A 57,671-nucleotide genomic window follows, 5' to 3' on the forward strand; every position below is an offset into this window, starting at 1 on the left:
ATCTGTCTGGAATATTACATCATTCGTGCCGACCGTACCGGCGGTCGACTGGCAGCATTACTGGCGGACGCAGTGCAGCGCGGTGTACAGGTGTTCCTGATCTATGACGCCGTGGGCTGTCTCGAAACCCCTGAAGCTTACTTCTCATCGCTGCGTCGTCAGGGCGTGCAGTGCCTGGCCTTCAATCCGCTTTCGCTGCGCAAAGGGTTACACTGGTTTGACCGGCGGGATCATCGCAAGCTGACCTTGATTGATGGTCAGTTGGCCTTTCTGGGCGGCCTGAATATCGGTGACGAATACGCCGGTCTGCTTGAGCAACAGCGGAGTTTCCACGATGTCGGCTTCAGTTTGCGGGGCGCGGCTGTGACGCCGCTGGTAGGCCTGTTTGCCGAGACCTGGCTGCAGGAGAAGGGCAGTCGGCCCCTGCTGCCGGCCCTTGATCCGCCACCGCCACCCGCCGCAGGGGCGGTGGACGTCTCTCTGGTCAGCGGCAGTCCCCAGCATCTGCGCTCCAGCATCCGGGCCACCTTCCGGGTGGCGATGGCCTCGGCAACCGAAGAACTGCTGATCGTCAACCCCTACTTCATACCTGGCCCCCGCATCATGCGTTCGCTGTTGCGGGCAGCCCGCCGGCAGGTGCGGGTGCGCCTGCTGCTGCCGGCCCGCAGCGATGTACCGCTGGTCAGGCTGGTCAGTCGGAGCACCTACGAATCCCTGCTCAAGGCCGGCATCGAGATCTTTGAACTGGAACGACAGCTGTTGCATGCCAAGCTGATGCTGATCGACGGAGAGCGGACCGTGCTTGGTTCCGCCAATCTTGACCAGCGCAGCTTCCACCGCAACTATGAGATCAATGCCGTGATCCGCAGCCGTGAGTTCGGCAGTCAGGTGCGGGCGTTGATTGAGCAGGATCTGGCCGGGTCACGGGCCGTAAGCCTCGACGACCACGTCAGGCGCGGTCTGCTGCAGCGGCTGCTTGAATGGCTGTTCCGCCCATTGTGCTGGTTTTTGTGAATGCCATGCTGATTGACACCCACTGCCACCTGGATTGTGAGCCGCTGTTCAGCCAGCTGCCGCAGTTGCTGGACGAAGCTCAGGCCCTCGGAATCGCCCAGTGGGTGGTGCCCGCCATCCGTCCCGCTGGCTGGCTGGGGATCATGGAGCTTTGCCGCCGTTATCCCTCAGCATTGCCCACAATCGGGATTCATCCAATGGCATGGGCGGAGGCCAGCGAGGATGCCCTTGACCGTCTGGACCGGCTGGCACCGCAGGTGGTGGCCATTGGCGAGATTGGCCTGGATCGACAGGTGGCCGACCTGCCGCGTCAGGAAGCCTGCTTCCGCGAACAACTACGTATCGCCCGCCGTCACGGCCTGCCGGTGCTGATCCACTGCCGTGACGTCATTGGCCGCACCTTGGCCATCCTGCAGGAGGAGCGGGCTGAGCAGATCGGCGGCATCATGCATGCCTTCTCTGGCTCTCTGGAGTCGGCACGGGAGTTTGTGCGGCTCGGTTTTGTTATCTCGATCTCCGCCACCATCACCTATCAGGGGGCGGTCAGGCCGCTCCGTTTGGCCCGCGAACTGCCGCTCTCCCAGCTGGTGCTGGAGAGCGATGCGCCTGACCTGGCGCCCCAGGCTCACCGTGGCAGTTTCAATCGGCCAGCCTGGCTGCTGGAGACGGCCCGTACGCTGGCAGCGTTGAAGCAGCTGTCGCTGGATGAACTGGCTGCCGCGACTACGGCTACGGCCCGCGCAGCGCTGCGTCTCAACGCTTGATGATGGCTTTTTGCTGCCACTGTGATAGGCTTGGAGCAACGCTAAAGGAGAACGGCCATGAAATCACTGATCCCTGTTGCCTTGTTTACCCTGCTACTCACGTTCACCGGTTGCGCCATGCTGACTGCCTGGAAAAGCATTCCACCCCCTGGCGGCTGCGACCAGTGTCACACCGTCGAGATCGCCACCAACTGGAAGGTAAACTATCAGGCCGCCACCGTCAGTGACGAACGTGGCCAGCTGTCGTTCCAGACCTCGCAGTACAACACGCCGATCAGGCACGATCAGCCCGCTTCTCCGCTGGATGCCAAGAAGGTCGAAGAGCTGCAATGCTTTGTCTGCCACAATGCGCCAACCCCGGCCCACAAAGGCCGCACAGGCCGTTTTCACCATTAGTGAAATACTGCAAAAAAAATTATTGACTTCACTATTAAGCCGAGTATATTCCTGTCTGTTGCTTTGAACCACTGTGTTTGACACAGGGTTAATTACTCAGAAGAGGTGAATCACAATGAAGAAGCTGCTCTCGCTGTCCCTGGTACTGGCTCTGGCCCTTGGCGTTGCCGCTGGCTGCAAGAAGAAGGAAGAAGCTCCTGCTCCGGCTCCGGCTGTCGAGGCTCCTAAGGCCCCCGAAGCTCAGCAACCGGTATCTTCCGTTCAGGCTGCTCCTGCTGAAGCTGCTCCTGCTGAGAAGAAGTAATCTGCCTTACGGCAACCGAAAGGCCTGTCAGGGTAACCTGACAGGCCTTTTTTTATGCCTCGTGTCGGTGTAGTATCGTAACCATGCACGAGATGGCGCTTAGTCAGGATATTGTTGCGATCTGCCAGCGGAATGCAGGCGGCCGGCCGGTGTCGCTGGTGGTGGTGGAGATCGGCCAGCTTTCCGGTGTCGTTCCGGAGGCGGTGGCCTTCTGCTTCGAAGCCTGCAGCGCCGGAACGCTGGTGGCCGGAGCCAGACTCCAGATCCAGCCGGTGGCCGGAAAGGGCCGCTGCCTGGACTGTCGCCACGAATCGCCGCTGGAGCGCTTGTTTGATCCCTGCTGTAACTGCGGCAGTTTTCGGATTGAAGTGCTGAGCGGGCAAGAGGTGCGGGTGCGGGAGATCGACGTAGTGGACTGACATAAGTGGCAGAATGCAAGCGACTACAAAAAAGGGCTGGCCCGTTAACGGACCAGCCCTTTTGGTTTTCAGCACTTGGCAGTGAACGGATTACTCGTTCCAGCCCTCGGGGTGTACCTCACCGATCTGCTCCCAGTGCTCGGGTGAACGCCAGAGCGATGAAAGGATCAGCTCACGGATATGCAGGAACTCCTTGGGTAGCTTGTCGTACATCTTGATGAACAGTTCTTCGTGGGACAGCACCTCGTTCTGCCAGACGCCGCGATCCACCGACATCAGATCGTGGAACTTCTCGCGGTCCATCTCCAGGCCTTCCCATTCCATATCCTGATAGCGCGGCATCCAGCCCAGCGGCGATTCGACCGCGCCGGCATGACCCTGCACCCGGTCGATGATCCACTTCAGAACCCGCATGTTTTCACCGTAGCCGGGCCAGGCAAACTTGCCGTCGGCATCCTTCAGGAACCAGTTGACGCTGAAGATCCGCGGCGGACGGGGGATGGAACGGCCGAACTGCAGCCAGTGGGAGAAGTAGTCGGCCATGTGGTAGCCGCAAAACGGCAGCATGGCAAACGGGTCGCGGCGGACGTTGCCGGTAGCGCCCACAGCGGCGGCAGTGGTTTCGGAACCGAGAGTGGCTGCCAGATAGACGCCAAAGCTCCAGTTGAAGGCCTGGTAGACCAGCGGCACTGTATCCTTGCGGCGACCGCCAAAGATAAAGGCGCTCATCGGCACCCCTTTGGGGTTCTCCCACTCCGGGTCGATGCTGGGGCACTGGGAGGCAGGCGCGGTGAAGCGTGCGTTGGGATGGGCTGCCGGACGGCCGCAACCGGGGGTCCAGGCGTTACCTTGCCAGTCGGTCAGCTTTGCCGGCGGTTCCTTCGTCATCCCTTCCCACCAGACATCCCCATCCTCAGTCAGGGCCACGTTGGTAAAGATCGAGTTTTTCTCGCAGGAGATCATGGCGTTGGGGTTGGTATCGTAGTTGGTACCCGGGGCAACGCCAAAGTAGCCGTACTCGGGGTTGATTGCGTAGACCTGACCGTCAGCGTTCGGCTTGATCCAGGCGATATCGTCGCCGATGGTGGTTACCTTCCAGCCCTTGTCCTGGAACGGCTTGGGCGGAATCAGCATGGCAAAGTTGGTCTTGCCGCAGGCGCTGGGGAAGGCTGCGCCGACGTAGGACTTCTCGCCGGTGGGGGATTCAACCCCCAGGATCAGCATATGCTCGGCCAACCAACCCTCATCACGGGCCTGGACCGAGGCGATCCGCAGCGCCAGACATTTCTTGCCCAGCAGGGCGTTGCCGCCGTAGCCGGAGCCGAAGGACCAGATGGCCCGCTCTTCTGGGAAGTGAACGATGTATTTTTCCTTGTTGCAGGGCCAGGCAACGTCTTGTTGGCCAGGGGCCAGCGGCATACCAACCGAGTGCAGGCAGGGGATGAATTCGCCGTTGCCCAGCACGTCCAGCACCTTTTTACCCATGCGGGTCATGATCCGCATGTTGACCACCACGTACGGGGAGTCGGTGATTTCAACGCCGATCTTGGCGATATTGGAACCGAGGGGACCCATGCTGAAGGGGATCACGTACATGGTCCGGCCCTTCATGCAGCCCTTGAACATGCCTTTGAGGGTGTCCTTCATCTGCTTGGGATCGACCCAGTTGTTGGTGGGGCCGGCATCCTGCTTTGAACGGGAGCAGATAAAGGTGCGGTCTTCAACCCGGGCAACATCGATTGGATCAGAGAAGGCCAGATAACTGTTGGGCCGTTTGGCTTCGTTCAGCTTGATGAAGGTGCCGCTTGTCACCATCTGGGCGCACAGCCGATCATATTCTTCCTGGGAACCATCGCACCAGTGAATGCTGTCAGGCTCACACATTGCAGCTACTTCTGCCACCCAGCTTTTAAGCTGTTCATTCGTCACGTCATACGCCATGTCTACGGCCTCCCCTTCGGTTAAATAGAAATCTTGTACGCAATTCACGGTAGGAAAAATTTTATTTTTACTTACCTAGCATAAGAATCACTAAAATAAAAGGGGCTAACAAATGTTTAGGCCGATACTACAGGCTGAGACCGTAGCCAACCTGGGCGTTATGGAAGGCTGCAGGAAAAGCCTGTTGGAGCCGGCAGGCGGCTGAAAAGCCGGTGCAGTGACTGACAGCCAGTTTTTTGATCTGCCATGTTGTCAGCGCCTGGATGGTCTGTTCCAGTTGGTCGGCAGAGCAAAAGCCCAGATGGGTGCCGCCGACCACGGCGTAGATGTCGTTGCGGCCGCTTTGAGCACTGACATGCTGCAGGGTGTTGATCAGACCGGCATGGCAGCAGCCCAGCAGAACTACCAGTCCTTTGTTGGTGGTGATCACCAGTGACTGGTCGTCGTCAAACCGGTCACGCTGGCTGGCGCTGAGATCAGTGAACAGGCCGCTGTCACCGGTTTCAAAGCCGGTGGTGCGAGGCACTTCGCCGGTCAAGGCGATGCCCGGCTGGATCTCACGATACCCCGCGCTCAGATCGAAACAGGCCCCTTGTCCTTCCAGGTACTCGCGAGGATAGGGCAGCCCCAGCGACAGCGATTCACCGGTGTCCTTATGGCGATAGCGTGGCGTAAAGACGGCCGGATGGGCAAAGACCCGCTTGGGGCCACAGCTGCGCAAGAGCGGCAGCAGCCCGCCGCTGTGATCGTAATGGCCGTGGGACAGGGCTACCTGACCGACCTGATGCAGGTTTTTGTTCATCCGCTGGGCGTTGTGCAGCAGGGTAAAGCCCTGACCGGTATCCCACAGCAGCGTATCGCCGTTATGCTCAACCAGTGCACTGAAACCGTGCTCGCCCAGGGTGCCGGAAATCGGCCCCACCGAATTTTCGCAGAGGATCGTGATCCGGGTGCTCATTTGCAGCAGCCGTCAGTGGGAAAGCGCGGCACCCCCATCTTTTCAAGGATGATGAACAGCGGGCAGAACTGGGTGAAGCCTGACTGGAACAGGTTCAGGCCCACAAAGCCGGTGAACCAGAGCCAGAGCGGTGAGTGAAAATGGGCCAGCAACAGCGAGATGACGATGAATGCACCGGCCACGATCCTGACGATCCGTTCGATGTACATGGAGGCCTCCTTAAGCGGGGGTGTCGGCAGCGTGGGGCTGCCCGATATGGTGCCGTTCTTTCCAACCCTGCACCAGGAAGTACAGGATCGGGATAGTGACCCGCGACAGCAGGGTCGAGGCGATCTCGCCGCACATCAGGGCGATGGCCAGCCCCTGGAAGATCGGGTCAAAGACAATCACGAAGCTGCCTACCACCACGGCGGCGCCGGTTAGGAGCATCGGCCGGAAGCGGACCGCACCGGCCTCAATGATTGCCTCGTCCAGCGGCATCCCCTCAGCCCGCTTCATCTCAGCAAAGTCGATCAGGATGATCGAGTTACGCACGATGATACCGGCCAGGGCGATGAAGCCGATCATGGAGGTGGCGGTGAAAAAGGCTCCGAACAGGGCGTGGCCCGGTAGAATGCCGATCAGGGTCAGCGGGATCGGGGCCATGATCACCAGCGGGGTGGTGAAGTCCTTAAACCAGGCCACCACCAGGATGTAGATCAGTACCATCACGGCGCCAAAGGCGATCCCCAGGTCGCGGAACACCTCGTAGGTGATGTGCCACTCACCGTCCCACTTCATGCCCATCGTGGCTTCAGACCAGGGCTGCCGGGCAGCCAATATCTCGATTGTGGAGCCGTCCGGGGTCGGCAGGGCGGCAATCTGGTTCTGCATCTTGAGGATGGCATAGACTGGCGCCTCGATCTCGCCGGCCACATCGCCGATTACATAGACGACATTTTTCAGGTTTTTGCGGTAGAGCGTCTTGGCCTCGCTGCCGGTCTGCACGGTTACCAGCTGTGACAGCGGCACGCTGCCACGGGGGCCGGGCACGCTGATCGAGGCCAGATCGGCCAGGGAACTGCGCTGGTTGGTTGCCAGCCGCAGGTTGATGGCCACCGGCTCCTTCTCCTTGGGCAGGTGCAGCAGACCTACATCCTGGCCGGACAGCGCCATGCTCAGGGTGCGGGCCACGTCGGCCACCTTGATGCCGGAGAGGGCCGCCTTTTCGCTGTCCACCACAAAGGTGGCCTTGGGCTGGTCGCTCTCGCGGTACCAGTCAACATCTACCACCCCGGCGGTGGCAGTGAAGATCGCTTTGATCTTTTCGGCGATGCTGGCACGTGCTGTGTCATCCGGGCCGTAAATCTCGGCCACCAGGGTTGAGAGTACGGGCGGTCCCGGCGGAATCTCGGCCACCTTGACACTGGCCTGATGCCGGTCGGCCACCGTCTTGAGCAGCGGACGGATCTTCTTGGCCACGTCATGTGACTGTGCGGAACGATCCCCCTTGTGCAGCAGGTTGATCTGGATATCGGCCAGGTGTGGCCCCTTGCGCAGGAAATAGTGCCGCACCAGGCCGTTAAAGTTGAACGGCGCACTGGTGCCGATGTAGAGCTGGAAATCGGTCACCTCCGGCACGCTGCGCAGGGCATCGCCCATCTCGCGGGTTATCCGGGCGGTCTGCTCCAGCGGGGTCCCTTCCGGGGCGTCGATGATTACCTGCAGCTCGTTTTTGTTGTCGAACGGCAGCATCTTGACCGTAACTGCCTTGAAGTAGATCAGCGAGCAGGAGGCCAGCAGCAGCACCACCACGGCGATCAGGAAGCCGTTGCGCAGTTTCACGTCGTGCAGCAGGCGCCCCATCCAGTGGCGGTAGAAGGCGGTCAGTTTTGATTCGCCTTCCGGTTCGGCCCCGCTATGGTGCTGGCCCTTCATCAGGCGGTAGGCGAAGTAGGGAGTCACGATGAAGGCGATGAACATGGAGAGGATCATGGCCATGCTGGCCCCCACCGGGATCGGCCGCATATAGGGGCCCATCAGACCGCCCACAAAGCCCATCGGTAGGATCGAGGCGATCACGGCGAAGGTGGCCAGCACCGTCGGGTTGCCGATCTCATCCACGGCGCGGATGGCCGCCTCCAGCGGCTCAAGGACTGTGGTGGTGAAATAGCGGTGGATGTTCTCCACCACCACGATGGCGTCGTCCACCAGGATGCCGATCGAGAAGATCAGGGCGAACAGCGTGATCCGGTTCAGGGTGTAGCCGATCAGGTAGAAGATCAGCATGGTCAGCGCCAGGGTGACCGGGATGGCGATGGCCGCCACGGCCCCGGCCCGCCAGCCCATGAACAGGGCGATCAGGATCGTGACCGAGATGGCGGCCAGGAACATATGAAACAGCAGCTCGTTGTTCTTTTCACGGGCGGTCTCGCCGTAGTTGCGGGTCACCGTCACCTGGATGTCGGCCGGAATCACCCGGCCCTTCATAAACTCCACTTTTTTCAGCAGGTCGTCCGCCACCCAGGTGGCATTGGCCCCTTTGCGTTTGGCAATGGAGACGGTAACGGCGGGGTAGTCCTGATGGGGATTACCGCCCAGCTGGCGATGACCGACCCCCTGGCCGAGGGCCATGAAGACGTAATCATCCGGCTCCTTGACCGTATCGTTGACCTGGGCCACATCGCCCAGATAGACCGGCCGGCCGCTGTGCAGGCCCACCACCAGCTGGCGCACCGACTGTTCACTGTCCAGAAACAGCCCGGTCTCCACCAGCATCTCGCGGTTGGCACCGCTGAAGGCGCCGGAGGGGAGCGAGGCGTTGCCCTGCTGCAGGGCTGCTGCGATCTGGAGCGGCGAGATGCCGAAGCCTGCCAGCCGGGCACCGTCCAAGGTTACCCGTAGCTGCCGGGTGAGGCCGCCCTTGATCTCGGCCTCGGCCACATTGTCGGTCTTCTTCAGCTCGTCGCAGATTTCGCGAGCCACCTTGCGCAGCATGGCGTGATCATAGCGTTCTGACCAGAGGGTCAGGGCCAGGATCGGCACGTCGTCGATGGATTTTGCCACCACCAGCGGCTCGCCTGCGCCAGCCGGTAGCAAGGTGCGGTTACTCATCACCTTGTTATACAGCTTGACCAGCGACTCTTCCATGTTCTGGCCCACCTTGTAGCGGACCGTGATCACCCCCATTCCGGGGCGGCTCATGGAGTAGAGGTATTCCACGCCGGATATTTCCCACAGCCGCCCTTCAAACGGCTTGACCACCCGCTCCTGCACCTCCTGGGGTGATGAGCCGGGCAGTGGCAGATAGATGTCGATCATAGGCACCGAGATCTGCGGTTCCTCTTCGCGCGGGGTCATCTTGATGGCGAACAGGCCGAGCAGCAGCGCGGCCACTACGATCAGTGGCGTCAGTTTCGAATCGATGAAGGCGCGGGCCACCTTGCCCGCAAAGCCGAGGGACGGTTCAGTCATGGTCTATTTCCCGTAGCCCAGGGTCTGCACTTTTTCCAGTACCCCGTTGCGGAAGGTCAGCGTATGCATCAGGCGATGCGGCCCCTCGTTGTAGGTCCATTCTTCCACGTTGATCAGGATGGTGGTGCCACGGTATCCGGCCTCCGATTCGGTGCGTACATTTTTGAAGCTGGGCGGGTCGCACTCGACATAGACTTCGGCCATGGTATCGCCGGTGGAGACGATGGCGCCGTTGGGGCAGCGGAAGTTATCGGCCCGGGCACTTTCGGCCAGGGCTGCCAGCAGGCCCAGGGTCAGCAGCAATGTCTTCATAACGCTCCCTTTCGAAACGATCGTCGTATCTCGGTTGTTACGGGACCAGCTTGGCCCCATCCACCAACGTTGTCCGGTGGGTTGCCACGATCCGTTCACCGCCGGTCAGGCCGGCCAGGATCTCGACCTGGCCACCGGCTGCCTTGCCCACCTTGACCAGCCGCATTCTGATGGTGTCAGTCTGGTCAACCGTCCAGACCGCCGTTAAGGCACCCCGCTCAAAGATGGCCTGCTTTGGCACCAGCAACGTCGTGCGGGTGGTGTCCAGCGCCAGGATCGCCCGCCCGAAGAGTCCGCTTTTCAGACCACTTACGCGCAGGTTGACCTTGGCGGTGAAGGTGCGGCTGGCGGGATCGGCTGCCGGCACCAGTTCTGCCACAGTGGCGTTGACGGTTTTCTGTAGCGCATCCAGGCTGACCTGGACCGGCGTGCCGGGGCGCACCAGTGCAGCGTAGCTTTCCGGTACGACCAGTTCCAACTGGTAGCTGGTTTCGTCATCGATCGTCATCAGCGGCTGGCCCGGAAAGACGGTTACCCCCAGGTCGACCTGCTTGCTGGTGATGATGCCGCTAATCGGTGCAGTGATCCGCGCATAATCGGCCATGGCCCCGGCGGCCCGTGCGTTTTCACGTGCCTGACGCAGCCGGGCCTCGGCACGGGCAACGCGCTGATGTGCCAGGGCACACTCGGTCTGACGGGTTTCGAATTCCTGGCGGGTCAGGGCCTGTTCGTCATAGAGCACCTGGAAGCGGCTCAAGGTGGCGTCGGCCAGTGTGCGTTGTGCCAGGGCCTCGTCCAGCCCGCGCTGCGCCTCTTCGATACCGGCATTGGCTGCGCCGGCCTGGGCCAGCTGTTCCTGTGCCTCCAGCCGGGCCAGCAGTTGGCCCTTGCGCACTCGATCTCCTTCACGCACCTGCAGCAGGCTGACCGTGCCGGGGATGCGTGCCGCAACCAGGGCGCTGGTGCGGGCCCTGACAATTCCGGACAGTTCGACCGTCTGCGCCAACTCACTGCTGGTGACGGTAACCACCGGCACATCCTTCAGTACCTGCTGGCTTGCCGGCGGTTGATCATGCGTGTTGGAACATGCGCCGAGGGCGATCAACAATGCCCCAAGGGCGGGCAGGCGGAGTAGTAGCGGCAGTCGGGTCATTGCTGAATCTCCTTCAGAAAGCTGCCGGCAGCGTAATAGACGCGACCGGTGGCCAGTGTCAGGGCGGTGTCGTTCTCCACCAGGGCGGCGCGCGCCTGATTAAGTGCAGACTGGGCATCGAGCAGTTCCAGCATGGTGGCCAAAGCGTTATCGAACCGCTTTGAAAGCAGCCGGGTGGCCTCCTCAGCCGCTGACACCGCGTTACGGGCAACCGCCAGCCGTTGTTCCGCTTCCCTGTGCCGCAACCAGGCCTCATGTACCTGATAGCTGACCTCTTTGCGGGTTTGGGCAAGTTGCTCAACTGCTGCTGACCGCACAGCCTGTGTCTGGCTGCTTGCATGCCAGGTGCGGAACCCGTCAAACAGGTTCCAGCGTGCTGCAATGCCGGCCACCCAGGAGTTGTGCTCTTGTCCGAATGGCCGCGTGTGGTCGTTCATCTGCCAGGAGCCAAAGGCTCCGACAGTGGGCAGGAATCCGGCACGGCTCTGCAGCAGGGCGGCATCGGCCTGGTCTTTGCCCAGCTCGCTGGCAAACAGGTCCTGGCGCTGCTGCTGGGCCAGCTGCAGCAACTGATCAGGCTGCTGGCCGGGATGGCGCAGGCTGACCTCGCCGCCGGCATCAACCTGTGAACCACTTTGGCCACCCACGGCCAGCGACAGTTGCATCCGGGCCAGAGTCAGGTTGTTGGCTGCGCTGATCGCCTGTTGCTCTGCTGCTGCCAGATGGGTTGCGGCCCGTAATTCGTCCGATTTTAGCCCCAGCCCGGCCGCTACTCTGACCGTGGCCTGACGCCGGCTCTCGCGAGCCTCTTCAACCGCTTTTTCTGTGGCCTGCAGCAGTGCCCTGGCCTGCTGTACCGCCAGGTAGTGCTGGAAGATGCTGAAGGCAATCTGTTCGCGGGTCTGTTCAGTGATCGCCTCCTGACGTTCGGCAGCGTAACGCGCACCACGCCGGGCAGCCCAGGCTTCGGGCATGAACAGGGGCTGTTCGACAGTGACTGCTGATTTGAAATCATTGACCGGCGACGGGTCGTTGAGGCTGGAGATGGCGAAGTCCTGATTTGTAAAACGTCCCTGATTCAGTTTCATCATGAAGGTGGTGACCGGCATGTTGGAACGGGTCCAGCTTTCTTCCACGGTCACGCTGGGCAGGTAGTGCAGTGACGCGGCTGTGGCGCCGGAGCGGGCCGCTTCGGCCTGGAACCGTGCGGCGCGGCCCTGGTGGTTGCGTTCCAGTCCTTGCGCGATCGCTTCCTGCAGGGTCAGTTGCATCAGATCACTTCCCGCTGCCCTGACTCCGGGCAGAAGGCTTGCGATGATTATGAAGGTTATTCCGAATATTCGCATGCGCCATCCTTGAACGTTAATATATATCTTTTCATATATATAAAAAAATATAAAAGTCAAGCCGGCAACAAAAAAAGCACCGGACCCGGGGGAGGTCCCGGCAACCGGTGCTTTTGTCAGACAGGGAACAGCTGCCTATTGTACGATCAGGAATTCGGCGCGGCGGTTTTTGGACCAGGCGGCCTCATCGTTACCCTGCACAGCAGGCTTCTCTTCGCCGTAGCTGACGGTGGAGAGCCGGTCGGCGCTGACGCCCAGGTTGATCAGATATTTTTCAGCGGATTTGGCACGGCGGTCGCCCAGGGCCATGTTGTATTCGTCGGAACCGCGCTCGTCAGCGTGGCCTTCGATCTTGACCTTCACGTCGCCGATCTGCTTGAGCAGCGCCTCAGCGTTTTGGGACAGTACGTCGCGTGCATCCTGACGCAGGTCGGACTTGTCAAAGTCAAAGTAGACGGTTGCCAGAGCTACGCCCACGGATGCCTTAGCGGCAGCTTGTTCCTGAACAGGCTCAGCAACTGTGGCTACCGGTGCTGCAGCCTGCGCAGCGGGAGCTGCAGCCGGAGCAGCCGGTTCAGCCTGCTGAACGGTCTGCTGCTGGACCATCGGCTCATCCTTGGTGACAACTTCTTCTTTGGCACAGCCAGCAGCCAGCAGGGCGGTCAGGCTCATAACAACCATCAAACCTCTAAATTCCTTACGCATTGACGCCTCCTTGGTGATTCCGTAATCAACAGCTTGTGATGCGTTACGCATGTCACAATGTGCTTCAGTATACTCAACAGAGCGTCTTTTGCAACCGCAACTCGTAAAAAACTTAATGGCGTGGGGCCCAGACGGGGTGAATGTTGTTGCCGCTGCTCCGGCTGACCTTGGTCTGGCCGCTGCCGTCGGCCCGCATGACGTAGATCGCCTCGTTGCCGCCTCGTTTTGAGCTGAAGGCGATCAGCCGGCCGTCCGGCGACCAGCGTGGCCGCTCGTTGCTGCCCTCACTGGTCAGTTGCGTATCACCGCTGCCGTCTGTGTTGATCACAAAGATCTGAAAGCCGCCAGACTGGTGGGTGTAGGCGATCTTGTCGCCCTTGGGCGACCAGGCCGGATTGAAGTTATTGCCGCCGTTGGTGGTCACCCGCTGCACATTACCGCCATTGGCATCCATGATGAAGATATGGGGTCTGCCGAGACGGTCGGAGACAAAGGCGATCTTGGAGCCATCCGGCGACCAGGAGGGCGACAGGTTGGCGGCGTGGGAGACGGTCAGTCGTTCGGGGGAAGAACCGTCACGATTGATCAGGTAGAGCTCGGTGTTGCCGTCCTTGGACAGCCCCAGGGCGATCCTGGTGCCGTCCGGCGACCAGGCGCCGGTAATATTAACCCCTCGCCGCGTGGAGAGCGGCACGTCCACCGTGCTGGACAGGGCCCGCTTGTAGAGATCGGGGTTGCCGCGTTTGTAGGAGGTAAAGATGATCTCGCGGCCATCAGGGGAGACATCGGGGCTGATGGTGATGGCGCCGCTTCTGGTGATCTGCTGCAGATTATGGCCATCCCAGTCCATGGCAAAGATCTCTTTGTTGCCAGACTGGGTGGAGACAAACAGGATGCGTGAGCTAAAGGGACCACGCTCGCCGGCCAGGGTGGCCAGCAGCTCGTCGATGAAATGGTGGCTGAAGCGTCGCAGGTCCTTACGGCTGCCCAGGTAGCGCTTGACCAGCAACGGTTTTTTGTTCAGCACGTCAAACAGACGGAACTCAACCGTCAGCTCGTCGCCCCGCAATTCGTATTCGCCTCGGATCAACAGGTCGTAGCCGGCAGTAAGCCAGGGGATGAAATCTATGACGCTCAGCCCCAAGCCTTGCGGCAGGGGGGCGGCATCACGCCGTTCGGCGGTGAAAAGCCCCGACATGGTCAGATCGAACACCTGGGCCTCGGCCATCTCGTTGGCCAACTCGGGTCTGACGGTGTCACCCAGCGGCTGGGCTGGTACGATAGCCAGCCTGAGCAGCCGGTTGCCCGGTGCCGTTACCTCGATATAGGTTGCGCTGCCGGCGGTGCCGGTCAGGCTGCAGAGCAGCGCCAGACCGCACAGCAGGCGGATGATCCGTTTCATTGCTGCGTGACTCCTTGGGGTTTGAAGACAAAGGTGCCTTCATAGGTGCTGCGCCCTGGCGGTGGTACGATCCGTTGCTCTGCAAGGCTGATGGCCCGCTGCACGGCGCTCTCGAACAGCTTGTCGCCATTGCTGCGCTCGAACCTGGTCCGTAGGATGCGGCCATCACCATCGACGGTCAGGCGCACCACTGCAAAGGGAGCCGAGCTCTGGTAGCTGATGGTCTTGCGGAAGGCGTCTTTCAGCCGTGAGTGCAGGTAGGCGGTGTAATCGCTACCGGCCTGGCTGCCTGCGGCCCCCGGCATGCCGACCTTGCCGCCGCCGATCTTCCTGCGCAGCGATTCCAGCGCAGCTGCCTGGCGCTGTTCTGCAGCCTTGGCGGCCAGTTTGGCCATCCGCTCCTGAAACCCGTGGTCTTCACTGGGGGCGGCCTTGCCGCCGGCGTTTGAGGGGAACGGTGTGGCTGGTGGTGTCTGGGGGCCGGCCTGGGGGGCTGCTGCAACCTCGTCTTCGCTGGCTGGCGAGGCTTCCGGTAACGGGCTGCCGGCCTGGGGGGCTGCCACCGGCAGGTTGACGACATCCACATAATAGGTGGTTTGCAGCTGGCCCAGATCGGGTTGCAACTGTTGCAGCCAGACCATACAAACAAAGGCCGCCACGTGGACCGTGGCGGAGAGGAGCAGCGTGACACCCAGCCAGGTGTCTGATCGTCGTTGCAGGGCGTGCATGGTTATTTCTGGGCCGGCTCCGTCACCATGCCCAGACGTTCAATGCCGGCGCCCTTGATATCGGCCATGGCCCGCACCACCTCGCCATAGGGTACGCCGGCGTCGGCCTTGAGGAAGACCTCTTTCTTAGTGCGGGTGGCGAACAGCTCGCTCAACCGTTGCCGCAGGTCACCGGCCGGCACCTCGTCCTTGTTGATGAAGGTGCGCCCGTTGAGGTCAACCGCTACAATAACCGTATCTTCCTGGGCACTCATCCCCTTGGTGTCGGCCTTGGGCAGGTTGACCTGCACCCCCTGTTGCATCATCGGTGCGGTGACCATGAAGATCACCAGCAGCACCAGCATCACGTCCACCAGGGGAGTGACGTTGATCTCGGCAACCATGCCCCGTTCGTCGTTTCCTCGTCCCATAGCCATCGAGCTGCTCCTACTTGCCGGTGATGTTGCGCTGGACAATGTTCAGGAACTCGGTGGAAAAACTGTCCATCTCTTTGACCAGCACCCGGATCTTGTGCTGGAAGTGGTTGTAGGCCATGACGGCCGGAATGGCGGCGATCAGGCCGATGGCAGTGGCCCGCAACGCCTCGGAAATGCCGGGCGCCACCACGGCCAGCGAGGCCGAGCCGGTGCGGCCGATCCCCTCAAAGGCCACCATGATCCCCCAGACCGTGCCGAACAGGCCGATAAACGGCGAAGCCGAACCGGTGGTGGCCAGGAAGGTGGTGTATTTTTCCAGGCGGTTGATCTCCTGGTTGGTGGCACGACGCAGGGCCCGGGTGACGTTGTCGATGTCGCCCAGATCGGTGCTGACGCCGGTCTGCTCCTGCTTGGCATCGCCATCCATCACCTGCTTCAGCTCGCTGTAGCCTTCATTGAACAGCATCACCAGCGGTGAGCTGGAGAAGCGGTCGGCCTGGGCGGCGATGGTGTCAAAGCGCTTGGTCTTCCAGAAGAAGTCCATGAAGCGGACCGATTCGCTGTTGGCCTTGTGGATCTGGAACAGCTTGTAGAAGATGATCGCCCAGGATACCACCGAGAAAAAGATCAGGATCACAAAGACCGCCAACACGACCGGTCCGGTACCGGCCAGACTCAACATATCTGTCACAACAAACCTCCAGATGCTCTACATTAGACGTGCACTTAAAGAGTAGTCGCCCCAGATCGAGGCGTCAAGAAATTCAGGGATTAGTCTAATAAACTTCAGGTCTTCGGTCGTTGAAGCAGGGGATCTGGGCCCGCCAGGTATCCATCGTCTCCCAGGAGAGCGGGGCCACGATCTCCCCCGGCAATTCACCGCCATCGGCCAGCACCTCGCCCTTGGGGTCTATGATCATGCTCATGCCGAAGAAGTCCAGTTTGCCGATCAGGCCGCAGGCGTTGCAGGAAACCACGTAGAGCTGATTCTCGATGGCCCGTGCCCGCAACAGGGTGCGCCAGTGTTCCTGGCGCGGCTTGGGCCATTGGGCCGGCACGCAGATCACCCGGGCCCCTTCCAGGGCCAGCCGGCGCGACAGCTCGGGGAAGCGCAGGTCGTAGCAGATGATCACGCCGATCTTGCCCAACGAGGTTTCGGCCAGACACCAGCCGTCGCCCCCCTTGAAGGCCTTGTCCTCCCCCAGCAGTGAGAACAGGTGCAGCTTGCGGTAGCTGGTAACCAGGCGACCGTTGTCGATGACATGGGCGGTGTTGTAGACCCGGCCGTCACCGGCCGGTTCCGGCTGACTGCCGACGATCACCAGCTGGTGGCGGGCCGATAGCTGCTGCAGCTCGGCTACCACCGCATCGGTCTGTTGGGCCAGCTCGCTCAGGTTCCGGTAAGCGAAGCCGGTGGACCACATCTCCGGCAGTAGCGCCAGTTGGGCCCCTTGAGCGGCGACTCGAGCCAGCGCCTCGCGGACATAGGCCAGGTTGGCGGCGATATCCCCCTGCTGGACGGTGAACTGAATGGCTGCGGCTGTGATGTCCATCATGAACTCCTACTTGTTGATCGGCGAGTTCAGGTACACGTTGATATTCTCGAGGAAGATCTCGCGGGGCTTGCTGGTGCCGTCGCCGGGGGCCACCATCCCCTCCCGCTCCATCATCTCGATGATCCTGGCGGCCCGGTTGTAGCCGATCCGCAGGCGGCGTTGCACCATCGAGATGCTGGCCTGCCTGGTTTCGGCCACCAGACGCAGTGCATCCTCCCAGCGTTCATCCAGCTCTTCATCGCCGAAGTCGGTCTTGTCGTCGCTGTCCTTCATCTCCAGAATCGACTTTTCGTAGACCGGTTTGCCCTGTTTCTTGAGGAAGTCCACCACCCGTTGCACCTCGGCATCGGAGACAAAGGCGCCGTGAATCCGTTGCAGGCGTCCCGTACCGGGGGGCAGGTAGAGCATGTCGCCCATGCCCAGCAGGCTTTCGGCGCCGTTGCAGTCCAGGATGGTGCGTGAATCGACCTTGGAGGAGACCTGGAACGAGATGCGCGACGGCATATTGGCCTTGATCAGGCCGGTGATCACATCCACCGACGGCCGCTGGGTGGCCAGGATCAGGTGGATGCCGGCAGCGCGGGCCTTCTGGGCCAGACGGGCGATATGCTCCTCCACCTCGCGGCCGGCCACCATCATCAGATCGGCCAGCTCATCCACGATCACCACGATGTACGGCAGGTGGCTGTGTTCCAGCGGTTCCTTGTCATCCAGCACAAACGGCAGCGGTTCGTCGAGCGGCGCAGCGTCCTCGCCTTCCAATACCTCTTCCAGTTCCTCGATGATTTCTGCATCAGAGGCGGCAAGGGCGTCCTGTTCTTCCTCTTCGGTGGCCAGCTTGCGGTTGTAGGATTCGATGTTGCGCACGCCCTTGTCGGCCAGCAGCCGGTAGCGGCGTTCCATCTCCACCACGGCCCATTTCAGTGCCAGCGAGGCCTTCTTCGGCTCGGTCACCACCGGCAGCAGCAGGTGGGGGATCCCCTCGTACATGGAAAATTCCAGCATCTTGGGGTCCACCATGATGAAACGCACGTCCCGCGGAGTGGCAGTGAACAGGAGCGACAGGATCATGGTGTTGACCGAGACCGACTTGCCGGAGCCGGTGGAGCCGGCCACCAGCAGGTGGGGCGCCTTGGCCAGGTCGGCCATCGAGGGCAGTCCGGCGATATCCTTGCCCAGGGCCAGCGGCAGCTTCATCCGGCTCTGTAGAAACTCCTCGCAGGTAAAGATCTCCCGCAGGTAGACCGTCTCCCGGTCACGGTTGGGCACCTCGATCCCCACCACCCCTTTGCCGGGGATCGGCGCCACGATCCGGATCGAGAGCGCCTGCAGGGCCATGGTCAGATCGTCGGCCAGGCCGGCGATCTTGCTGATCTTGATGCCGGGGGCCGGGGCGAATTCGTACATGGTGATCACCGGGCCGGGCGCGATCTCCACCACCTCGCCGTCGATGCCGAAGTCCAGCAGCTTCTTCTCCAGCAGCCGGGCGTTGACTGCCAGTGCCTCTTTGTCAACCCGGCGATCGCTGGCTGGCGGCGGGTCAAGCAGTGACAGGGGCGGGGTGTGGAAGCCTTCCTGCTGGGTGATAAAGTCGAAGGTCTCCTGGATCGGTTTGTCTTTGGCAGCCTCCTTCTTCTTCTCCTTCTTGAAGAAGTTGGGCTTGGGTGGCGGTGGCGGCGGGGCCTGGGGTTTGATGACCGGGCCGCTGGACGGTGCCGGCTTGCCGGCTGCCAGGGCCTTGTCCCGTTGCTGCTCATCCTTGCGGTGGGCCTGCCGTTCCCGCCAGGCGGCCCACTTCTGGCGCATGGTTTCCAGCCACCAGCCGGCAAACAGTACAAACGAGAAACGGCACAGTATCATGATCGAGGCCGCCAGCAGCGGCAGCAGCACCAGCAGGGCGCCGGTGGTGCCGACCACTGCCCGCAGAAAGCGGACCGTCAGGGCGCCGATGGCGCCGCCGGTGGGGACCTGTTGGCCGAACAGCACGGTGGATTCGAGATTGAAGGCGAACAAGGCCGACAGGGAGAAGAGCAGACCGCTGAAGGCGGCCAGCTTGTAGCCACGCAGCCGCAGTTCCTTGAAACGCAGCAGGTTGGAGGCCAGGAACAGCAGCGCCCCCGGCACCAGATAGGCTGCCAGGCCGAACAGCATGAAGAACAGGTCGGCCACCTGGGAACCCAGCCGCCCCCCCAGGTTGCGCACCCCGCCTTCGCTGGACCAGCTGTTCAGCGACTGGTCGGCGGCGCTGAAGGTCAGGAAGGCCAGCAGGATGAAGATACCCAGGGCGGCAAGCCCCATCCCCTGCAGCTCTTTTTTCAGTTTTTCCTTGCGGGCGTCGTCCACGGGCCGGTTCACACGAGTTGGTAGTCGATGGAAAAGGCCGGCGGGGTCATGATGGCCTTCTTTACCGAACAGAGACCGGCGGCTTTGACGATGGCGCCGCGGTATTTTTCCGGAAAATCGGTTGGCAGCTTGATGGTCAGATTGACCGCTGCCAGGCGGCGCTTGCCCTGCTCGTCGGTCTCAAAGACCGCCTCTTGGGTAAGTGCCACCCCCTCGGTGGGGATGTGCCGCGCCCGGCAGAACTCCATAACATACACCCCGGCGCAGGTGCCGATGGCCCCCAGAAAGCAGGCATAGGGAGACGGCGCCGCGCCTTCGCCGCCGTCCTCGACGCTCTGGTCAGTTGCCAGGCTCAGGCCGTCGGGGTAGTGGGCGCTCACCCGCTTGTTGCCGTCAAGGGTGATCTCGATGGTCATGGATTGGGCTCCTTGGCTGGATCCTGCTTGGGTTGCTCGGCCGCTTGGCTGGCTTTCGGCTCGCGGTTAATGCTGAGCAGTTCACTCATCGACTCAAACTGGTCCATGTAGAGTTCAACCTCGCTGGTCTCCTGCAGCAGGAAATCCTGCCGCCGTTTCTCAAGGGCACGCTTGATCCCCTCCAGCGCCTTGAATTTGGTCTGCACCTTGGAGCTCAGGTTAGCCCGGGCTTCATCAAAATTGGGATACTGCAGGTTGATGAGCGGGTCATAGGACAGGCTGCGGGTCCGGAAGTTAGGGTATTCCCAGAGGATGTTCCCCTTGCGGTCCAGAATCTGGGCGGTCATGATCAGGTAGTTGTAGTCGGCTTCAAGGGATTCCATCAGGTTGGCCGAGACCATCCGTTCCGGGCGGGTGATGCCGCTGATCACTACTACCATCAGGGCGTCCAGGCTGCTTTTGTGGATCAGCTCGATTATGCCGTCGGTCTTCCAGAAATATTTATTGTACTGGATCGAGGCATCATCACGCCGTTCACGGCGGAAGAGTTGCTCCTTGAACAGGGCTTGCGGATCGGTATCCAGCATGGTCACGGTGTAGAAGCTGTTGGTATTCTTGATCAGCCGCGTCAGCGAGCGTTCATAGAGCCGGCTCTGCCTGGTCAGCAGCTCGATCAGTTCCTCCCGTTGCGGGTGGCGGATGTCGGACTCGCTGTCCACGATGATCGGCACGATGCCAAGCACCTTGACCTGTTCGGCAAAACTGTCTTGCGGGACATTAAAATAGTTGTGGGCGCAGCCGCTGAAAAGCGGCAGCAGGGCCAGGCCCAGCAGCAGTACCAGCCGTTTCATGTCGCCTCCTCGCGTAGGATTGATGCAGACTCTGCAACTGGTTATCTATACCAGATGCCCACCACTATTTCCAGACCGTTCTGCCGGCCTCAGCACCGGATATTTGATTGACAAGCATGCTCGGCTTACCGTACTGTTCCGCTTAACAATCTGCTTATCGAGAGTGGTGGAGGGATAAGGCCCGACGAAGCCACAGCAACCGGTCCCCGCAGGGACGCCAGGTGCTAAATCCTGCCGCAAGGCGAAGATGAGCGAGGTTTTCGGCGTACACCACCCAAAGCCCCTGCTCATCATGAACAGGGGCTTTTTGCATGTCGGTCGGCATCATTCAGGAACAGAGCATCACCTTTGACGCAGGCATCAGGCTGGAGAGCGGGCGGATACTTGCGCCGGTGACCCTGGTCTATGAGACCTACGGCACCCTGAATGCCGATCGTTCCAACGCCATCCTGGTGGAGCATGCCTGGACCGGCGATGCCCATCTGGCCGGCAAGCGGCGGGAAGAGGACACCAGGCCCGGCTGGTGGGATGCCATTGTCGGTCCCGGTCGGCTGCTGGACACCGAGCGCTACTTCGTGATCTGCTCCAACGTGATCGGCTCCTGCTACGGTTCCACCGGTCCCACCTCGATCAACCCCAAGACCGGCAAACGCTACAACCTGACCTTTCCGGTGATCACCGTGCGCGATATGGTGCGGGCTCAGGAGCTGTTGCTCAACCATCTCGGCATTGAGCGGCTGCTGACCGTGATGGGGGGCAGCATGGGTGGCATGCAGGCCCTGGAATGGGCCACCCAGTACCCGCAGCGGATCGCCTCAGCCATTGTGCTGGCCACCACTCCCCGGCCGTCACCCCAGGCCATATCGCTGAACGCCGTGGCCCGCTGGGCCATCTTCAACGATCCCACCTGGAAGAAGGGGGAGTATAAGCACAACCCCAAGGATGGCCTGGCCCTGGCGCGGGGCATCGGCCACATCACCTTCCTGTCCGACGAGTCGATGTGGCAGAAGTTCGGCCGACGTTACTCGGCCAAGGACGGTCTGTTCGACTTCTTCGGTCAGTTCGAGGTGGAACGCTACCTGAACTACAACGGCTACAACTTTGTGGACCGTTTCGACGCCAACTCCTTCCTGTATCTGGCCAAGGCGCTGGACCTGTACGACGTGGCCTGGGGCTACGAATCGATGGCTGAGGCCTTCGGTCAGGTGAGTGCGCCGATCCAGTTCTTCGCCTTTACCTCCGACTGGCTCTACCCACCCTACCAGACCGAAGAGATGGCCACCTGTCTGCGTGCACAGGGTAAGACGGCCGAGTACCACCTGATCCCCTCGGCCTACGGCCACGATGCCTTCCTGCTGGAACACGAGACCTTTGCCCCGCTGGTACGCACATTCCTGGACCGGGCCGCCAGGGGCTAGCGGATGGCCTGCCCGCAGGGGGTTGATTCCAAACTGTGGCGCAGTCTGCGCCACTCGGTTGGCCGGGCCATCGCCGACTTCGGCCTGATCAGGGAGGGCGACCGGATCTGTGTCGGCCTGTCCGGGGGCAAGGATTCACAGGCCCTGCTGCTGCTGTTGCGCGAGTTGCAGCAGCGGGCGCCGATCCGTTATGAGCTGCTGCCGGTCACGGTGGATGCCGGTTTTGCTGGTTTTGATTGCGAGGCGATCCAGCGTTTTGTGGAGCCGCTGGGCTTGGCGCTGCAGGTTGAACGGACCGACCATGCTGCGGTGATTAACGCCAAACTGCGGCCCGGCTCCTCATACTGTTCCTTTTGTGCCCGTCTTAAGCGGGGCGCACTGTACGGGGCGGCCCGACGGTTGGGCTGCAACCTGCTGGCCTTGGGCCATCACCGTGACGACTTCATTGAGACCCTGCTGATGAACCAGTTTTTCATCGGCACCCTCAAGGCGATGGCGCCCAGGACGGTCTGTGACGACGGCGATATCACCGTGATCCGGCCACTGGTCTATCTGGCCGAAGGTGAGATCATCGAGCTGGTCCGGCAGGCCGGCATCAGCTCAGTCTCCTGCTCCTGCCCGGTGGCCGGCGATCCCGATCAGCAGCGGCAGCGGATGAAGCGGCTGCTTAACGAGCTGGAGCGGGATATCCCCCAGGTCAAAAACAGTCTGCTGGCAGCCTTGGGCAATGTGCAGCCGCGGCACCTGCTGGATACAACCGTCCCAAAGACGGTTAACGCAAAGTATGAAAGCAAGGCGCAATGACGCAGAGAAATGCACGACTGGTAGCGTTGTTTGCTAACAGGAAACCTTCTTTGCGCCTCTGCGCCTTTGCGTTAAAATGGTTTTGATTGGAAAGGACTTTATGTGATGCGTATCGGACATGGCTATGACGTCCACCGGCTGGTGGATGACCGCAAGCTGATCATGGGCGGGGTGGAAATCCCGTGGGACAAGGGGTTGCTGGGGCACTCCGATGCCGACGTGTTGCTGCATGCGGTTGCGGATGCTCTACTGGGGGCGCTGGCCATGGGGGATATCGGCAAGCACTTCCCCGATACCGACCCGGCCTTCAAGGGGGCTGACTCGATGAAGCTCTTACAGCACGTCGTGGGGTTGGTGCGGGGGCGCGGCTACCGGGTCGGCAACCTGGATGCCACCATCATTGCGCAACGGCCCAAGATGGCGCCGCACATCCCGGCCATGCGGGAGAACATCGCCCGGGCCTGCGGGGTGGAGGTTGACCGGATCAACGTCAAGGCCACCACTGAGGAGGGTCTGGGCTTCACCGGTACCGGTGAAGGGATCTCGGCCCATGCCGTGGTGCTGATGGAAAGGATCACATCGTAATGACTGATTTCAAAGGTATGGCCAATAAAATCTGGAGCGTGGCCGACCTGCTGCGCGGTGACTATAAACAGTCTGATTACGGCAAGGTCATTCTGCCGATGACCGTGCTCCGCCGTCTGGATTGCATCCTTGCTCCCACTAAGCAGGCTGTGCTGGATTACCTGCCAAAGGTTGAAAAACTCTCCGACAGCGCCAAAGACCTTACCTTGAACAAGGTGGCCAGGCTTAATTTCCATAACCGCAGCAAGTATGATTTTGCCAGAATCAAGGCGGAACCGGCCAATGTTGCAGCCAACCTGCGTAACTTCATCAACGGCTTTTCTGCCGGTGCCCGCGAGATTGTGGAGTATTTCAGTTTTGATGACCATATCTCCCGTATGGATGATCCACACACCAACCTTCTGTTCAAGGTGGTGGATGAGTTTGCCAAGATAGACCTGACGCACATCACCACCATGCAGATGGGCTATGTCTTTGAAGAGCTGATCCGCAAGTTTGCTGAAATATCCAATGAAACCGCCGGAGAGCATTTTACCCCCCGCGAAGTTATCAAGCTGATGGTTAATGTTCTTTTCAAGAGCGATAACGAGATTCTAACCAAAGAGGGAATCGTCAAAACCCTCTATGACCCGGCCTGCGGCACCGGCGGCATGCTTTCGGTTGCTGAGGATTATCTGAAAAACCTGAACCCCAAGGCCAAGCTTGAGGTGTTTGGTCAGGAGATCAATCCCGAATCTTACGCCATCTGCAAATCAGACATGCTGATCAAGGGGCAGAATCCGGCCAACGTGAAGATGGGCAACACCTTTACCGTTGACGGCCTGGAGGGGGAGCATTTTGATTACCTGCTCTCCAATCCCCCCTTTGGCGTAGACTGGAAAAAGGCAGAAAAGATCATCAAGGCCGAGGCAGAAAAAAAGGGCTTTGCCGGACGGTTCGGCGCAGGTCTGCCCCGCATCAACGACGGCTCGCTGCTCTTTCTGCAACATATGATTTCAAAGATGAAGCCGGACGGCAGCCGCATCGGCATTGTCTTTAACGGTTCGCCCCTCTTTACCGGTCAGGCAGGGGGCGGCGAGAGCGAAATCCGTAAATGGATAATTGAAAATGACTGGCTGGAGGCGATCATCGCCCTGCCGGATCAGCTTTTCTACAACACCGGTATATCAACCTACATCTGGATTCTCACCAACCATAAAGAGCAGGAACGCAAGGGGAAGATTCAGCTTATCAACGCCACCGGCAGTAAAGATGATGAAAACCCGGCCATCACCGAAAACCGCTTCTGGCAGAAGATGCCCCGCAGCCTGGGCAACAAGCGTAAAGAGATACCGGAAAACGGCAACAGCCGGGGCATTGGCTATATCACCAACATCTATGGCAATTTTGAAGAAAATGAGTTTTGCAAGATTTACCCCAATGACTTCTTTGGTTACTGGCGGGTGACGGTTGAGCGACCGGAGCGGGACGCTGCCGGAAAGATTGTGAAAGGCCGTAACGGTGAGCCAAAGGCCGACTCAAACCTGCGTGATTTTGAGAAAATTCCTTTTCTGCGGAAAGATGAGAACGGCAAACTGGTTAAGCAGACCATCGCCGAATATTTTAAGCGGGAAGTTAAGCCACACGTGCCCGATGCCTGGATTGATGAGAGCAAGACCAAAGTAGGGTATGAGATCAATTTCACCAATTATTTTCATGAATTTAAAAAACTACGCTCACTTGATGAAATCAAGAAAGATATCCTGAAACTGGAGAATGAAAGATTGAAGCTAGAAAACAAAGGTTCTGGTCTTTGTAAGAAGTACGAAAAATACAAAGATTCAAAAGTAGAATGGATTGGAGAGATTCCAGAAGGGTGGAAAATCAAAAAAATAAAGTATCTAGCTCAGGATGAAGATACCCTCTTCCTTGATGGTGACTGGATTGAAAGTAAAGATATTGTTTTTGATGACTCTCAAATTAGGTATATCACTACAGGTAATGTTGGTGAAGGAAAGTACAAGGAACAGGGGCAAACATACATTACCGAGGAGACATTTGAGAAGCTTAATTGCACTGAAGTCTTCCCAGGTGATTTAGTCATTTCGCGCTTAAATCCACCTATCGGTAGATGTTGTATCATCCCTGATCTCGGCAAACGAATCGTAACATCGGTAGACAATGTTGTCCTTAGACCGAATACAGAATATCAAAAATCATTTCTCAAATATGCAATGTCAAATCCTCGATATTTTGAGTACACATCTCTGATTGCGCGAGGTGCTACTATGCAAAGAATTAGTCGTGGTTTATTGGGTGACATCGAATTGCCGGTCACAACTGATTATACTGAGCAAACACTTATAACTTCTTTTCTTGATAAGAAAACAGCTGATATTGACCAGCTTATCGAATTAAAGGAAAAGTTAATAACTCTTTACAAAGAATATCGTTCCACATTGATTTCGGATGTAGTGACTGGAAAAATTAATGTAAGTGATGAGGTTATAGGATGACACTCTGTACTGCATGGGTACGGCAAGAAAATGACAAACAAGAACTGATTGTGGCGACAGACAGTTGCTTGTCTGGGGGAGAACGGTGGCACACAGGAGTAAAACTGTTTGAACTTCCAAGAAAAGACTGCCTTATCTGTTTCGCTGGCGACACAGAAAGAACCTATCCTTTAATACTGAACCTCATCTCTTCGATTAAATTTGACGCCCACCTATCCAGTGCCAGCACCGATATTAAAGAGGTTTTGGAGTATATAACCAATTTATTTACAGAGTTATGCAACTCAATTTCTAATTATGGCACTCGCGAATTCAAGGATGTTTTAGGCAGCTTCAACTTTCTGTTTGGAGGCTGGAGCTGGAAGGACAGCAAATTTTATATTTGGAGACTTGATTATTTGCATGATGCAAAAGGTTTTGTTCCAACTCAGGATCATGACAATCTGATTTTTTCGTTTATCGGGGATAACCTCTATGAAGCACAGGAACTTTTGCAAAAGGAGTTGGTAGACAACAGAAAAGTATTGGCTGGACGTTTAGATATGGAGCCATTAAATGTCTTGATCAGGATGATTAGAGAAAAGGAATACGATTCAATAGATGGTGCCATTCAGTTAGCTAAAATTTATCCGCCTGGGTCAGTTGAGTTTTTTGGTGTTATGTGGCCTTCAATAAGTGGAAAAAAGACTTTTCTGGGTAAGGATGTGACATTTGATAACAACCCTGACGTTAAATTTATTGATCCTGACACAGGAAGCATATTAGGTCATGGCCTTCCTGAAACCCTTGATGCTATTGATGAGAATATATTTGGAACCAATGCGCAAATTGTAAAGGAGCTTTACCCCGACGGGCATCTAAAGCCAAATGCAACAGCAAGACAAAAGATGGTATTAAAGCAGATATTAGCTGAAGTCGCATACTCTAACTTCGTCAATGGTTTAGTCAGGCCGGATGAGGAGGAGGATGTATGAAGTCCCCGGATCTGCTTAATAAGCTTGAAGAACTCAGAAACATGAAATCTGAGAACGAGATTGTCGAATTTAAGGAAGCCAAAAATGATTACCATTTCGACAAGATAGGAAAATATTTTAGTGCGCTCTCTAACGAGGCAGCTCTTAAATCGCTTGCTAATGCCTGGCTTGTATTTGGCGTCCATGACAAAACCCACAACATTGTTGGCAGCAGCTACCGTGTAGATACCCGCTCTCTTGAATCCCTGAAAAAAGAGATTGCCGACAAGACAACCAACCGCATTACCTTTATTGATATTCACGAACTTACCCTGCCGGAGGGCCGGGTGCTCATGTTTCAGATTCCAGCTGCCCCCAAAGGTATCCCTGTCGCCTGGGAGGGCCATTATTACGGGCGTGATGGAGAGTCCCTTTCCCCCCTTAATCTGGAAGAAATAGAGCGCATCCGCAGCCAAGGCACAGAGAAAGACTGGAGTGCTGTTATCAGTGATGAGGCTACATTGGATGATCTATCAGCAGATGCTATTCAGAAAGCCCGGTCAGCGTTTAAAACCAAAAATCCTAAATTGATTGATGAAATTGACGGCTGGGATGACCTGACCTTTTTGAACAAGGCGAAGGTATGCATTAAAGGCAAGATAACCCGCGCCGCCATCATTCTGTTGGGCAAGGAAGAATCAGAACATTTTATAAGCCCTGCAACTTGCAAGATTACCTGGGTATTAAAGGATCGAGATAATATTGAGAAGGACTACCAGCATTTCAGTTGTCCTCATATTCTTAACACTGAGGCAGTATATGGCAAAATCAGAAATCTGAAGTATCGCTATCTTACTGACGGCACACTTTTCCCTGATGAGGTGGATCAGTATGAACCGTACATCATCAGAGAAGCATTAAACAATTGCATTGCCCACCAGGACTATCAGATCGGCGGCAAGGTTACCGTTGTTGAGCGAGAGGATGGCTTCCTAACGTTCAGCAATTCCGGTACTTTCATCCCCAAAAGCATCAATGAAGTCCTTTTCTCTGATGCCCCGTCACTACACTACCGCAACAAGTTTCTGGCCGATGCAATGGTGAATCTCAACATGATTGATACTATTGGAAGCGGTATCAAGAGAATGTTCATGCTACAGCGCAAGAAGTATTTTCCTCTGCCAGAATACGATCTTAAACCGAATGAAGTGAAAGTTACCATCTTCGGTAAAGTGCTTGATATGAGTTACGCCCGTAAGGTTGCCACACTTCCTGACTTACGCCTGGAAGAGATTATTCTCCTCGACAAGGTGGCTAAACAGCACCCGTTAGCTGCTGCTGAAATCAAGCTACTGAAATCAAAAGGGTTGATTGAGGGTAGAAAACCGAACTTCCACATTTCCGCAACAGTGGCAAAGGTAACAGGTGATAGAAGTGCCTACATCAGACAGCGTGGTATTGATGACGATTATTGCAGGAAAGTCATTATCGATTATTTGAACGAATTTGATGAAGGTAAGAAAGTAGATTTTGAAAGGGTGCTTTTAGACAAACTTCCAGACGTTTTAGACGAAGAGCAAAAGAAAAACAAAATAAAGAATATTCTGCAACAACTTAAAAACAATGGAATTATTCACCCTGACGGTAAAGTGTGGAAAATGTCTAAACCGGCCTAGATAGATTTTTTTAGACATTTTTAGACATTTCTGGACTAGCGCCTAAAACGTGTTTAAGCAACGCAACCAACTGTTATATATGTATTTTTAAGTTTGGTAGTGGCATATATGCCCCGACCAAAACAAGAAGGAAGTATCAGAGATGACCAACCTCCATACCGAAAAGATCTTTGAAACAGCCATTATTGAATGCCTGGTAGAACAGGGCGGATACAGTCAGGGGGATGCTGACGACTACAGCGTTGAGTTGGGCATGTTCAAGGCAGATGTCATCAGCTTTATTCAGGCCACCCAGCCAGATAAATGGGCAAAACTGGAAGCGGTGCATGGTGCTGATTGCCCCAACAGGATTATTCAAAGGCTGTACAAAGAGCTTGATCTACGTGGTTGCCTTGACGTGCTGCGTAATGGCTTTGTTGATTACGGCATCAGGTTTCAGATGGCCTTTTTCAAGCCGGAATCCGGTCTGAACCCTGATACCCTGGCACTGTATGAAAAAAACAGTCTGAAGGTTGTCCGCCAACTCTACTACAGCGCAAAAAACAAAAACTCTGTTGATCTGGTGCTTGCCCTGAACGGTCTGCCGGTTGCCACGCTGGAGCTAAAGAACCACTTTACCGGCCAGACCGCAGCCAATGCCAGGCGGCAATATGCCCAGGATCGTGATAACCGTGAGCTTTTGTTTGCCTTCAAAAAACGGACTCTTGTCCATTTTGCTGTTGATCCTGATGAAGTGTATATGACCACCAGACTTAACGGCAGCAAGACCTACTGGCTGCCGTTTAACAAGGGTTGCAATAACGGGAAAGGGAACCCGGCGAATCCTGCCGGTTACAAGACATCCTACCTGTGGGAAGCTGTGCTGACCAAAGATAGCTGGCTTGAGATCATCCACCGCTTTGTCCACCTGCAAACAGAAGAGTACGAGTTTGACGGCGTTATGAAGAAAAGCGAGAAGATGATCTTTCCCCGCTATCATCAGCTTGATGCTGTCCGTAAACTGACTGCCGACGCCAGAGAGAGCGGTGCGGGTAAAAATTATCTGATCCAGCATTCAGCCGGTTCCGGCAAGAGTAATTCCATTGCCTGGCTGGCCTACCGGCTTTCCAGCCTGCACAATGCACAAGACCAGAGAATCTTTGACAGCGTGATTGTGGTAACAGACCGTAAGGTGCTTGATAACCAGCTTCAGAATACCATCTACCAGTTTGAGCACAAAACCGGCGTGGTGCAGAAGGTGGATAAAGACAGCTCCCAGCTTGCCACGGCCATCAGCTACGGCACTCATATCATCATTACCACCCTGCAGAAGTTCCCGTTTGTGATTGATAAGATTGGCGATCTGCCAGACCGCAGATACGCCGTTATCATTGACGAAGCCCATAGCTCCCAGGGGGGCGAGGCCAGCAAGAAGCTGAAAGAGGTGCTCTCTTCAAAATCCCTTGAGACTGCTGTTGATGATGATGCCGCTGAGTATGATGATGAAGATGAAATCAATGCAGAGGTTGAGAAATCATGTGCAGCACGGGGGCGGCAGAATAACATCTCGTTCTTTGCCTTTACCGCCACCCCCAAGTACAAGACCCTGGCTGTGTTTGGCTGCCTGAATGCAGAGGGTAAACCACAGCCGTTTCACCTGTATTCCATGCGTCAGGCCATTGAAGAGGGGTTCATTCTTGATGTGCTGGAAAACTACACGACATACGAATTGTACTTCAAGCTGACCAAGGCGATTGAGGATGATCCGCTACTCAACAAAAAGAAGGCAGCGCAGGCCATTGGCAAGTATGTATCACTGCACCCCCATAATCTTGCCCAGAAGACAGAAATCATCATTGAGCATTTCCGGCAGATCGTTGCAAAAAAGATAGGCGGCAGAGCCAAGGCGATGCTGGTCACCGGCTCACGGCTCCACGCCAAAAGGTACTTTGACGAGTTCAGACGCTACCTGAAGGCCAAGGAATATACCGACATCAAGGTGCTGGTGGCATTTTCCGGCAAGGTGGTTGACAACGACTTCCCGGAAGGTGTCTCTGAGCCTGCCTTGACCGGCTTTGGTGAACGAGAGCTGCCGGAGGTGTTTGATACTGATGAGTACAAGATCCTGATTGTTGCAGACAAGTACCAGACCGGATTTGACCAGCCGCTGCTGCATACCATGTATGTTGACAAGAAACTTTCCGGCGTAAAGGCAGTGCAGACGCTATCCCGCCTGAATCGCACCTGTCCGGGCAAGGATGATACCTTTGTGCTGGACTTTGTGAATGACCGGGAAACGATCCTTGCGTCATTCCAGCCATACTATGAAATAACCACCGTGGTGTCAGAGCCTGACCCGAACCACCTGTATGATCTGAAAGCAAAGCTGGATGAAAAACAGATTTACTGGCAGTCGGAGATTGAGGCGTTCTCCAGGGTTTATTTCAGGGATAGTCGCAGGCTGACGGTAAAAGACCAAGCTGCGTTATACGCACATATTGACCCGGCTGTTGATCGGTTCAAGGCCATTGAAAAAGAGGATGAAAAGGACGAGTTCAAGAAGAGTCTGCGTACCTGGACAAACCTCTATTCCTTCCTTGCCCAGATCATGCCGTTTACCGAGCCTGATTTTGAGAAGTTCTACGCCTTTGCAAAACTGCTGCAAACCAAGTTACCGAGGAAGGATTTGTCTGAAACCTTGCAGCTTGATGATGAAGTAGCCCTTGAATATTACCGTCTCCAGAAGATTGCAGACGGTAGCATTGAGCTGCAAAAGGATGAAGCCGGTGAGCTTGATGGTCTGACGGAAGCTGGTATCAAGCGGGCACAGGAAGAGAAGGCAGCGCTTTCCGAGATTATTGACCTCTTGAATGAACAGTTCGGCACTGAGTTTGAACAGGCCGACAAGCTGTTCTTTGACCAGATTGAGGCAGAACTTGTGGCAGATGAAACCCTGAAGACGCAGGCGCAGGCTAACAAGATTGATACCTTCAAGTATGCCTTTGAAGACCAGTTTCTGGGCAAGCTGATTGAACGGATGGATCAGAATCAGGAGATCTTTGAAAAGATTGTGGAGGACAAAGCCTTTGGTGGCCTTGTCCGGGAATGGATGATGAAAAAGGTGTATGCACGGCTGCAGGAACCTACATCTCCATGATGACCGGCAGAATCATCGGCCTACGCTCCACCGTCTTCTTGAAGAATCGCCGCAGTGCCTGACGCAACGCCTGGCGGACCTCGTCCGGCTCGCGCCGCATCTCGGCATTCAGTTCCTGCAGCGCCTCCTGAGCGGTCAGGCGGGCCTGCTCCAGATAATCCTGGCTCTCATCCTCGTAGACCACACCCCGGCTGACAATCTCCGGCCCGTAGATCAGGTCGCCGCTGGCCAGCCTGATGCCGACGATTGCCACCACCATGCCGTCCTCGGACAGTATGCGGCGGTCCTTGAGCACAATCTCACCCACATCCCCCACCCCCTTGCCGTCCACAAACACCCGGCCGGTCTCGATGGTTTCCTCGATGCAGGCGGTGTCGTTATAGAAGCAGACGACCTCGCCGTTGATCGCCAGCAGGCAGCGTTCCTCGGGGATGCCTACTTTGGCAGCCAGCCGGCGATGCAGCACCAGGTGGCGGTATTCGCCATGGATCGGCAGAAAGAAGCGAGGCTTGACGATGTTCATCAAGAGCTTCAATTCTTCCTGGCTGGCGTGTCCCGAGACATGCACCTCGGAGACCTTCTCGTGGTGTACCTCAGCCCCGCGGCGGTAGAGGTGGTTGATCAGCTCCGAGATGGTCCGTTCGTTGCCCGGAATCACCCGTGAGGAGAGGATTACCGTGTCGCCTTGTTCCAGTTTGATCTGCTTGTGGTCATCCATGGCGATCCGCACTAGGGCAGACATCGGCTCACCCTGGCTGCCGGTGGTGATCATGCAGACCTCGTTGCGGGGCATATCCGGCAGACACTTCAGGTCCATCAGCAGGTCGTCCGGTATGTTCAGATAGCCCAGTTCACGGGCGATCCGCACGTTGGCGATCATTGAACGCCCGTTCAGCAGCACCTTGCGGCCGGTGGCCGCCGCCACATCGGCCACCTGCTGCACCCGCTGGATGTTGCTTGAAAAAGCGGCCACAATGATCCGGCCCGCGCATTTGGGAAAGATGTCGGCCAGCGCCTCGCCCACGTAGCTTTCCGAGATGGTGTAGCCTTCACGCTCCACGTTGGTGGAGTCGGATAAGAGCGCCAGTACCCCTTGATCGCCGTAGCGGGCGAAGCTGGCCAGGTCGGTCAACTCGCCATCCACCGGGGTCTGGTCCAGCTTGAAATCGCCGGTATGGATCACGACCCCCTCCGGGGTACGAATCGCCAGGGCGCAGCCGTCCACCACCGAGTGGGAGACGCGGATGAATTCGGCGCTGAAGCAGCCCAGCGTGACCGTATCCCGCGGCTTGACCGGTCGCAGGTCAGCCCCGATCTTGTACTCTTTCAGTTTTTCGGCAACAAACCCCAAGGTCAGGGCCGTGCCGTAGACCGGCACCGGCAGTTCCTGCAGCACAAAGGGCAGCGCCCCGATATGGTCCTCGTGGCCGTGGGTCAGCAGGATGCCCCGCACGGATTCTGCCCGTTCGCGCAACCAGCTGATGTCAGGGATAACATAATCGACCCCCGGCATCTCGGCGTCGGGAAACATCAGGCCGCTATCCACCAGCAGGATGTCGTCGCCGCACTGATAGGCCATCATATTCATGCCGATCTCGCCCAGGCCACCCAGGGCAACGATGCGCAACGGCGAATGTGATGGTGCAGCTTGGTTGTCAGTCATGGTCGGTTTCCTTTGCGTAGCGGGGCCAATAGGGCAATTTTTGTGTCGCAGCGGCCGATCCAGTCTTCACCTGGCTGTATCAGCCAACGGGTGGCGTAGAAGGCGCTGCGCAGTGAACGGTAGGCGGCCAACGCCTGCTCAACATCGCGGCGCTGTTCGGCTGCCTCTCCCAGGGCCCAGATCCGCTGGGCGGAGCGTTCAACGGTGGCGGAAAAGGGCAGGTACATCCGGATGGCCGACTCGTAGCCGGTCAGGGCCACCATGACGTCACCGCGCTGTTCACCGGCATGCCCCTCCCGAAACTGGGCCTGCTGACGTTGCCAGACGTTGGCCCACAGCAGGCAACTGGTCAGTAGTATGATCAGCAGCGTGGTTACCACCGAGCGACGCATGGCTTACTCCCTGAAAAAATCGGGCAGCACCGTCAACAGTGCCCCCAGCATCAACAGGCCGACCCCAACCAGCACCAGCAGGGCGGCCAGACTGTTCCAGGGGGTCTTCAGGCGATGGCTGGCTGGCAGGCCCCAGGCGATTATCACCAGTCCCACCCCTGACAATAACAGGTAGTGCGGGGCAGTGATCACTGGCTGGCCAACCCGCGCGCAATGCTGGACTGCACCTCAGTCAGCAGGTGTTCCTCTACTGCGCTGCGCTTGATCCCTTCCGGCACGGCGATTGGCGGCTGGATTGCGATGTCGATGGTGCCGCCGTACAGCCGCAACGCGCCGCCGGGGTTGATCTGGAAACTGCCGTTGATGGTCACCGGTACCACCGGCACCCCGGCCCTGGCTGCCAGCAGAAAACCACCACGCTTAAACGGCAGCAGCCTGCCGTCGCGGGTGCGGGTCCCTTCGGGAAAGATGATCACGCTCTTGCCACCCCTGATCTGGCCGGCTGCCGCTTCCATGCTCTTCAGCGCCTGACGGCCATCGCCGCGGTCAAGCGGGATGTAACCGCCGTGGCGCATGGAGTGGCCGAAGATCGGGATATCGAACAGCTCTTTTTTGGCGATCCAGGACAGGGGGCGCGGAAAAAATCCCTGCAGCGCCAGGATATCAAAATTGCTGGCATGGTTGCTCATCACGACGATCGGGCCGTTCGGCAGCAGCTCGGCGCCGCTGACCTGCACCCGTACCCCGGCCAGCCAGATCCCCAGCCGACCCCAGAAACGGGCATGGGCAGCGTAGCTGCGGCCGCTATGATCAAACAGGCTGCAGATGATGGCGCTCAGGGCGATCGGGAAGGTGAGCGGAAAGAAGACCGCCATGAACAGGAAGGCGCGCAGGGTAGCGAACAAAATAAAGCACTCCTCGTGAAATTCCTGATGAGTTTTAACGGTTTTTGTCGGCCGGGTCAAGTCGTCCGGCAAACCGGTTGCAGGGTTGGTGGTGGTGATGCTATAAGAGGAACCCGCTGAAAGCACAGAGCGCACGCCAAGGAGGATACAATGGCCAGTCTGAATAAAGTGATGTTGATCGGCAACTTGGGCAAGGATCCGGAGGTCCGTTACACCGGTTCGGGCCAGGCGGTGGCCTCGTTTTCCCTGGCCACCAGCGAACGGTTCAAGAACAAGCAGAGCGGCGAGTGGGAAGAGAAGACCGAGTGGCATCGGGTGACCCTGTGGGGCAAGCAGGCCGAGGTGGCCGGCGAGTACCTGGCCAAGGGCAAGACCGTCTTTATCGAAGGCCGGTTGCAGACCCGCAAATGGACCGACCGCGACGGCAACGAAAAGTACACCACCGAGATCGTGGGCGAGCGGATGCAGATGCTGGGCGGCAAGGGTGACGGTGGCGGCGGTGGACGGCGCAGCGAGGCCGGCGGTGTAGCCGATACCACGGTCAGTTATGATGAGCCGCCGTTTCAGGATGACGACATCCCATTCTAGTCAGGTGTTATGCAGACACGTTCACCGTTAGCACACCTTCATACTCTGGCACCTTTTATGGTCGGGCTCCGATGGCGTTACGCCGTCGGGGCCTTTTTGCTGTTGCTGACCAACGGCTGTGCCCTATTGATCCCCTGGCTGCTCAAGCTGACGGTCGAGGGGCTCAGACAGCCGGGAAGCGCCAGCTTCAGCACCGGGCAATACGCGGCGGCGATGGCCGGACTGGCCCTGCTGCACTGCCTGGTACGGATCTGGTCCCGCACCACCATCCTGCATGCGGCGAGGATTGTGGAATTCAGGGTGCGCGAGGCGCTATTTCAACGGCTGCTGGCCTTGGATCTCTCCTTTTACAACCGCGAACGGACCGGCGATCTGCTGTCCCGTTTTAGCAATGATCTGGGCAACGTGCGGATGCTGGTCGGCTTCGGCAGCATGAGCCTGCTGAACACCGCTATCATCTATCTGGCAGCGGTCTGGCTGATGCTGCTGATCTCGCCCTGGCTGACCCTGGCGGCGGTGGGTCCGCTGCCGCTGATGGTGCTGCTGGTGCGACGTATCAGCGGGCGGGTGTTCAACCTGTCCCGCGAGGCCCAGGAGGAGCTGGCACGGCTGTCGTCACTGTCTGAAGAGAGCGTCTCGGCGGTGCGGCTGCTGAAAAGCTACTGTCGTGAACCGCATTTCGACCGTCTGTTTGAACAGACCTCCCGTGACTGCCTGGACAAGAACCTGGAACTGGCGCGGGTGCGAGGGCTGGTGATGCCGATCATGGTGGCCGCAACCGGCATCGGTACCCTGGCGGTACTGTTCATCGGCGGTCGCCAGGTGATCACCGGCACGATGTCACTGGGTGACTTTGTGGCCTTTTCCGGCTACCTGGCACTGTTGGCCTGGCCGACGGCGGTGATGGGCTGGATCCTGACCCTGCTGCAGCGGGGCGCCGCCTCCATGGGTCGCCTGAATGAACTGCTGACCGCCACACCGCTGTTGGAGACGGACGCTGAACAGACTGCCACCTTCCAGCAGAGCCTCGAGCTGCGCCAGCTTTCGTTCAGCTACGGTGACCGGCCGGTGCTGCAGCAGGTCTGCTGCAGCATCCGTCCCGGCGAGCGGCTGGGCGTAACCGGTACGGTGGGCAGCGGCAAGACCACGCTGCTGCGAGTCCTGGCCCGCTTGTTGCCGGTGGCGCCGGGTCAGTTCCTGATGGATGGTCGCGACGTCAACCAGCTTTCGCTGGCTTCGGTGCGTGGTTTAACCGGTTATCTGCCCCAGGAGGCCTTTCTCTTCTCGCGCAGTATTCAAGAAAACATCGCCTATGGCGGTGACGGTGATGCCTTGCGTGGGGCGGAGCAGGCCGGCCTGACCTCTGACCTGAACGGCTTTGCCCAAGGCCTGGCGACCCTGGTCGGCGAACGGGGGGTGACCCTGTCCGGCGGCCAGCGGCAGCGGGTGGCCCTGGCCCGTGCCTTGGTGCGGCAGCCAGCCCTGCTGCTGCTGGACGACCCGCTGGCCAGCGTTGATGCCGGCAAAGAAGATGAGATACTGGATGCCCTTGCCGCCAACTGGCACGACAAGACCGTGGTGCTGGTATCGCAGCGTCTGTCGGCCTTTCGGGATTGTCAGCGGGTGCTGGTGCTTGATGAGGGGCGGATTGTGGAGCAAGGTTCGCCAGCGGAACTGCTTCAGCGGGGCGGCCGTTATGCCCAACTGGCCCGCCTGCAGGGCAAGGTGTCGTAATTTTGTCGACACCCTCACATCACCCCGCAATACATTGACATTTCCTGCCTCACATGCTACTGAAACCGTTCATTAAACTTGAATTCAGCAAGGAGAACAGTATGGAACGCACCTTTGCCATTATCAAGCCTGACGCCGTCGAGCGGGGCCTGGCCGGCCAGATCCTGAGCCGCATCGAAGAAAAAGGCTTCAAGATCGTCGGCATGAAGAAGATTCAACTCAGCCTGTCCCAGGCCCAGGGCTTTTACTATGTCCACAAGGAACGCCCCTTCTTCAACGACCTGTGCAGCTTCATGTCCCGCAGCCCGGTGGTGGTGCTCTGTCTGGAGAAGGAAAATGCCATCGCCGACTGGCGCACCCTGATGGGGGCCACCAACCCGGCCAACGCCGAGCCAGGCACCATCCGCAAGGACTTCGCCAAGAACATCGAAGAGAACTCGGCCCACGGCTCCGATGCCCCGGAAACCGCCGCCTTTGAGATTCCCTACTTCTTCAGCGCCCTTGAGCTGGTGGGCTAACGAGAACCATCGGAGGCCCTTCCAACCACGGAAGGGCCTTTTTTTATGCACAAAACCGACCTCAAAAATCTGACCCTGGAGGGGTTGATCCAGTTCCTGGCGGGCCAGGGCAAGGAGCGCTACCGCGCCACCCAGCTCTTTAAATGGCTCTATCAGCAGGATGCCGCCAGCTTCGAGGAGATGACCAACCTCTCCAAGGCGCTGCGGGAAGAGCTGGCAACGACGGCCTGTATCAGCAGCCTGGAACCGGAAGCGGTGGAGATCGGCAACGACGGCACCCGCAAGTATCTGTTTCGACTGGAAGACGGCAATGCGGTGGAGAGCGTGCTGATTCCGGACGAGGATCGCAATACGCTCTGTATCTCCACCCAGGCCGGCTGTGCCATGCAGTGCGCCTTCTGTCTGACCGGCACCTTCAAGCTGACCCGCAACCTGACCACGGCCGAGATCGTCAACCAGATCCTGGCGGTGAAACGGGACGTGGAGGTGCGTAACATCGTACTGATGGGCATGGGCGAGCCGCTGCACAACCTGGAAAACGTGATCGCCGCCCTCAAGATCATGGTCAACGACAACGGGCTCAAGCTCTCCAGCCGACGGGTGACGGTCTCCACCTGCGGACTGGTGCCGGAACTGGAACGGTTGGGACGGGAAGTGACCGTCAACCTGGCCGTCTCCCTGAACGCCACCACCGACGAGCTGCGGGACCGGATCATGCCGGTCAACAAGCGCTACCCGATTGCCACCCTGCTGGCGGCCCTCAAGAAGTTCCCGCTGCCGGGACGCCGCAAGATAACCATCGAGTATGTGCTGCTGGGGGGCCTGAACGATACGCCGGAGGAGGCCAAACGGCTGGTGCGTCTGCTTTCGGATATCCCCTGCAAGATCAACCTGATACCGTTCAACCCCCACGAGGGAGCCGACTTCAGACCACCCACCAGGGCGGCGCTGGACGCCTTCCACAAATTCCTGCTGGACCGACACTTCACGGTCATTACCCGTGACAGCCGGGGCAGCGACATCTCGGCCGCCTGTGGTCAACTTAAGGGCCGCCTTGAGCCAAAGACCGGTCAGGAGTAGCTGCCATGCCACTGCTCAGCCAGGATCGCTTTCGACTGTTGGTAGAAAATAGTATCGAAGTCATCTGGCTGACTGATCTGGAGCTGCAGCTGGCCTACATCAGCCCTGCCGTGACCGGCACCCTGGGTTATGAAGCGGACAGCCTGGCGGGCCGCTGTCTACTGGATCTGCTGGCGCCTTCCTCCCGTGAGTTCGCCGCAGCCCGGCTGTTGAGCCATATCACTGACCGGGAAACACTGAAAAAACCTTTACCCCGGCTGTTGGAACTGAAGATGAGCCATGCCTCCGGCCGCACCGTGCATGCCGAAGTCAGCATCAATCTGGTGCGGGGGTCAGATGGCACGCCAATCGGCTTTCAGGGCGCGATCCGGGACGTTTCGGACCGGACACGGATCGATGAACGGATGTGGCGCAACGAGCGCGACTACCGCGAGATGGTGGAACGGACCAACAGCTTTATCCTGCGTTGGTCGCCGGACGGCATCATCACCTTTGCCAATGCCTACACCTGCGAATTTTTCGGCTTTCTGCCCGAAGAACTGGTGGGGCGGCATCTGGTGGGGACCATCGTGCCGGAAAGCGGCAGCGCCGGCCAGAATCTGCGCATGCTGATCAACGAAATCGGCAACAATCCTGAGGCTTTTCCCAGTGCTGAGCATGAAAATTGCCGCTGGGACGGCAGCCGGGTCTGGATCTCCTGGGCCAATGCACCAGCCTATAACAACAAGGGGCAGTTGATCGAGATCCTGAGCGTCGGTCATGACGTCTCAGAGCGCCGTCAGCGGGAGCAACAGCTGGCCTACCTGACGGTCAACGATCCGATGACCGGCCTCTACAACCGGGCCTACTATGACACCGAACTGGACCGGATCAGCCGCGGCCGCAGGTTTCCGGTCAGCGTGGTGATCGCCTCGCTGGACAACCTGCAACAGGTCAACGACCTTGAGGGGCGCGAGGCCGGTGACCTGCTGCTGATGAAGACCACCCGCCTGCTGCGTGAGGCCTTCAGGCCCGAAGACCTGGTGGCCCGCACCGGCGGTGACGGCTTTGCGATCATCCTGCCCGGCTTGGATGAGCAACAGACCGCTGCCTGTCTGGTCCGCTTTCGCAACCAGCTGGCCAGCGCCTCCCAAAACGAACCAGAGGTCTTTCTCTGCCTGGGAGCCGGCACGGCCCATACCGCCAGCGAGCTGCAGCGGGCCCAGCGGGAGGCCGCGGCATCCATGGCGGCCGAAAAGCAGCTGCGCAAAAAACAGCGCGAACCGTAAAACGATACAGCAGGGGGAGACAGGGCATGATCGGCGTGATCGGCGGCAGCGGCTTATACGAGATGGAAGGGTTGGAACAGGTGGAACGGGTCCGGCTGCAGACCCCCTTTGGTGACCCTTCAGACGAGTTCATTACCGGCAACCTGAGCGGTGTGCCGATGGTCTTTCTGCCCCGTCACGGTCGCGGCCATCGCTACCTGCCCTCCGAGGTCAACTACCGGGCCAACATCTACGCCATGAAGCTGTTGGGGGTGGAGCGGATCATCTCGGTCTCGGCTGTAGGCAGCCTGAAGGAGGCGATCGTGCCGGGACACATCGTGATCCCGGACCAGTTCATCGACCGCACCAAAGGGTTGCGCAAGGATACCTTCTTTGGCGACGGCGTAGTGGCCCATGTCGGTTTCGGCGACCCGACCTGCAGCTGCCTCTCCGACGTCCTGATGCGTTCAGCCCTGGCAGCCGGGGCCACGGTACACCGTGGCGGCACCTACATCTGCATGGAAGGGCCGGCCTTTTCGACCCGGGCCGAATCGTTCATGTACCGCAGCTTGGGGGGCGACATCATCGGTATGACCAACCTGACCGAGGCCAAGCTGGCCCGCGAGGCTGAGATCTGCTACGGCGTGATCGCCCTTTCCACCGACTACGACTGCTGGCATGATTCACATGAGACTGTCAGCGTTGATGCCATCCTGGCCGTGATGCACCAGAATGTGACCATGGCCAAGCAGATCATCCGGCTGGCTGCCGCCGAGGCACTGGCAACACGCGGCTGCGGCTGCGGCAGCGCCCTGCAGTACGCCATCGTCACCGACCGCGGCCTGATCCCGAACGAAACCGCGCAAAAGCTGGACCCGATTATCGGCAAGTATCTGAAAAAAGGAGCGTAACCTGATGGGTATCGTCGTTGTCGGCACCGTGGCCTTTGATACCGTTGAGACCCCCTTTGGCAAGGGAGAAAACGTGCTGGGTGGCTCGGCCACCTATTTTTCCACCTCGGCCAGTTTTTTCAGCGATGTCTCGCTGGTGGCAGTGGTGGGGGAGGACTTTCCAGAAGAGCATCTGCAGTTCCTGCGCTCGCGGGAGATCGATCTGCAGGGTCTGCAACGCCTGCCGGGCAAGACCTTCCACTGGACCGGCAAGTACGGCTATGACCTGAACGAGGCCCAGACCCTGGACACCCAGCTGAATGTACTGATGGATTTCAAACCGCAGCTGCCTGAGACCTATTGCGACACCGACGTGTTGTTCCTGGCCAACATCGACCCTGAACTGCAGCTGGAGGTGCTGGATCAGGTCAAAAGTCCCCGCCTGGTGGCCTGCGACAGCATGAACTTCTGGATATCCTCCAAGCCGGCCGCCCTGAAAGAGGTTATCAAGCGGGTGGATATCGTGATCATCAACGAGGGTGAGGCCCGCATGCTGACCGGCGAACCGAACCTGATCAAGGCTGCCCGCCAGATCATCGCTCTGGGCTGCAAACGACTGGTGGTCAAGCGCGGCGAATACGGCGTGCTGATGTTCACCAGCGATTCGGTCTTTGCCGCACCGGCCTACCCGCTGGAGGAGGTCTTCGACCCCACCGGAGCTGGCGACACCTTTGCCGGCGGCTTCATCGGCTATCTGGCCAACACCGGCGACCTCAGCGAAGAAGGAATCCGTCAGGCCCTGGTGTTCGGCTCGGTGATGGCCTCCTTCAACGTTGAGGATTTCAGCCTTGAACGCTTGAAGCGGCTTGACTATCAGGAGATCGAGACCCGTTATCGCAGCTTCCGGCAGCTGACCACCTTCCGCGACCTGTCGACAAACGGCTAAATCACGGGCCTGATTGACAACCATGCCGCCTTTTGCTACCTTTTGCCTGCCGTTTCGCACGGTTATCCCGTCTAGGAGGGATTGCATGCTTCGAACCATGCTGTTGCTGGCCCTGGCACTGCCCCTGCTGCTAAACGGGTGCACCACCACTTCACCCACCGGAAAAACCGCCTCGTACCACCTGCAGATGGGCGCCATGCACCTGGGAGAGCGCAACTACACCTCGGCCCTGCAGGAGCTGCTGGAGGCAGAAAAGCTCGAAGACGATAACCCGGAGCTGCTCTACAACCTTGGCCTGGCCTATCTGGGCAAGCGTCGACCCGACCTGGCCGAGCCAAAATTTCTGAGGGCGATCAGCCTCAAACCCAACTACTCTACGGCCCGCAACGACCTGGGCGTGACCTACATGGAGCTTAAGCGCTGGGATCAGGCCATTCAGCAATTCAAGCTGGTAAAGGATGACCTGCTCTACGAGCAGCACGACAGTGCCGTGATCAATCTGGGGCTGGCCTACCTGGGCAAGGGTGACTACGATAAGGCCCTGGACGAGCTCAACGATGTGCGGGCATCCAACCCCCGCAGCCCGGTGGTGCGGGTTGCCATCGGTCGCGTGCTGGCTGCCCAGGGAAAGACCGACCAGTCGATCACTGAATTTCGCAAGGCACTTGACTACTACCCCGACTACCCCATGGCCCACTACCATCTAGGCTTGAGCCTGATGAAGAGCGATCTGGTGGCAGCCCGCCATGCCTTCAAGGAAGTGGTGCGGCTGGCCCCCGATGCAGAGATCAGCCGGAGTGCACAGGAGTATCTGGAACTGCTCAAGTAGGAGCCAACATGGAACCAGACAACGCTGTTCAGGATACCGAGACAACGCCTCAGACCCCTGGTCCAATCCTGCGTAAGCGCCGCGAGCTGCGCGGCATAAGCATTGTTGATGCCTCAGAGGCCACCAAGATCGGTAAAAACTACCTGCGGGCACTGGAAGAAGACCGTCATCAGGGGTTCACTAGCCCGGCCTATCTCAAGGGGTTCCTGCGGACCTACGCCAACCATCTCGGCCTCGATGCCGATGATCTGCTCAGTCTGATCGAACCTGAGCAAACCGAAGAACATTCCGCCGCCAGCATCGCGCTGGAGGAGCAGCTTCAGCGGAGCCGCTTCACCTGGCAGCGTCTGCTTCTGCCGGCGGCACTGCTGGCGATCATCATCATGGTGGCGTTGCTGATGCGTCCTGCGGATCAGCCGACACCGCCGCCTGTGCCACCCGTTGCGACGCCAACGCCGGCACCAGCGGTTCAGCCTCAGCTCTCCAGCGCACAGCAGCTGCCGCTACCCCCACCGGGCGATGCTGCCAGCACCGACCCGGCCACAACGGTTGCACCACCCCCTGTACAGAGTGGTGTTACCCTGCGGATCAAGGCACTACGCAAGGGCAGCCTGCTGATCACCCTGGACACCGTCACCACCCAGGATTACGACCTGACGGCCGGCGACCTGATTGAATGGCGTGCCGACCGCAGCATCTACCTGGAACTGAACGACCCAGGCAGCGTGGAATTGGAGGTGAATGGCAGACCGTACCGGCCGTCTGTTCAAAACGGTGCATCGCTTTCACTTTCCCTCACCGAACAGGGCGTAACGCCCTGAGCATACCGACGCGAGAAACTGCCGCCTAACGACTGCTACCGGCGCCGCCTTGACAGCCCCTGACTCCGTGCTAGACTTGCACCACGTACCAAGCGAACGGAGTCAGGTGTGGCCAAAGCACAAAAACGGATACTGGTGGTTGACGACGAGGAAAATACTCGCCTGGCCCTGACGCGGCTGCTGGCCCGCGAGGGATATGACGTCAAGACCGCCGCCAACGGCAGCGAGGCGTTAAACCAGATCCGCATCCAACCGGTGGAACTGGTCATCACCGACCTGAATATGCCGGTCATGAACGGCCTGACCTTTCTGCGGGAACTGAACCGCGAACAGCCGGCCAGCAACGTGATCATGATCACCGCCTTCGGTGAGGTGGAATCGTACCTTGAGGCGCTTAATCTGGGTGCCTTTGAATACCTGAACAAGCCGGTCAAGCTGGATGAACTGAAAAAGGTGATGCGCAAGATGTTTCACGAACCGGCCGGCACCAGTGAGGAGGGAATGTTATGAAACCATTTACAAAGATTCTGGTGGCCACCGATTTTTCAGACTGCTCGGTGGAGGCCTGTGCCTATGCCCTGACCCTGGCCCGCAAGTTTGACGCCTCGCTGCAGATCGTGCATGTCATCAACGAACCGGTTGACCTGCGTGGTTTTTATGTGCCTCACATCTCCTTCGACCAACTGGAAAAAGAGATCGCCGACGGCGCCGTCAGCATGCTGGACAGTTTCTGCAAAGAGAACCTCCCTGATTTCAGCAATTTCACCACCACGGTCGTCAGTGGTGTCCCCTACGAAGAGATTACCCGCACCGCTCAGGAACAGGATGCCTCGCTGATCGTGATCGGCACCCACGGTCGCAGCGGCCTCGACCACCTGATCTTCGGCAGTACTGCCGAGCGGGTGGTGCGCAGCGCACCCTGCCCGGTCCTGACCATCCGCCTCGCCAGCAGCAACTAGCGTACCTGCATGCCACTCGATACCGCCGATGGCCCAGCGCCGCTGGGCAAGATCGTCGTTGTTGACGATGATCCTGCCATCCTTGAACTGGTAAGCCTGCTGCTGGCCCGGCGCGGCTATCAGGTGCTGACCGCTACCGACTCACAGACCGCCCTCAGTCTGGTCGCATCCGAGCGCCCCGAACTGGTGCTGATGGACTACATGCTGCCGGACAGCAACGGGCTGACCACCCTGCGTACCCTGCGGGACCAGTTCCCCGACAGCTACGTGATCATGTTCTCCGGCCAAGGCAGCGAAGAGATCGTTGTCGAACTGATGAAGGCCGGCGCGGCCGAATACCTGCTCAAACCGTTCAACAATCGCACACTGGTGGAGCGGGTCGACGGTGTGCTGCGGCTGCGCGAGATCGAACAGGCCAATCGTGCCTTACAAATCGAGCGGGAACGACTGCTGCTGGAGATTGAGGCCTGGAACCGTGAGCTGCAGGAACGGGTGCGCGAAAAGACCGAGGCCCTGCAGCGGGCCCAGACCGAGATCACCCAGACCGAAAAACTGGCCGCACTGGGCTACCTGTCGGCCGGCATGGCCCACGAAATCCGCAATCCGCTCAATTCGATCTCCCTCTTCACCCAGCTTCTGAAGCAGGGGGCCCAGGATGAGGAGCAGCAGGAGTACCTGGATAAGGTGATGAAAGAGGTCGACCGAATTGATGGTATCATCCGCCGCCTGGTGGATGCCGCTGGACGCAGCCGGACTGTCCAGCCAGCTGTTCAGGTACTTGATATAATCCAGACCGCACTTGAGATCTTCAAACCCCAGATAGAAAGCCACCACATCATGGTTTCTCTGGAGTGCAACCAGCCGCTGCCGACGCTCAAGGCCGACCCGGCTGAACTGGAGCAGATCTTTACCAACCTGTTCCAGAACGCCCTGCAAGAGATGACCCACGGCGGCCAACTGGCGATCGCCATCACCACTGCCGACAACCAGATCGTCGTCAGGGTCAGGGATACCGGCAAAGGGATTCCGGCTGAGCTGCAGGAAAAGGTGTTCGAGCCGTTCTTCACCACCAAAAACCGTGGCACCGGCATCGGCCTGCCGGTGGTGCGTCGCATTGCCCGGCTCTATCACGGCGACGTAACCATCGAAGAGACCTCGGCCAACGGCACCATCTTCCGGGTCTGTTTCCCGGCTCTGCAAGGGTAGTAACCGGATGAGCACTACGCCAACCACTACAGTCCTGCTGATCGACGATGATCCCTTTTTTCTGCGGGTACTGAGCAGCACCTTCCGCCAGAGCGGCTACACCGTCTTCACGGCCCATGACGGCATTGAGGGGATCAAGCTCTATCTGGACAAGCTGCCGCAGGTGGTGATCAGCGACCTGATCATGCCGCGCCTGGGGGGCGTCAGCACCTGCAAGGAGATTCGCCGCCTCGCCTTGGAACGGGGCGATCAGGAGCCGATCATCATCCTTTTGACCTCCATGATCCATGAAGCGCCCCACCAGCACGAGGTACCCGACATGGGCGCCCGCTACCACATCCCCAAATCCAGCCCGGCACTGGATATCGTGATCCTGGTGGAACAACTGTTGGAACAACGCCAATCACCTCACCACGATCCGGCCTGAACCATGCCCTTTATCCTGCGAAACCTGGCCCTGCGTCCCGGTGATGACGAAGGACGACTGCCGTTGCTGGCCGCCACTGCCTGCGGGCTGTCACCGGATGCCCTGCTCGATTTCCGTATCCTGCGCAAAGGGGTTGATGCCCGCAAAAAGCCCAGGGTACTGCTGGTCTACAGCGTACGTTTCAGCCTGGCCGACGAGGATCTGTTCTGGTCGCAACAACCAGGAATACCGAACCTGGAACGGCTCGTTCCTGAAGCTGCGCCCGTTTTTTGCACACCCCGCCGTCGAGAGCCGGTGCTGGTGGTCGGCATGGGGCCGGCCGGGCTGTTCTGCGCCCTTCGGCTGGCCGCCCACGGCATGAGCGCCACCGTCATTGAGCGGGGACAGCCGGTGGAGCAGCGGGTGCGGGATGTGGCCAGTTTCTGGCAGCACGGCACGCTGGACCCGGAGAGCAACGTCCAGTTTGGTGAAGGCGGGGCCGGCACCTTTTCCGACGGCAAACTGACCTGCCGGCTGCGGGACCCCAACACCGCCTGGGTGCTGGAGCAGCTGGTCCGCTTCGGCGCACCGCCCGAGATCCGCTACCAGGCCAAACCCCATGTCGGCACCGACCAGCTGCGCCGCGTGGTGGCCGCTGTCCGTGGCGAGTTACAACGCCAGGGCTGCGAGATCCGCTTTGCCACCCGCCTGACCGGCCTGGAAAGCCAGGCAGGCCGGCTGACCGCCGCTCGCTGCAACGACCGGGAGCAGCTTGCCTGTCAGCATCTGGTGCTGGCCATCGGTCACAGCGCCCGCGATACCTATGCCGCGCTGGCCGGCCACAAGCTCATGCTGGAGCCCAAGCCGTTCGCCATCGGGCTGCGGGTGGAACACCCCCAGCAGCTGATCGACCGGATTCAGTACGGCCGTCCCCACCCGGCCCTGCCCAAGGCCGACTACGCCCTGACCTACAACAACGACCTAACTGGCCGCAGCTGTTATTCTTTCTGTATGTGTCCCGGCGGCGTGGTGATCGCCAGTTCTTCAGAGGCGGGCATGGTGGTAACCAACGGCATGAGCAACCTGGGCAGGGATTCAGGGCTGGCCAACAGCGCCCTGGTGGTCAACGTCAGGCCGGAAGACTTCGACGCGAGCGACCCGCTGGCCGGGGTGCGCTTCCAACAACACTGGGAGCGGCTGGCCTTTGAGGCCGGCGGCGGCAGCTACCGGGCGCCGGGCCAAAACCTGCTGACCTTTCTGGGCCAGGGTGGCGGCCGGCATGCCTCCAGCTACCGGCCCGGCATCGTGGCAGCCGACCTGGCAAGCGTGCTGCCCGACTATGTTACCGCCACGTTGCGGGAAGGGATTGTCTTGTTTGGCAGGAAGATGAAGGGCTTTGTGACCGCCGAGGCCACCCTGACCGGGGTGGAGACCCGCACCTCGGCGCCGCTGCGGATTATGCGCGACGACCAACTGCAGGCCCCCGGCCTGCGGGGACTCTACCCCTGCGGCGAGGGGGCCGGCTATGCCGGCGGCATCATGTCGGCCGCCCTGGACGGGGTACGGATTGCCGACAAGATAGCGGAACAACTGCAATAACGAGCCATACCGCAGGTCGTGGGTGTGCCCTGCGCAGCCACTATGTCCAAGGGCCAGCCGCTGCAGGCACATGCCATAAACCGCCGATTCGACTGACCAGCGTTCGCGGCAAAGAGGTCGCACCAGGGGGAAAGCCTTGCACCTACCGATGATTATTACACTGACCATACTGGCAATCTCCTCTATTCTGTTCATATCCGGGAAGATCCGTTCAGATCTTGTTGCCATCAGTGCATTGATTTTACTCATGCTGTTGGGGATTCTGACGCCGGGCGAAGCACTGTCCGGATTTTCCAGTTCAATCGTTATCATGATGGTTGGATTGTTCATTGTGGGAGGTGGGATATTTCAGACCGGCCTGGCCAAGCTGGTGAGCAGTAAACTGCTGAAACTCTCGGGCAGAAACGAGACAACACTGCTGATAACCGTGATGCTCGTAACTGCAGCATTCGGTACCATGGTGAGTAACACCGGCACGGTTGCCGTGATGATGCCGATTGTGGTCAGCCTGGCAATGAGCGCACAGATCAATCCTGGCAGACTGTTGATGCCCCTGGCCTTTGCAAGCAGTTTCGGCGGTATCATGACACTCATCGGCACACCGCCCAACCTGGTGATTCAAGACACGCTGACGCACGCAGGATACGAGAAACTCTCCTTTTTCTCCTTTACGCCGATCGGTCTGGTGGGGTTAGGTGTGGGGATTGTCAGCCTGCTCTTTTTACGCAGGTTCCTGCCAAAGAACGAGGCGGGCACGAGCAGGAAGCCAAACCAAAGCTCACCACAGGAGCTTGCCCGCAAATACCAGCTGGCGGACAACCTGTTCAGGGCGATAGTGGGAACAGATTCCCCGGTTAGATCAAAGACGCTTGCTGAACTGGATATCTCCGACCAATTCGGGTTGAGCGTGATCGAAATCCGCCGCAAAACATCTGCAAAAGATCAATTCCTCAAGACTATCAATCAGGAGATTGCCGGGCCATGCACCTTGATGGAAGAAGGGGATATTCTGTATATCAACGGCACATTTGATCAGGTGCAGCCGTTTGCAGAAAAGTATGGCCTGGTACTGCTGGACAAGTGCGTTCAGGAGGATAGACAGCCAAGGGGCACGAAGCAGTATGCAACCGCAGAGGTCGGCATTGCCGAGGTCATGCTGACCCCCAACTCGACCCTGATCAATCAGCCGGTCAGGTCTTCGGGCTTTCGTGAGAAATATCGGGTAAATATCCTGGGGATACAGCGGAAGGACGACCTCTTGCTGCATAACCTGAAGGCGGAGAAGATGCGCTTTGGCGACGCCTTGCTGGTCCAGGGCACGTGGGAGGATATTGGCCTGCTTGCTGCTGAGCAGGCTGATGTTGTTGTGCTGGGCCAGCCGGTCGAAGAGGCGCGCAAGGTTACCATGGACAACAAAGCACCGATTGCCGCATGGATCATGCTGCTCATGGTGATCCTGCTGGTCAGCGAACTTATCCCATCGGTTGTCTCGGTCATGGTCGCCGCAGTTCTGATGGTAGTGTTGGGCTGCGTGCGGAATATGGAGGAGGCATACAAGACCGTCAACTGGGAGAGCATTGTATTGATCGGCGGCATGATCCCCATGTCCATAGCCATTGAAAAGACCGGCGCAGCCGAGATGCTGACCAATAGTTTGGTCAATTCACTGGGCAGTTACGGGCCGACCGCGCTGCTTGTCGGTGTATATGCTACGACTTCGGTGCTTACGCTGTTTATCAGCAACACCGCCTGTGCGGTATTATTCGCCCCCATTGCGCTGACTTCGGCAGTTCAGCTTGGCGTCAGCCCCTACCCCTATCTGTTTGCCGTATCTATCGGAGCCAGCATGTGCTTCGCCTCGCCATTTTCAACCCCGCCCAACGCGCTTGTCATGTCTGCCGGCCGTTACAAGTTCATTCACTATATTAAAGTAGGTCTGCCGCTCCAGTTCGTCATGGGTGTGGTCATGATCATGGTACTGCCTCTATTTTTCCCGTTTTAAAACCCTCTGTTCTACGCCTGCTACCCCCGCACCTGCCCGTCGCCATAGACGATAAACTTCGTCGTCGTCAGATCCTCCAGCCCCATCGGACCGAAGGAATGCAGCTTGGTGGTAGAGATGCCGATCTCGGCCCCCAACCCCAGCTGGCCGCCGTCGTTAAAGCGGGTCGAGGCATTCACCAGCACGCAGGACGAGTTGACCTCGCGGATAAAACGCTGGGCATTGCCATAATCACTGGTAATGATCGCCTCGCTGTGCAGCGAACCGTAGCGGTTGATATGGGCGATGGCCGCGTCCATGTCGGCCACCACCTTGCAGGCCAGGATCAACTCCAGGTACTCGGCGGCCCAATCCTCGTCCGTGGCCGCTTTGGCCTGGGGCGCATACTGCCTGAACGCCTCGTCCCCCCGCAGCTCAACCCCCGCCTCAGCCAAGGCCTTGGCGATCGGCGGTATGCAGCGTGCCGCCGCATCCCGATGCACCAGCAGGGTCTCCAGGGCGTTGCAGACGCCGGGCCGCTGGGTCTTGGCGTTCACAATGATTCGGCTGGCCATCTCGACATCGGCCGAGGCATCCACAAAGGCGTGGCAAACCCCCTTGTAATGCTTGATGACCGGAATTCTGGAGTTTTCTACTACAAAACGGATCAGACTCTCGCCACCGCGGGGGATGATCAGGTCGATCAGCTCCTCCTGCTTGAGCATCTCCAGCACCCCTTCCCGCTCAATAAACGGGATCAGCGACAGGGCCGCCTCGGGGATAGTGAGCTGCCGCATTACCCCCTGCAGGATAGCGGCGATGGCCCGGTTGGAGTGGATCGCCTCGGATCCGCCCCGCAGGACCACGGCGTTGCCGGACTTCAGACACAGCGCCGCGGCATCGGCGGTCACGTTGGGCCGCGATTCGTAGACGATGCCGATCACCCCCAGCGGAATCCGCATCTTGCCCACCATGATCCCGTTGGGCCGCTTCCACATTTTAGTCACTTCACCGACCGGGTCAGGCAGAGCCGCTACCTCGCGCAAGGCGTCGGCCATGGCCCTGACCCGCGTGTCGTTCAGCATCAAGCGGTCCAGCATGGCCTCCGACAACCCCTTTTCGCGGCCGCTGGCCAGATCCTTGGCGTTTTCCGCTATCAGATGCGTCGCACCTGCCTCCAGACCATGGGCCATCTGCAGCAGCATCTCGTTCTTGGCGCTGGTGGAAAGCCGGGCCAGGGCAAAGGATGCCTGACGGGCATTATGGGCAATGGTGGCAACCTGTTCGGCAATGGTCATGGTGTTGTCTCCTCAGTCGGTATCGCATCGGCACGCTCACCCAGGGTTCGCTCGTAGACGTCGCGGATCGCCTCGGTGGTGGTCTCATAATCCTGCATCAGGGCCTGGCCGGGGTGGCGCAGCTTGGGATCATAGCCCAGCCGGCGGGCCAGCTTGTCCAGGTAGCGCTGGTCGCCGGCCAGGTCGTTGATCGAATGGTCATGCAGCAGCCGCAACCGGTTCTCCAGCTTACGCAGGAACTTGTAGCCGTTGATCAGGGTGTCGGCGTCGTTGCTGCTCATTAGTCCGCAACTACGGGCCCCCTTCAGCACGGCCACGGTGTTGTGGTTACGCAGGTCAGGCTGTTGGCAGCCGTGGCGCAGCTGCAGGTATTGGGCGATGAACTCCACATCCACCATCCCGCCGCGGCCGGTCTTGATGTTGTAGCTGCCTGCACTCTCTTTGGCGATCTCGTTCTCCATCCGCATCCGCAGGCGGTGGATCTCACGCCGCCCTTCGTCGTCAAGGGAGCTGCCAAAGACCGACTGCCGCACCACGGCAGCGATCTTGTCTGCCAGCACCAGATCACCGAGCACCACCCGCGCCTTGGTCAGGGCCTGACGCTCCCAGGTCTGGGCCTCGCTGCGATGGTAGCCTAAGAACGATTCCAGGGAGGTGACCAGCGGCCCGGCATTACCGGAGGGCCGTAGCCGGGTATCCAGCTTGTAGACGTACCCCTCGCGGGTCTGGGTGGAGAGTACCAAAATAAGTTTCTGGGCCAGCTTGGCAAAGTATTCATGGTTGCTGATCTGTTTGTCGCCGTTGGTCTCCCCCTGGTGGTCGTAGATGAAGATGATGTCCAGGTCGGAGTGGTAATTCAGCTCGCCGCCCCCCAGCTTGCCCATGCCGATGATCGCCAGATGGGCCTGCTGGCAGCCTGCACCGTTCTTCCAACAGGGACGGCCAAAGCGGGACAACTCACCAGCGGCAATCTGGTAGGCTGCCTCCAGGCAGACCTCGGCCAGGCCGCTCAACTGGGCAGCGATGCTGCCCTGGCCAAGCTTACCGTGAATGTCGTTCAGGCCGATCCGCAGGAACTCCTCGTTACGGTAACGCCGCAGCACGTCCAGCTGTTCCTCAAAATCTTCGGCCTGCTGCAGCAGACTGGCCAGCTCCTCATGCATCACCTCGCGCGGCTTCTCCATCGAGGCGTAGGTGCGGGCCACCATGCTCTCCAAAAGCTCAGGGTGGCTGATCAGTATCTTGGACAGGAACTCGGAGGTGCCGAACAGGGTGGCCAACAGACGCAGGGTTTCCTTGTTCTCGGCCAGCAGGGCGTAAAACGAGGAGCGGCCCGCCACCACCGCCAGGAACCGGTCGGCATTGCCCAGGGCCATGTCCGGGTCAGGCGATTCCAGCAGGTACTGCAAGAGCGGCGGCGCGATCTGGGCCAGCACCCGCCGGCTACGCTCGGTGATGTTGCCCCGCACCTTGCCGCCCCGCAGCAGGTTCAGGTTGTCGAAGGCCCGGTCCACATCCTCCAGCCGTCGTTCCGCCAGCAGGTCCTTGACCAGATCAGGGTCGGCCTTGGTGTCCAGCAGGCAGAGCACCTCCGGCGGCACCGCCTGTTGCAACTGCTCGTCACGGCTATGGAACAGCCCGCCGTAAATGGCCGAAACCCGTCCGCGATGCCCTTCGAGGGTCTCGGTAAAACGCTCAAGACCGTTATCCCGCAGAAAACCGCAGCGCCGGGCCAGGGCCTTCAGCTCCTCGGGGCTGGTGGGCAGGCTGTGGGTCTGGCGCTCCTGCACCACCTGAATGCGGTGCTCGACGGTGCGCAGGAAGCGGTAGGCCTCACTCAACTGGCGGCTATCATCCTCGCTGATGATGCGGGCCTCGTGCAATAACTGCAACGCCTTGAGCGAGTTCCGTTCACGCAGACGGGGGGTTTTGCCGGCATAGACCAGCTGCAGGGCCTGGATAAAGAACTCGATCTCGCGGATGCCGCCCCGCCCCAGCTTAAGGTTGAGCTCTCCTTCCCGGTTGCGGGCCAGGGAGGCGTCGATCTTCTGCTTCATCAGCTTCATATCCTCGATCAGGTTATAATCGAGGTATTTGCGGTAGATGAAGGGCGACAACAGCTGCAGCAACTGCTCGCCCAGCTCCAGCGATCCGGCCACCGGCCGGGCCTTGAGCATGGCGGTCCGCTCCCAGGACTGGCCCCACGACTCATAGTACACCTCGGCTGAGCGCAGCGAGACCGCCATATCGCCCGACTTGCCCTCGGGCCGCAACCCCACATCCACCCGGAACACAAAACCGTCTTCGGTGACCTGATGCAGCGCTTTGGTAACCTGTTCGGCCAGCTTGTTGAAAAAGGCGTGCAGCGACACCACGCCCTTGCGGCCGCCTCGGCCATCGTCGATGCCGCTGGTTTCTCCCTTGTCCGACTCATAGAAGTAGATGATGTCGATATCGGAAGAAAAATTCAGCTCCTGGCCGCCGAGCTTGCCCATGCCGATGATAGTCATCTCGGTGGCACGGCTGCCGTGGTCGCTGGTCATCAGCGGTTCGCCATGCTCCCGCACCAGCAGCCGGCGACAGGTCTCATAGGCCACCTGCAGCGCAACCGCCGCCAGATCTGACAGCTCGCGGGTCACCTCTTCCAGCGAGGCCAGGCCGCACAGGTCGCGGGCGGCGATCCGCAGGATCTCGGCCCGCTTGAAGCAACGCAGGGCCTTCATCAGGACTGCCAGGTCGGCGTCATTAGGCAGCGCCTGGCGCAGGGCGGCCAGCTGTTCGTCGTAGCTGCGAGGCTGGTCCAGTTGCTGGTCCAGCAGCAGACGGGACAACAGGCCGGGCGACTTGTAGATCAGGTTGACCAGAAAGGGGGAGGAACCGCACAGCAACAGGGCCTGGCCCAACCGCTTGCGGTTCTTGAGCAAGGCTGCCATCGTCTCCGGCTCAAGCACCCCGGCCAGCCGTTCGAAGCCGTTCAACGCCAGGTCGGGCGAAGGGGCGTGCAGCGCAGCCAGGCTGATCTTGAGCAGACTTTCCACCGAAAAACCGGCCTGCAGCAGCAGCAGGTTGGTGGCCGAACGGCCACCATAGGCAAAGCCGGAGGCCTCCAGCAGGTCGGCCAGCCCTTGCTCACGGGATGGTTCGTCCAGGGCCAGCAGCCAGGAAAAACGATGTTCAAACCGTCCAGGCATTCCTACCCCCTACAGGGCTGCCAAACCTTTGTGGTAGTCGCCTCGCACCACCCCGTGCTCGGTGATGATGGCTGAAATGTACTTGGCTGGCGTCACATCAAAGGAGGGATTGCGCACCCGCACCCCTTCCGGCGCGATCGGCAGGCCACGGATATGGGTCACCTCCGTCACCGGCCGCTCTTCAATCGGAATCTGGGAACCATCGGCCAGAGACCGATCCAGGGTGGAGACCGGTGCCGCCACGTAGAACGGGATGCCATGTTCCTTGGCCAGCACCGCCACACTGAAGGTACCGATCTTGTTGGCAGTGTCACCGTTGGCGGCGATCCGGTCGGCCCCCACCACGCAGCAGGTGATCTCGCCCCGCGCCATGAAAAAACCGGCCATATTGTCGGAGATCAAGGTAACCGGGATGTTGTCCTTCATCAGCTCCCAGGTGGTCAGCCGGGCCCCCTGCAGCCAGGGCCGGGTCTCGTCGGCAAACACCTGGATCTGCTTGCCGACTTCATGGGCGGCCCGGATCACCCCCAGGGCGGTGCCATAGCCGGCCGTGGCCAGTCCGCCGGCATTGCAGTGAGTCAGCACCGTGGCGCCATGGGGGATCAGCTCGGCGCCGTTGCGGCCGATGGCCTTGCAGATCTGCAGATCCTCCTGCTCGATGACAATCGCTTCGGCCTGCAGGCCGGCCCGGATCGCATCCAGCGGCTGCCCCTGCAACGCTTCGGCAGTCCGCTTCATCCGTTCAATGGCCCAGAACAGGTTTACCGCCGTGGGGCGGGTACGGGCCAGCAGATCACAGACATTGTCCAGCTGGCGGAAGAATGATTCCTGGGTATCGGCGATGATCTCCCGCGCACCCAGCGCCACTCCCATGGCGGCGGCCACACCGATGGCCGGCGCGCCACGCACCACCATCCCCTTGATCGCTTCGGCCACCGAGGCGTAATCCGTATAGCTATTGTAGCGCTCCTCAGTCGGCAGCTTGGTCTGGTCAAGCATGATCACGGCGTTATCTCGCCACTCGATAGTGCGAAACGACATAGGCACAACTCCCTGCCAGCAAAAGTTTGAATGATTCTTATAACCTTCGCACGCCACTGATTCAAGCTCAAATAGCGCGTAACATCCGGTTGACATTTGAATTCAAGACCATTATTATCTTTTTAAGCATACTCCCTACGAAAGGAGAACCTGCCATGTGGACTGAGCGTTTTAGAATCCGTCCGGTTTCCCACTGCAAGGAGGGTTGCCGAAGCTAGCCTGCCGCTGACCCGGCAGGCGGAACAGTAAAGCCCTGTGTCGATTGACACGGGGCTTTTTTCTGCGTAGTCTGTGGACTCTATGAAAAAACTCATTATTTCAGGCATAGTTGGTCTACTGCTGGTAGCTGCACTGCTCTGGTTCTGGCTGAGCCGCCCCCCGGCCGTCAGCTACAAGACCGCCACGATCGAACGGGGCACGATCGCTTCCAGCATCTCTGCCACCGGCACGGTCAATGCCGTCACCACCGTGTTGGTGGGATCCCAGGTATCCGGCACGATCCTCAAGCTGCATGCCGATTACAACTCACGGGTGCAGAAAGGGCAGCCGATTGCCGAGATTGAGCCGGCCCTGTTCCTGGCCCAGGTAGAACAGGCACGTGGCAACTGGATGAATGCCCAGGCCTCCCTGCTGAAGGCCAAGGTGACTCTGGCCGATGCAACCCGGACCCTGGAACGCAACCGGCGGCTTTTGACCGAGGGGGTTGTCTCGCAGAGCGATTTCGATGCCTCGCAAACCGCCCACGAGTCGGCCCAGGCCGGCATCAAGGCCGCCGAGGCGAGCCTGACCCAGACCAGGGGTGCCCTGCATCAGGCCGAGACCAACCTGAGAAACGCCACCATCCGTTCCCCGGTGGACGGGATTGTGATCTCCCGCAACGTGGATGTGGGTCAGACCGTGGCGGCCTCCTTCCAGACCCCGACCCTGTTCACCATCGCCCAGAACCTGACCAAGATGCAGATCGAGACCAGTGTTGACGAATCTGATATCAGCCGTGCCCAACTGGGCCAGCCGGTCACTTTCACCGTGGATGCCTACCCGGAACGGACCTTCAGCGGCAACGTCACCCAGATCCGCAGCGCCCCGATCACCGTGCAGAACGTGGTCACCTACGTAGTAGTGGTGCAGGTCGACAACCGCGAGCTGCTGCTCAAGCCGGGCATGACCGCCAATGTTTCGATTGAGACCGGCCGCAAGGAGGGAGTTCTCAAACTTCCATCGGCGGCCCTGCGCTTTAGGCCCCGTGATGACGCCGACAAGGCAAAGCTGACCGCACAATCAGGAATGCTCCAGGGCAAGGGCAAAGGTGGCAACGCAGCCCCCGGCCCAAAGGTCTACCTGCTGAAGGACGGCAAACCCTTGGCAACAACAGTTCAGCTCGGCATGAGCGACACCGGCTTTGTGGAGGTTGTCGACGGGACCCTCAAGGATGGCGACGAGGTGATTGTCGAACAGCTGGAGAAGGGCAAAAAGAAGAAGACCAACAGCGGCTCCCCGATGGGCCCGCGCTTCTAGGCATAAGGAGCCTGCGCTGATGAAAAAACCGTTAGTCCTGATGATCCTGGATGGCTGGGGGATCAACCCCTGCCCTGACAGCAATGCCGTGGCCATGGCCAAGGCTCCCAACCTGGCTGGTTACCTGCAACAGTTCCCTCATGTCCAGATCCGCACCTCAGGCATGGCCGTCGGGCTGCCAGAAGGGCAGATGGGCAACTCCGAGGTGGGGCACCTTAACCTGGGTGCCGGAAGGATCGTCTACCAGGACTTCACCCGCATCACCAAGGCGATCGAGGACGGCGAGTTTTTCACCAACCCGGCGCTCTTGGACTGCATCGCCAAGGTCAAGAGCAGCGGCGGACGGCTGCATCTGGCTGGCCTGCTGTCGGACGGCGGGGTCCACTCCCACAACACGCACCTCTATGCCTTGGTCGAGCTGGCCAAGCAGCAGGGGTTGACCGACGTCTGTATCCACTGCCTGCTTGACGGCCGCGACACCCCCCCCCAGAGCGGCGCCGGCTACCTGCAGGAGCTGGAGACGGAGCTGAACCGGATCGGCATCGGCCGGATCGCCACGGTGACGGGCCGCTACTATGCCATGGACCGCGACAACCGCTGGGAGCGGGTGGCCCAGGCCTACAACGCCATGGTGCTGGGCCAGGGGGAGTGCTGTCGCTCCGCTGCCGAACTGATCGAAAAAAGCTATCAGGCCGGGGTGACCGACGAATTTGTCCTGCCGGCCGTGATCTGCGCCGACGGGCAACCGGTCGGCGCCATTAACGACAACGACGGCCTGATCTTTTTCAACTTCCGCTCCGACCGGGCCCGCGAGATCACCCGCGCGTTAACCTTTCAGCAGTTTGACGGCTTTGAACGGCAGCGGGTGCCCCGGCTGGCCGCTTACGTCTGCATGACCGAGTACGACGCCACCTTCGGCCTGCCAATCGCCTTCGAGCAGCAAGCCCTGACCAATCTGCTGGGCGGCGTACTGGCCGAGGCTGGGCTCCGGCAACTGCGGATCGCCGAGACCGAGAAATACGCCCACGTCACCTTCTTCTTCAACGGCGGGGTGGAGAGCCCCTTCCCCAATGAGGAACGGGCCCTGATCCCCTCCCCCAAGGAGGTGGCCACCTACGACCTGAAACCGGAGATGAGCGCCTATGCCGTGGCTGACGAGCTGATCGAACGGCTGGAGCAGGACCGCTATGACGTGGTGATCCTTAACTTCGCCAACTGCGATATGGTTGGTCACACCGGCATCCTGCCTGCCGCCATCAAGGCGGTGGAGACGGTGGACGCCTGCGCCGCCAGGGTGGTGGAAAAGGTGCGCTCACTG

51 protein-coding genes, 1 pseudogene and 1 riboswitch (2 of these 53 cut by a window edge) are annotated in these 57,671 nt (G+C 59.2%); of the genes and pseudogenes, 29 read left to right on the forward strand and 23 right to left on the reverse strand.

What is annotated here, in order from left to right:
- From RBQ93_RS03535 to RBQ93_RS03555, 5 genes are all read left to right on the forward strand, one after another.
- Positions 1-1,014: the 3' portion of a phospholipase D-like domain-containing protein gene (locus RBQ93_RS03535; protein ID WP_320370639.1), read on the forward strand. 174 nt of this gene lie to the left of the window's left edge; only the last 1,014 of its 1,188 coding nucleotides appear in the window; the start codon falls outside the window, past its left edge; the stop codon is at positions 1,012-1,014.
- Positions 981-1,778: a TatD family hydrolase gene (locus tag RBQ93_RS03540; protein WP_320370641.1), complete on the forward strand. Its 798-nt coding sequence runs from the start codon at positions 981-983 to the stop codon at positions 1,776-1,778. Before RBQ93_RS03535 ends, RBQ93_RS03540 begins: the two co-directional genes overlap by 34 nt.
- A gap of 57 nt (positions 1,779-1,835) precedes the next feature.
- A complete protein-coding gene (locus tag RBQ93_RS03545) occupies positions 1,836-2,174 on the forward strand; it encodes a cytochrome C (RefSeq protein ID WP_320370642.1) in 339 nt (112 codons plus the stop codon).
- A gap of 115 nt (positions 2,175-2,289) precedes the next feature.
- A complete protein-coding gene (locus RBQ93_RS03550; RefSeq protein WP_320370643.1) occupies positions 2,290-2,478 on the forward strand; it encodes a hypothetical protein in 189 nt (62 codons plus the stop codon).
- Positions 2,479-2,561: 83 nt separating this feature from the next.
- Positions 2,562-2,897: a hydrogenase maturation nickel metallochaperone HypA gene (locus RBQ93_RS03555; protein WP_320370644.1), complete on the forward strand. Its 336-nt coding sequence runs from the start codon at positions 2,562-2,564 to the stop codon at positions 2,895-2,897.
- Positions 2,898-2,987: 90 nt separating this feature from the next.
- On the opposite strand, the gene RBQ93_RS03560 is transcribed toward RBQ93_RS03555, so the two are convergent.
- From RBQ93_RS03560 to RBQ93_RS03635, 16 genes are all read right to left on the reverse strand, one after another.
- The gene (locus RBQ93_RS03560) at positions 2,988-4,886 is read right to left on the reverse strand and encodes a phosphoenolpyruvate carboxykinase (GTP) (RefSeq protein WP_320370645.1); all 1,899 of its coding nucleotides are present in this window, start codon (positions 4,884-4,886) and stop codon (positions 2,988-2,990) included.
- A gap of 79 nt (positions 4,887-4,965) precedes the next feature.
- Positions 4,966-5,796, reverse strand: coding sequence for an MBL fold metallo-hydrolase (locus RBQ93_RS03565; protein WP_320370646.1), 831 nt, complete (start codon positions 5,794-5,796; stop codon positions 4,966-4,968).
- Positions 5,793-6,005, reverse strand: a complete 213-nt coding sequence (locus RBQ93_RS03570) for a DUF2892 domain-containing protein (RefSeq protein ID WP_320370647.1) — start codon at positions 6,003-6,005, stop codon at positions 5,793-5,795. Before RBQ93_RS03570 ends, RBQ93_RS03565 begins: the two co-directional genes overlap by 4 nt.
- 10 nt (positions 6,006-6,015) lie before the next feature.
- The gene (locus RBQ93_RS03575; protein ID WP_320370648.1) at positions 6,016-9,249 is read right to left on the reverse strand and encodes an efflux RND transporter permease subunit; all 3,234 of its coding nucleotides are present in this window, start codon (positions 9,247-9,249) and stop codon (positions 6,016-6,018) included.
- A gap of 3 nt (positions 9,250-9,252) precedes the next feature.
- Positions 9,253-9,561 carry a DUF2845 domain-containing protein gene (locus RBQ93_RS03580; protein WP_320370649.1) on the reverse strand — a complete coding sequence of 103 codons (309 nt, stop codon included), beginning with the start codon at positions 9,559-9,561 and terminating at the stop codon, positions 9,253-9,255.
- A gap of 37 nt (positions 9,562-9,598) precedes the next feature.
- Positions 9,599-10,714, reverse strand: coding sequence for an efflux RND transporter periplasmic adaptor subunit (locus RBQ93_RS03585; RefSeq protein ID WP_320370650.1), 1,116 nt, complete (start codon positions 10,712-10,714; stop codon positions 9,599-9,601).
- Positions 10,711-11,985, reverse strand: coding sequence for a TolC family protein (locus tag RBQ93_RS03590; RefSeq protein ID WP_320370651.1), 1,275 nt, complete (start codon positions 11,983-11,985; stop codon positions 10,711-10,713). The genes RBQ93_RS03585 and RBQ93_RS03590 overlap by 4 nt, the downstream gene beginning before the upstream one ends.
- A 210-nt stretch (positions 11,986-12,195) precedes the next feature.
- Positions 12,196-12,765, reverse strand: a complete 570-nt coding sequence (gene pal / locus RBQ93_RS03595; protein WP_320370652.1) for a peptidoglycan-associated lipoprotein Pal — start codon at positions 12,763-12,765, stop codon at positions 12,196-12,198.
- 112 nt (positions 12,766-12,877) lie between these two features.
- On the reverse strand, positions 12,878-14,167 hold the full coding sequence (gene tolB / locus RBQ93_RS03600; RefSeq protein WP_320370653.1) for a Tol-Pal system beta propeller repeat protein TolB: 1,290 nt from the start codon (positions 14,165-14,167) through the stop codon (positions 12,878-12,880).
- Positions 14,164-14,895: a TonB C-terminal domain-containing protein gene (locus tag RBQ93_RS03605; RefSeq protein WP_320370654.1), complete on the reverse strand. Its 732-nt coding sequence runs from the start codon at positions 14,893-14,895 to the stop codon at positions 14,164-14,166. The genes tolB and RBQ93_RS03605 overlap by 4 nt, the downstream gene beginning before the upstream one ends.
- Before the next feature lie 2 nt (positions 14,896-14,897).
- Positions 14,898-15,311, reverse strand: a complete 414-nt coding sequence (gene tolR, locus RBQ93_RS03610) for a protein TolR (RefSeq protein ID WP_320370655.1) — start codon at positions 15,309-15,311, stop codon at positions 14,898-14,900.
- Positions 15,312-15,321: 10 nt separating this feature from the next.
- Complete coding sequence (gene tolQ / locus RBQ93_RS03615; protein ID WP_320370726.1) at positions 15,322-15,993, reverse strand: protein TolQ; 672 nt, start codon at positions 15,991-15,993, stop codon at positions 15,322-15,324.
- Positions 15,994-16,087: 94 nt separating this feature from the next.
- On the reverse strand, positions 16,088-16,867 hold the full coding sequence (locus RBQ93_RS03620) for a carbon-nitrogen family hydrolase (protein WP_320370656.1): 780 nt from the start codon (positions 16,865-16,867) through the stop codon (positions 16,088-16,090).
- Between the two features lie 6 nt (positions 16,868-16,873).
- Positions 16,874-19,222 (reverse strand): DNA translocase FtsK, encoded by a 2,349-nt coding sequence (locus RBQ93_RS03625; protein ID WP_320370658.1) that lies wholly within the window; start codon positions 19,220-19,222, stop codon positions 16,874-16,876.
- A complete protein-coding gene (locus RBQ93_RS03630) occupies positions 19,219-19,626 on the reverse strand; it encodes an OsmC family protein (protein ID WP_320370659.1) in 408 nt (135 codons plus the stop codon). The genes RBQ93_RS03625 and RBQ93_RS03630 overlap by 4 nt, the downstream gene beginning before the upstream one ends.
- Positions 19,623-20,477, reverse strand: coding sequence for a hypothetical protein (locus RBQ93_RS03635; protein WP_320370660.1), 855 nt, complete (start codon positions 20,475-20,477; stop codon positions 19,623-19,625). The genes RBQ93_RS03630 and RBQ93_RS03635 overlap by 4 nt, the downstream gene beginning before the upstream one ends.
- Before the next feature lie 151 nt (positions 20,478-20,628).
- Positions 20,629-20,731: riboswitch (SAM riboswitch) on the forward strand.
- A gap of 57 nt (positions 20,732-20,788) precedes the next feature.
- Here RBQ93_RS03635 and metX point away from each other — a divergent pair.
- The 7 genes and pseudogenes from metX (at position 20,789) to RBQ93_RS03670 (ending at position 31,544) form a co-directional block, all read left to right on the forward strand.
- Positions 20,789-21,895: a homoserine O-acetyltransferase MetX gene (gene metX / locus RBQ93_RS03640; protein WP_320370661.1), complete on the forward strand. Its 1,107-nt coding sequence runs from the start codon at positions 20,789-20,791 to the stop codon at positions 21,893-21,895.
- A 3-nt stretch (positions 21,896-21,898) separates the two neighbouring features.
- Positions 21,899-22,699, forward strand: a complete 801-nt coding sequence (gene ttcA, locus RBQ93_RS03645) for a tRNA 2-thiocytidine(32) synthetase TtcA (protein WP_320370662.1) — start codon at positions 21,899-21,901, stop codon at positions 22,697-22,699.
- Between the two features lie 105 nt (positions 22,700-22,804).
- A complete protein-coding gene (ispF, locus tag RBQ93_RS03650; RefSeq protein ID WP_320370663.1) occupies positions 22,805-23,284 on the forward strand; it encodes a 2-C-methyl-D-erythritol 2,4-cyclodiphosphate synthase in 480 nt (159 codons plus the stop codon).
- A pseudogene (locus RBQ93_RS03655) lies at positions 23,284-25,059 on the forward strand (type I restriction-modification system subunit M); the annotation flags it as partial. The gene ispF and the pseudogene RBQ93_RS03655, both read left to right, overlap by 1 nt.
- A gap of 716 nt (positions 25,060-25,775) precedes the next feature.
- A complete protein-coding gene (locus RBQ93_RS03660; RefSeq protein ID WP_320370665.1) occupies positions 25,776-26,753 on the forward strand; it encodes a hypothetical protein in 978 nt (325 codons plus the stop codon).
- Positions 26,750-28,408 (forward strand): RNA-binding domain-containing protein, encoded by a 1,659-nt coding sequence (locus RBQ93_RS03665; RefSeq protein WP_320370666.1) that lies wholly within the window; start codon positions 26,750-26,752, stop codon positions 28,406-28,408. The genes RBQ93_RS03660 and RBQ93_RS03665 overlap by 4 nt, the downstream gene beginning before the upstream one ends.
- Positions 28,409-28,550: 142 nt before the next feature.
- Positions 28,551-31,544, forward strand: coding sequence for a type I restriction endonuclease subunit R (locus tag RBQ93_RS03670; protein ID WP_320370667.1), 2,994 nt, complete (start codon positions 28,551-28,553; stop codon positions 31,542-31,544).
- Here the strand turns inward: RBQ93_RS03670 and RBQ93_RS03675 are convergent.
- Genes RBQ93_RS03675 through RBQ93_RS03690 form a run of 4 tightly spaced genes read right to left on the reverse strand, consistent with a single transcriptional unit; the run spans position 31,531 to position 34,504 of the window.
- Positions 31,531-33,207, reverse strand: coding sequence for a ribonuclease J (locus tag RBQ93_RS03675; RefSeq protein WP_320370668.1), 1,677 nt, complete (start codon positions 33,205-33,207; stop codon positions 31,531-31,533). The genes RBQ93_RS03670 and RBQ93_RS03675 overlap by 14 nt on opposite strands.
- Positions 33,204-33,599 carry a hypothetical protein gene (locus RBQ93_RS03680; RefSeq protein WP_320370669.1) on the reverse strand — a complete coding sequence of 132 codons (396 nt, stop codon included), beginning with the start codon at positions 33,597-33,599 and terminating at the stop codon, positions 33,204-33,206. Before RBQ93_RS03680 ends, RBQ93_RS03675 begins: the two co-directional genes overlap by 4 nt.
- A gap of 3 nt (positions 33,600-33,602) precedes the next feature.
- Positions 33,603-33,746, reverse strand: coding sequence for a hypothetical protein (locus RBQ93_RS03685; protein ID WP_320370670.1), 144 nt, complete (start codon positions 33,744-33,746; stop codon positions 33,603-33,605).
- Between the two features lie 41 nt (positions 33,747-33,787).
- The gene (locus RBQ93_RS03690) at positions 33,788-34,504 is read right to left on the reverse strand and encodes a lysophospholipid acyltransferase family protein (protein ID WP_320370671.1); all 717 of its coding nucleotides are present in this window, start codon (positions 34,502-34,504) and stop codon (positions 33,788-33,790) included.
- Positions 34,505-34,654: 150 nt separating this feature from the next.
- On the opposite strand from RBQ93_RS03690, the gene RBQ93_RS03695 reads away from it, so the two are divergent.
- From RBQ93_RS03695 to RBQ93_RS03765, 15 genes are all read left to right on the forward strand, one after another.
- Positions 34,655-35,092 carry a single-stranded DNA-binding protein gene (locus RBQ93_RS03695; RefSeq protein WP_320370672.1) on the forward strand — a complete coding sequence of 146 codons (438 nt, stop codon included), beginning with the start codon at positions 34,655-34,657 and terminating at the stop codon, positions 35,090-35,092.
- Between the two features lie 57 nt (positions 35,093-35,149).
- A complete protein-coding gene (locus RBQ93_RS03700; RefSeq protein WP_320370673.1) occupies positions 35,150-36,826 on the forward strand; it encodes an ABC transporter ATP-binding protein in 1,677 nt (558 codons plus the stop codon).
- 101 nt (positions 36,827-36,927) lie between these two features.
- Positions 36,928-37,344: a nucleoside-diphosphate kinase gene (gene ndk / locus RBQ93_RS03705; RefSeq protein WP_320370674.1), complete on the forward strand. Its 417-nt coding sequence runs from the start codon at positions 36,928-36,930 to the stop codon at positions 37,342-37,344.
- Between the two features lie 45 nt (positions 37,345-37,389).
- Positions 37,390-38,424: a 23S rRNA (adenine(2503)-C(2))-methyltransferase RlmN gene (rlmN, locus tag RBQ93_RS03710; RefSeq protein WP_320370675.1), complete on the forward strand. Its 1,035-nt coding sequence runs from the start codon at positions 37,390-37,392 to the stop codon at positions 38,422-38,424.
- 5 nt (positions 38,425-38,429) lie between these two features.
- Positions 38,430-39,692, forward strand: coding sequence for a PAS domain S-box protein (locus RBQ93_RS03715; protein ID WP_320370676.1), 1,263 nt, complete (start codon positions 38,430-38,432; stop codon positions 39,690-39,692).
- A 26-nt stretch (positions 39,693-39,718) separates the two neighbouring features.
- Positions 39,719-40,582, forward strand: coding sequence for an S-methyl-5'-thioadenosine phosphorylase (mtnP, locus tag RBQ93_RS03720; protein ID WP_320370677.1), 864 nt, complete (start codon positions 39,719-39,721; stop codon positions 40,580-40,582).
- A gap of 4 nt (positions 40,583-40,586) precedes the next feature.
- A complete protein-coding gene (locus tag RBQ93_RS03725) occupies positions 40,587-41,507 on the forward strand; it encodes a PfkB family carbohydrate kinase (protein WP_320370678.1) in 921 nt (306 codons plus the stop codon).
- A gap of 85 nt (positions 41,508-41,592) precedes the next feature.
- Positions 41,593-42,336: a tetratricopeptide repeat protein gene (locus RBQ93_RS03730; protein WP_320370679.1), complete on the forward strand. Its 744-nt coding sequence runs from the start codon at positions 41,593-41,595 to the stop codon at positions 42,334-42,336.
- 8 nt (positions 42,337-42,344) lie between these two features.
- The gene (locus tag RBQ93_RS03735; RefSeq protein ID WP_320370680.1) at positions 42,345-43,157 is read left to right on the forward strand and encodes a helix-turn-helix domain-containing protein; all 813 of its coding nucleotides are present in this window, start codon (positions 42,345-42,347) and stop codon (positions 43,155-43,157) included.
- A 108-nt stretch (positions 43,158-43,265) separates the two neighbouring features.
- On the forward strand, positions 43,266-43,667 hold the full coding sequence (locus RBQ93_RS03740) for a response regulator (protein ID WP_320370681.1): 402 nt from the start codon (positions 43,266-43,268) through the stop codon (positions 43,665-43,667).
- Positions 43,664-44,116: a universal stress protein gene (locus tag RBQ93_RS03745; RefSeq protein ID WP_320370682.1), complete on the forward strand. Its 453-nt coding sequence runs from the start codon at positions 43,664-43,666 to the stop codon at positions 44,114-44,116. The genes RBQ93_RS03740 and RBQ93_RS03745 overlap by 4 nt, the downstream gene beginning before the upstream one ends.
- A 9-nt stretch (positions 44,117-44,125) precedes the next feature.
- A complete protein-coding gene (locus tag RBQ93_RS03750) occupies positions 44,126-45,322 on the forward strand; it encodes a response regulator (RefSeq protein WP_320370683.1) in 1,197 nt (398 codons plus the stop codon).
- Positions 45,323-45,329: 7 nt separating this feature from the next.
- Positions 45,330-45,749 carry a two-component system response regulator gene (locus RBQ93_RS03755; RefSeq protein ID WP_320370684.1) on the forward strand — a complete coding sequence of 140 codons (420 nt, stop codon included), beginning with the start codon at positions 45,330-45,332 and terminating at the stop codon, positions 45,747-45,749.
- A gap of 3 nt (positions 45,750-45,752) precedes the next feature.
- Positions 45,753-47,327: an NAD(P)/FAD-dependent oxidoreductase gene (locus RBQ93_RS03760; RefSeq protein ID WP_320370685.1), complete on the forward strand. Its 1,575-nt coding sequence runs from the start codon at positions 45,753-45,755 to the stop codon at positions 47,325-47,327.
- A gap of 148 nt (positions 47,328-47,475) precedes the next feature.
- Positions 47,476-49,329, forward strand: a complete 1,854-nt coding sequence (locus RBQ93_RS03765) for an SLC13 family permease (protein ID WP_413818352.1) — start codon at positions 47,476-47,478, stop codon at positions 49,327-49,329.
- A 20-nt stretch (positions 49,330-49,349) separates the two neighbouring features.
- Here the strand turns inward: RBQ93_RS03765 and RBQ93_RS03770 are convergent, their stop codons facing one another.
- The 3 genes from RBQ93_RS03770 to mtnA are packed head-to-tail and all read right to left on the reverse strand — an operon-like array spanning position 49,350 to position 54,838.
- Entirely contained in the window at positions 49,350-50,606 is a 1,257-nt protein-coding gene (locus RBQ93_RS03770; RefSeq protein ID WP_320370687.1) for a glutamate-5-semialdehyde dehydrogenase, read from the reverse strand.
- The gene (glnE, locus tag RBQ93_RS03775) at positions 50,603-53,797 is read right to left on the reverse strand and encodes a bifunctional [glutamate--ammonia ligase]-adenylyl-L-tyrosine phosphorylase/[glutamate--ammonia-ligase] adenylyltransferase (RefSeq protein WP_320370688.1); all 3,195 of its coding nucleotides are present in this window, start codon (positions 53,795-53,797) and stop codon (positions 50,603-50,605) included. The genes RBQ93_RS03770 and glnE overlap by 4 nt, the downstream gene beginning before the upstream one ends.
- A 9-nt stretch (positions 53,798-53,806) precedes the next feature.
- Positions 53,807-54,838 (reverse strand): S-methyl-5-thioribose-1-phosphate isomerase, encoded by a 1,032-nt coding sequence (mtnA, locus tag RBQ93_RS03780; protein ID WP_320370689.1) that lies wholly within the window; start codon positions 54,836-54,838, stop codon positions 53,807-53,809.
- Between the two features lie 300 nt (positions 54,839-55,138).
- Between mtnA and RBQ93_RS03785 the strand changes: the two genes are divergently transcribed.
- Together RBQ93_RS03785 and gpmI are read left to right on the forward strand one after the other, a co-directional pair.
- Positions 55,139-56,353, forward strand: coding sequence for an efflux RND transporter periplasmic adaptor subunit (locus RBQ93_RS03785; protein ID WP_320370690.1), 1,215 nt, complete (start codon positions 55,139-55,141; stop codon positions 56,351-56,353).
- Positions 56,354-56,372: 19 nt separating this feature from the next.
- On the forward strand, positions 56,373-57,671 hold the 5' portion of the coding sequence (gpmI, locus tag RBQ93_RS03790; protein ID WP_320370691.1) for a 2,3-bisphosphoglycerate-independent phosphoglycerate mutase. It continues 234 nt past the right edge of the window; 1,299 of the gene's 1,533 nt are visible here — the first part of the coding sequence; the start codon lies at positions 56,373-56,375; its stop codon lies off the right edge, out of view.

Source organism: Trichlorobacter sp. (assembly GCF_034008105.1).
GTDB lineage: Bacteria > Desulfobacterota > Desulfuromonadia > Geobacterales > Pseudopelobacteraceae > Trichlorobacter.

Bases quoted from the DNA above. Each gene is read 5' to 3' on its own strand.
- RBQ93_RS03550 (WP_320370643.1), top strand. From the start codon at position 2,290: ATGAAGAAGCTGCTCTCGCTGTCCCTGGTACTGGCTCTGGCCCTTGGC.
- RBQ93_RS03675 (WP_320370668.1), bottom strand. From the start codon at position 33,207: ATGACTGACAACCAAGCTGCACCATCACATTCGCCGTTGCGCATCGTT.
- RBQ93_RS03565 (WP_320370646.1), bottom strand. From the start codon at position 5,796: ATGAGCACCCGGATCACGATCCTCTGCGAAAATTCGGTGGGGCCGATT.
- RBQ93_RS03670 (WP_320370667.1), top strand. From the start codon at position 28,551: ATGACCAACCTCCATACCGAAAAGATCTTTGAAACAGCCATTATTGAA.
- tolR (WP_320370655.1), bottom strand. From the start codon at position 15,311: ATGGCTATGGGACGAGGAAACGACGAACGGGGCATGGTTGCCGAGATC.
- RBQ93_RS03700 (WP_320370673.1), top strand. From the start codon at position 35,150: ATGGTCGGGCTCCGATGGCGTTACGCCGTCGGGGCCTTTTTGCTGTTG.
- RBQ93_RS03785 (WP_320370690.1), top strand. From the start codon at position 55,139: ATGAAAAAACTCATTATTTCAGGCATAGTTGGTCTACTGCTGGTAGCT.
- RBQ93_RS03630 (WP_320370659.1), bottom strand. From the start codon at position 19,626: ATGACCATCGAGATCACCCTTGACGGCAACAAGCGGGTGAGCGCCCAC.
- RBQ93_RS03570 (WP_320370647.1), bottom strand. From the start codon at position 6,005: ATGTACATCGAACGGATCGTCAGGATCGTGGCCGGTGCATTCATCGTC.
- mtnA (WP_320370689.1), bottom strand. From the start codon at position 54,838: ATGTCGTTTCGCACTATCGAGTGGCGAGATAACGCCGTGATCATGCTT.
- RBQ93_RS03620 (WP_320370656.1), bottom strand. From the start codon at position 16,867: ATGATGGACATCACAGCCGCAGCCATTCAGTTCACCGTCCAGCAGGGG.
- metX (WP_320370661.1), top strand. From the start codon at position 20,789: ATGTCGGTCGGCATCATTCAGGAACAGAGCATCACCTTTGACGCAGGC.
- RBQ93_RS03770 (WP_320370687.1), bottom strand. From the start codon at position 50,606: ATGACCATTGCCGAACAGGTTGCCACCATTGCCCATAATGCCCGTCAG.
- RBQ93_RS03545 (WP_320370642.1), top strand. From the start codon at position 1,836: ATGAAATCACTGATCCCTGTTGCCTTGTTTACCCTGCTACTCACGTTC.
- ispF (WP_320370663.1), top strand. From the start codon at position 22,805: ATGCGTATCGGACATGGCTATGACGTCCACCGGCTGGTGGATGACCGC.
- RBQ93_RS03730 (WP_320370679.1), top strand. From the start codon at position 41,593: ATGCTTCGAACCATGCTGTTGCTGGCCCTGGCACTGCCCCTGCTGCTA.
- rlmN (WP_320370675.1), top strand. From the start codon at position 37,390: ATGCACAAAACCGACCTCAAAAATCTGACCCTGGAGGGGTTGATCCAG.
- RBQ93_RS03715 (WP_320370676.1), top strand. From the start codon at position 38,430: ATGCCACTGCTCAGCCAGGATCGCTTTCGACTGTTGGTAGAAAATAGT.
- RBQ93_RS03580 (WP_320370649.1), bottom strand. From the start codon at position 9,561: ATGAAGACATTGCTGCTGACCCTGGGCCTGCTGGCAGCCCTGGCCGAA.
- RBQ93_RS03585 (WP_320370650.1), bottom strand. From the start codon at position 10,714: ATGACCCGACTGCCGCTACTACTCCGCCTGCCCGCCCTTGGGGCATTG.
- RBQ93_RS03680 (WP_320370669.1), bottom strand. From the start codon at position 33,599: ATGCGTCGCTCGGTGGTAACCACGCTGCTGATCATACTACTGACCAGT.
- ndk (WP_320370674.1), top strand. From the start codon at position 36,928: ATGGAACGCACCTTTGCCATTATCAAGCCTGACGCCGTCGAGCGGGGC.
- RBQ93_RS03745 (WP_320370682.1), top strand. From the start codon at position 43,664: ATGAAACCATTTACAAAGATTCTGGTGGCCACCGATTTTTCAGACTGC.
- RBQ93_RS03555 (WP_320370644.1), top strand. From the start codon at position 2,562: ATGCACGAGATGGCGCTTAGTCAGGATATTGTTGCGATCTGCCAGCGG.
- tolQ (WP_320370726.1), bottom strand. From the start codon at position 15,993: ATGTTGAGTCTGGCCGGTACCGGACCGGTCGTGTTGGCGGTCTTTGTG.
- RBQ93_RS03665 (WP_320370666.1), top strand. From the start codon at position 26,750: ATGAAGTCCCCGGATCTGCTTAATAAGCTTGAAGAACTCAGAAACATG.
- RBQ93_RS03725 (WP_320370678.1), top strand. From the start codon at position 40,587: ATGGGTATCGTCGTTGTCGGCACCGTGGCCTTTGATACCGTTGAGACC.
- ttcA (WP_320370662.1), top strand. From the start codon at position 21,899: ATGGCCTGCCCGCAGGGGGTTGATTCCAAACTGTGGCGCAGTCTGCGC.
- RBQ93_RS03635 (WP_320370660.1), bottom strand. From the start codon at position 20,477: ATGAAACGGCTGGTACTGCTGCTGGGCCTGGCCCTGCTGCCGCTTTTC.
- RBQ93_RS03695 (WP_320370672.1), top strand. From the start codon at position 34,655: ATGGCCAGTCTGAATAAAGTGATGTTGATCGGCAACTTGGGCAAGGAT.
- RBQ93_RS03540 (WP_320370641.1), top strand. From the start codon at position 981: ATGGCTGTTCCGCCCATTGTGCTGGTTTTTGTGAATGCCATGCTGATT.
- RBQ93_RS03605 (WP_320370654.1), bottom strand. From the start codon at position 14,895: ATGCACGCCCTGCAACGACGATCAGACACCTGGCTGGGTGTCACGCTG.
- mtnP (WP_320370677.1), top strand. From the start codon at position 39,719: ATGATCGGCGTGATCGGCGGCAGCGGCTTATACGAGATGGAAGGGTTG.
- RBQ93_RS03750 (WP_320370683.1), top strand. From the start codon at position 44,126: ATGCCACTCGATACCGCCGATGGCCCAGCGCCGCTGGGCAAGATCGTC.
- RBQ93_RS03575 (WP_320370648.1), bottom strand. From the start codon at position 9,249: ATGACTGAACCGTCCCTCGGCTTTGCGGGCAAGGTGGCCCGCGCCTTC.
- RBQ93_RS03735 (WP_320370680.1), top strand. From the start codon at position 42,345: ATGGAACCAGACAACGCTGTTCAGGATACCGAGACAACGCCTCAGACC.
- RBQ93_RS03760 (WP_320370685.1), top strand. From the start codon at position 45,753: ATGCCCTTTATCCTGCGAAACCTGGCCCTGCGTCCCGGTGATGACGAA.
- tolB (WP_320370653.1), bottom strand. From the start codon at position 14,167: ATGAAACGGATCATCCGCCTGCTGTGCGGTCTGGCGCTGCTCTGCAGC.
- RBQ93_RS03660 (WP_320370665.1), top strand. From the start codon at position 25,776: ATGACACTCTGTACTGCATGGGTACGGCAAGAAAATGACAAACAAGAA.
- glnE (WP_320370688.1), bottom strand. From the start codon at position 53,797: ATGCCTGGACGGTTTGAACATCGTTTTTCCTGGCTGCTGGCCCTGGAC.
- pal (WP_320370652.1), bottom strand. From the start codon at position 12,765: ATGCGTAAGGAATTTAGAGGTTTGATGGTTGTTATGAGCCTGACCGCC.
- RBQ93_RS03590 (WP_320370651.1), bottom strand. From the start codon at position 11,985: ATGCAACTGACCCTGCAGGAAGCGATCGCGCAAGGACTGGAACGCAAC.
- RBQ93_RS03755 (WP_320370684.1), top strand. From the start codon at position 45,330: ATGAGCACTACGCCAACCACTACAGTCCTGCTGATCGACGATGATCCC.
- RBQ93_RS03765 (WP_413818352.1), top strand. From the start codon at position 47,476: ATGATTATTACACTGACCATACTGGCAATCTCCTCTATTCTGTTCATA.